Below are 57671 nucleotides of genomic sequence, written 5' to 3'. Positions count from 1 at the left end.
GACAAGTGTTTGTTAAATTTATATGCAGTCAATCATCCCCTCCGCCATCATAAGGGCCTCGACTATGGTATTTAGAACCTATAGTTGCACCCATAATTATGACGAAGATAATAAACATTATAATGATACCAATAACTATTGCATCACTTTCCTTTTCAACTAAACCAATCTTTATCAACAGGTTGGCCAGTACATCGGCTAACCAGAAAAAAGCTACCAAAATAAATTCCATTATTTTCGAGGCTATATTTGACAAAAAATCTATTATTTCTGTCATATTCCCCTCCCCTTACAGTAAATAGAGAAAGCTTACTATCTATTCGGCTTCGTTTCTACATCTACTTGGATTCCTCTGGTGTGAATGTATATGTTACTTGATTCGTCAGTCCTTCAAGATTTTTCCCTAATGTCAAGGTATATTCTTCACTTTTTTCTACATCATATAAAAGCTTTCCGGATTGAGTATCGTTAGGGGCAATTTCGCTATCCCATGCTTCCACCACACCATCGATGTAAAACCATGTAAAACCACTCTTATTTTCTTTTGTTTCTAGCCTTGTGCTGCTAAATGCATCTCCGCCTGTCAGAGGCTCATCACTTGAATTTGTAATAGTTAAATCAACAATGACATAGTTTCCTTGTTCTGATGGGGTCTCTCCTGCTTCTTCTGTTAACTCAACTCCATCTAATGTCATCTCAAATTCTGTGAAATTATTTTCTACCGTTGCAGTGTCACCAATTTTCAGCCCTAATTGATCTTCAACAGAGATTCCTTCCTCACCGTTTTCCGTTTCACCAGTTGTACCATCATCAGAACCGTCTTCTTGCTCATCTGAACCACTTTCACTTTCGCTTGTACCCTCACTCACATCATCGTTCTCTGTAGTATTTTTTTGTTCTTCCTCATTGCAAGCAGTGAGGAACAATCCTAACGATAAAACAATACTAAAACATAAATATTTCATCTTATTGATTCTCCTTTAGCCATTATCAATATGAGTAATCTAGTTGAGCTGGGTCTTATTATCATAGTATATTTTCTAAAGTTTGAATGCTTTAACTTATACTCACCTACATAAAGTTATAATAATACGTAACAATTACAGCGGGTATTACAGCGTACATAAAAGGGAACCTAGTCGTTTTGTTTATATCAAACTCTCTTAAATCCTTCAGCTTCCCGGAAAGGAGTGAATTTACAAAATTAAAGAGCATATTTAAGAAGTTCCTCAGAAATGTTTTCATGAATAACAATAAAATAATTCCAATTACCCCTGCAAACACTACGGAATACATCATGAAGTAGAACACCATTGGAACTCCTGTAATAGCACCAATTGCAGCAAACAACTTTACATCCCCTGCTCCTATAGCCTTAAATAAATACAAAATAAGAAAAATCCCGCCCCCTGCAAGGAGACCTATAAAAGAAAAAACGAGACCGTCTATACCAAACATTATAAGATGATATAGGATACCTAATATCATCGCACCAGCAGTTAACCAATTCGGTAATTTATTAAATCTGATATCCCAAATAAGTGCCATCAGCAGGACTACAAATAACAGATAGTCAGAACCTTGTAGCAAAATCATCACCCCTCTCTACCAATTTCAATTTAAGATCCTGCCCATAGCCTTTCGTAGGATGTTTTTTTAAGAATAATTTCTTTATTAACAAATGGTACAGCTACATCAATTTTATAACTGGCGTCTATTTCTACAAACGCTCCATCTCCAGTAAAGCTTGTAGGATGTGTAACTTGATCAATTGATAAATTGGATGAATCAAAAAAACTTCCCCCGACTTTATCAGCAAACTTATCCTGAATTACAGGTTCTAACAAATCCGCTGATATGCTTTGTAAATAACCACTGACATCAATATTTATATCTAAATATTCCATACTGTCTGTTAGCAAACTAGCAGCAAGGTTAAGATCCAAATCCTCGTGTATACCTGATAACTTTTCATTTAAAATATCCTCAACTGCAGTGGTCGCCAAATCTGCAGGATAGGCGTGGGTCGCAATCACTTCATTGGTTTCCGAAACAGATTGGTATAATGCCATGTCAGCAATTGATATACGAATAATAGTCGTTAAGAAAACGATAAATAACATAAAAAAGGGTAGTACCATCGCTGCTTCTAACGTTATACTTCCTTCTTCTTTTCTTATGAAATGTCGAATAGCAACTCGCCCCCGTCCATTTACTGCTAACTAATCTTTTGGTGGTAACTTTATAACCCTCAAAACCATAGGGTTACTAGCTTAATATTTATAAATAGATAGCTAGTAGTATTATGGAATTTAAATTCCACAATACTACAGGCATATTAGTATTTGTTATCTCACTTCTTTATCTGGAATTGTCCAGATAACCTCATTACTTGCACCAGACCCTGTGATTCCTGATCTTAACCGAAAATAGTATTCTTCTGCATCTCGTATTTCTGTAATAAACTGTCCTGTTATTTCTTCTCCTGATGCTAATTCACCAGTCATTTCTTCAACACTATCAAAATACTCCACTCCATTTTGCATTCCTGTACCTCTTAAGTCACTGGTAACCTCAAGTCCATACATAAGATCTTGAACTGGATGGGTCTCTTCTCCCGTATTTTTTATAGTAATATCTAATAAAATTATACTATCAAATTGCGGTTGTTCTCCATCCAACTCTCCTTCAATTATTTCAGCATCTTCTAACGTAATTTCAAAAGTAGTTAGATCTGTATCAAACCTGCCAGTGTCACCAATTGTCAGATCTAATTGGTCTTCAGTTTGTGTCTCGAAAGGTCCACTAACATCTTCTGAGTCCTCCTCGTCTTCTACTGAAGTGTCATTTTCTTTTTCTTCATCTTCCTGCTCATCTTTATTATTTCCTTCTATAGTTTCCTCCAAATTTTGTTCTTCATCATTTGTGCTTCCTTCTTCATCACTACATGCACTGATTATCAATGCGATCAATACTAATAAAGCAACTAAGCCTTTTTTCAATTTTCCACCTCTTGCTACATACTTTGGTGACTTGCTCCAGATATGTATATTTGCAGATACTTAACCTGGCATTGTTGTAGTAAATAAACTACAACAATGCATATTGTTTCTCAGCTATTTAGCTTGCTCTGCAGGTATAGTCCAGATCACCTCATTACTTGAGCCGGCTCCAGTTATTCCTGACCTTAAACGGAAAAAATATTCTTCTGCGTTAGGAATTTCTGTAATAAATTCACCAGATGTCTGTTCCCCAGGAGAGAGTTCACCTTCCAATTTTTCTAAACTCGGGAAATCTTCGGAATAATCTTGGTAGCCAGTGGATTCTAAATCAAATGTGACCTCTAGACCGTAAAGTAGATCTTGAACCGTGTGTGATTTATCTCCAGTGTTTTTGACAGTTATATCTAAAATTATAAAATCGTCTAACTGTGAAGTTATATCGTCCACCTCGCTTTTTATCTCTGCTCCATTCAAAGTTATTTCATAAGTAGTTAAATCTGTATCAAATTTACCAGTATCGCCAATCGCTAGATCCAGTTGGTCTTCTGTTTGTGTTTCGAATGGCCCACTGCTATCTTCAGAATCTTCGTCTTCTATTGAAGAATCATTTTCTGTTTCTTCTTCACCTTTCTTTTCCTCTTCACTAGTATTATTACCTTCCATAGTTTCATTCAAATTTTGCTCTTCATCACCTTTATTATCTTCTCCGTCACTACATGCACTGATTACCAAAGTAACTATTACTAATAAAACAACTAACCACTTTTTCATTTTGCCCCACTCCTTATTATGTTTAATATGAATAATTTATTTCTTTTTCAATTATAAATTTTTTGCCTTCTACATTCCCTTCAAGTATACCCGTTTCTCCTAGCATCTTGGTTAATCTAGGTAAGAACCATAAATTAACAGAGCTTTTTGCATGAGCAGTGATATAGGTAGAAGCATTTGTAAGGTCTGTTTCAGTATCTTGATCAATTACAGCCATTACCCTCTCTGTTTTTTTTCCTTCGGGATGTGCAAATAAAAATAACCTTAAATGGTCTTTATAAGTCATTTTTGGACCTCTTTTTCCTGGAATCAAATCAAGTGGAAGTCCATTATTTACTAAGTTATTCATATCTGTAGATGTTTGAATAAATGCCTCTGCTAAAGATACAACCCAGAAATACGGACCGAAAAGTTTACTTTTTGGCCTCTTTAATGCATCAACAAAGTTTATCGCAAATCTTAGCGCAAATATTTCACTAAGTGCTACCACATAGTTTTTGCCGAAAGATTCAAAACCATATAGAATGTATTCTACTTGATTATTTTCGAACTTGTAGCCTGAGACCCCATCAGTTGGAAAGGTGTGGCTGCTAAACCTAGTTAGAATGTATTCGTTAAAATAGAGCTCATCGCGGCCACTAATTAATTGCTCTCCGATATTTTGAAACAATGTATCGATAAAATTCATTGCTTGGTCTGCGGTATTGTCTTTATCCTCTAATTCAAAACTTTCACTATTTGTCTCTATTGCGCCTTCGTACTTAAGTACTCGTTCCGACAACTTTGTATATATTCCTGATTCTCCACTAATATCCTTATAGGCACCAATCCATTCATCCATTTGATCTTTAAGATTACCTAATTCATCATCAGCTCGATCATTTTCTTCTTCAAGCTCCTCATCTTTGAATTCTGATCTCCCATTTTCTAGAATATCGATCGCCCTTTGTATATGCTCAATGGACGTCTCATGATATGTTCTTGAATTAACTAGATCCGACTTTATTCCATTCTTATTTCTATTTTTAAAGTCATTTTGCACTGCACTTTTCACTTCTTCTAATTTGGGGATTAAAGCATCTGACCTCGATTGCTTACTAAGACTGTCTATACCTTTTTGTATTTCGTCCTCAACATCTGTAAAAAGACCTTCATCAAGCACATAATCATCTAAAGAGCCTGTCGCTTCGCTCAGATCTCCACCAGTGTCTAAATCACTATTGTTCTCGCCTTGTGCGTTATCATAGATATCTCCTTTGCTATCCTTTGCTTCACTAATTTTTCGGCTTATACTGTCGTTGTTTTCTTTAGCCTCACCTAATAGTTCTAGAGCTTGATCTAAATCTTCTTTTGCTTCTTTGGCAATAGGGATGATGTCATTTAATAATTCAAGAGCATTCTTATGATATTTATCAGCTTCTTCTTTATCTTCTTTTTCCTTTTCCTTTTCTTCATCAGTTTTTTCTTCGTCATCTTCCTCTGGTGGGTCTTTGGGATACGCTTTTATGTATTCTAAATGCCCCCAATACAAATCCTCCAAATTGTTTACAGCCGGATATGCAGTTCTACTTTCAGAATGTATTTTAGATTGAATGGAGTCTAGTTTTTCCTTTGCTGATTTAAGGGATGCTTCGACATCGTCTAGGTTCTGTTCTCTGTCATCCACGTCACCTTCAATATCTTTTACAACATCGGTATAAACAGAAACTTCTTCCATGTCATCTGAGAGAGCTAAGAAACTTTCTATAATGGATTCACCAATCTCAATAGGAGCTTTATATTTCATCTCCTCTAAGACTTGGTTCTTAAAAACATCCTTGTTTGCAAGGCTTCTATTCAGGTTCAACTCAGTGGTTATTTCGCCCTCTTCTGCCTGAACATCAACAAACTTAAACCCTTCTCCATCTCCTGGTTCTAGATTCTTTGCAAATACCTTCTTAAAAAGTTCACTAGATTGACCTTGGTCTCCATCAAACGCAAACAAGCCTTTGTCCTGTAATCCTTGGTTATAGGAAGACATTGTAGAACGAAGCGCTACCTTTGCAGCTTGCTCTGTCTGCCTTTCAGCTACTAGAATACGTGCATAATCAATTAACACAGCGTTAAATAAGAAAAGGAGTAGGGTGATGATAATCAGATAAATGGATACAGCCCCTTTATCATCCATAATAAATTTGTGTATAAACTTCTTTATACCTTTCTTCAAAACAACTACCCCTTTTCTACTTGCCCTTACCCATAAAGTCAAAGATATAGCTACCGTATTCAGCGATCTTCCCAGATCCATATATTACAAAGTCAGTATTTCTAATTAACTCGGTCGGTTCAGTAATTGGCTGTTTTGCCACCGCACTAATTCCATTTCCACCAAAAAGTTTTGAAATAGAGGAAGGGAGGGCTAAAGATTTCTTTAAGGAAACTTCTATCTCTCGAATCAGAAAACCATTATTAAAGGAAATTTCCCCATTGTAATCATTAATTCGATCAATCTTTTTAGTTACTAAACTATTATCAGCCGATCCTTCAAGGCCAAACTTGCTTAATACATTGTTCCCCGTTAACCTCCAGTAAAGACCGTCCCCGTTTGCCTGCGTAGAAAGTTCTTCCACGCCAAACGCTCCTGTTTCTACATCCATGGAACTATTGTTCCAAGTATAGGCAAGATCACTGGCAATACTGTTGGCTTTGTAATGTAAGGTCGCCTTCTCATAGATAACAAGACTAAAGAAAATAAAGCAGATAACCAACATCATAAGGATAGGGAAAATAAGAGATGCTTCAATCGTAAAACTACCCTGTTCATTCTTCTTTAAAGTGGAGAATGATTGTTTAAACATTCTAACTCCTCAAGCCCTTCGTATAATATTTTATTCTCCATTACCTCCCTGTTTAAATTTATCAATCTCTGTACCACCAAAGTCGAGTAAACCTTTTACCCACTCCATAATACTCTTTCTAAACAACAACGCGATAACAACAATAACTGCGATAATCAGCATAATTTCCAAGGTCTGTAGACCATCTTCATCCTTCCAAAACTTCTTACAAGCGTTTTTAAACTTTTTCATTTATGATTCCTCCTAAAATTTTATATATATAACCTGATTACATTATTGTAATCGCGGGGTAACCTACTATAATCATGACTGCTACAAAGATGATGATTAAGGGAAACACCATTTTGGATGATGCTTCCTCACCCTTTGTTTTGGAAATGTTCTTCCGTTTTTCCCATAGCTCGTGTGATAACTCACGAAGTGCGAGTATTAAATCATTTCCACCTTTTCGATAGTTTAATAGAATGGTTGTAGTAAAAATAGAAATTTCTTGTATTCCACACTTTTTACTTAAGTCATTTAAGACCTGGTGGAATGGCTCATTACTTACCATCTTATTTACTGTCTCGGTCAACTCTCTAATAAGCGGAGAGTTTGGATTTTGGGTTGTGGTAACACAGCGAATTAGTGCCTGTTGCACCGTTTCTCCTGCATTAACTAAGAGAATAACTTTATTTACCACCTCTGGAAGCTCTGTCAAAATATCCTCTTTTCGTTCCTTCTCCTGACTGGCCAATTTAGCAACCATCGCGTATGGAATCATGACAGTAAAGATCAATCCAACAATTAATATCGTTGTGTCCCCTTCAGAAAGCAATGTGAAAAGAAAGGTTCCCAGTAAGCAGACAAGTGATGTGGAAATTAATTGCGCGACATACATTCTCGTGTGCTGTAAAGCTGTACGGTTGCCATAGAGACTAATCATTTTCTGCTGGATTTTAGCAATTTGACTATATAACCGCTCCATAATTTTAAAGTGATCAATTAAATATAAAGAAACGGGGGCCATAAACATTAGTGGATACTGATCCTTAAAGTCTTCAACCACGACATCGTAGCGTTTTCCGACCTTTAAAGATAATCCAAAATAGATTCCGATTATAATGAACGTTACTATTGCGTAAATAACCATACTTATCACACCTTAATATCCATGATTCGCTGTCCATACCAGTATGAGAAAACGAGCAATCCAAGGCAGATGGTCATAAATACCGGCCCTCTGCTACTCCATTGGTACATTGGAGCCAAGTAATCTTCTGCACTGTATTTAAGTAATAGTATCATTCCTATAGGAGCAACACTCATAATTCGGGACTCGAATTTCTTCTGTGATACCATTACAGCAACTTCTTGTTGTATATCAATTTTTTCACTAATAATGTCTGATGTTCTTCTGATTACTTCTACAAGGTTTCCACCAGTCCGTTTACATGTGATAAAAACATTAGTGAAATTTTGAATATCTTCCATATCTGAACGATTACTAAAATCAAGCAATGCATTTTCAATCGTTTCACCGTTTTCGATCCTTCGGTTAATAATTTCAAACTCCCGAATGATTAATGTATTAGGATCTGGGTAGAGCAAATACAGATCGGCGACCACTTCACGAAAGCTATTCTCGATGGATCTTCCCGCTGCTAAGGAAGAAGACAAGGAGGCAATGGCTTCTTTGAACTGTACTTTTAGCTTTTCTTTACGCTTGTTTAATAAGGTTTTCCGTTGGACTTTAGGATAGAGCAGACCTAACGCTCCCATTATGATAGTAGCAATTATACTTTCATAAAAAAGGTATCCTACGAAGGAAAAAAAAGCTCCTGCTATAACAGCGTAAAACACAAATTCCTTTACTGAAAGCCGATAAACAGCGTAATTAACCAGATGGCCTTCTACTTCTTTGTTCTGCTTTTCGTTATGTTTTTCCATGAAATGCTTCTTTTTAAGCAGTTCTAATTCCTTGTTTTTTTTGTCAGCTAGCTTACTGTCTAGCGGAATAGCTGCTTCCTGCTTTTTTCGCCTTCTAACAGTATAAAAATAGGCTCCGACTAAGCTAAGCAAAAGGATAATTAGTATAACATCTGTCATGTGTTCACCCACTCAGCCTTTCCTGATTAACAGAAATTCCAGCCAACTGTGCTTTTGTTTCATTCAGAAGGTCATTACCTGTTGCCCGCAATTCACCAATCACTTTTCCTGTATCTGTTTCTCCTTCTTCAACAAATTCATAAAGCGGGTTGAGAAGGACCTCACCGTTTTCTACCCCAATCACTTCACTTATGGCAACAACTTTCCTCGTATTGTCCCTAAGTCGCATGAGGTGAACCATAATATCGATGGAAGAGCTGATTTGCTGGCGAATTACTTCTACTGGTAAAGACGCACCACTTAACACCATTGTTTCCAGTCTGCTGAGCATATCTTTCGTTGAGTTCGCATGACCCGTAGAAAGCGAGCCATCATGGCCTGTATTCATGGCCTGAAGCATATCCAATGCCTCGGCACCACGGACCTCCCCAACAATTATCCGATCAGGACGCATCCTTAGAGAAGATTTGATTAAATCTCTAATTGAAATTTCGCCCTTTCCTTCTGTATTGGCATTTCTAGTTTCCAAACTTACGAGGTTTGGGACACTTTTGATTTGCAATTCTGCTGAATCCTCAATTGTGATAATACGTTCATCTTGTGGAATAAAGTTGGATAGTACGTTAAGAAAAGTTGTTTTACCAGATCCAGTACCTCCACCAATAAAAATATTGTATTTCGAGACAACGAGCTTTTGTAAAAACTCGGATGCTTCCTTCGAGATAGAGTTCTTCTCAATTAAATCCTCAATCATGAGTGGCTTCTCTGGGAATTTACGAATGGTCATGACCGGTCCTTTTAGTGCAATTGGCGGTAAGACCACGTTCACCCTCGATCCATCATGAAGCCTTGCATCCACAATTGGAGAAGATTCATTAACCACACGATCCACTTTAGAAACAATTGCCTGGATTATATCCTCCAGTTTTTGTTCACTCTCAAACTGTATGTCTACCTGAGAGGTGGAACCATCTTTTTCGATAAATACTTCTTTATGGTTATTGACCATAATTTCTGTAATGCTTCTATCGTCTATTAATGGTTGAAGAACATCATATCCTCGAAATGCATTGTAAATTCGTTCTACAAGATACTTTATCTCACTAGATTTCAACTTGTGTTCACTTGCATAATCAAAAACAGCGGCTTCTACATATTCTCGTAGCTCATCATTTTTAATGGAATGCATCAAATCAAGTGTTTCGCGTAAATGCTGAATTAGTTCTTTAATTACCTTCTCTGTTTCCAAGTGCGACACCCTCCCTTACTGGGATGATTTTGTCCTGAATAATGGCTTGTAGTTCCTGATTAAATAGCTCATTTCCTAAAATCTCGGAGCTTGACTGCATACTAGACCAGGTTTCAATGTAAGGGAGATAACCATCAATACTCATTTCTGCAGCTTCAATATGTTGCACAGGCGTTCCTATATGTTTGTTTAGAAGCACATGTGTCTTATCTTTCACAAGATTTTCTTTTCCTACTAATTTCTCTTCCTCTGCAAAGAAGCTTTTAAGTTTTAATTGACTTTGTACATCGTTCACGATTGTCCAGATGACATGATCTGCTTCCTTCAACACAGCAATATTGCGTTCATGCAATGAACTGTCAAGATCCACTACCACGTAATCGTAAGTACCAGTTTCTACAATCCCATTCACTAATGTACTTACATCCTTTTCGGACATTTCCAGCATCTCATCAGCACTTATTTCCAAATCGAAGTAATCAACCATGGAATAGGGATCATATTTTTTTAATGCCTCTAATTTTGAGCGAAGTTGCTCTGTCTCTGCCTTTACATAATAAAATATTTGCAAAGATGGTCTATCTTCTGCAGAGGTAAAATACAGGCTTGTTGAATTAAATAACTCAAGATTCAGATAGAAAACTTTTGCATCTGTAAGTGCAAGCTGTTTACTTAGATTTACTGCGACGGTTGTTTTACCAGCTCCGCCACTTGTTGAATAGGATGCAATAACCCTTGTTTGCTTACTTCTACTCAGAAGCCTTCCAGCTACTTCATTGTGCTCATAATAAATTGCTAACATGGAGGATATCAGTTGGTTTAATCTTTGATATCGATATATAGCATTCATTCCATTTTTCCCTTTAACTTCATCATCCTCTAACGTCATAATCGTTGTTCCAGGATTTACTTGAAGATTTTCTGTTAATAAAGAAGTACTAATCAATAAGATATCGATCTGTTGACCTTGATGTATGTATGTGTGTAAATTAGCAGCTTCCGTAAAGCACGTTACAATAAACTGATTTGTCTCTTCTGAGGTCCGCATAAATGCGGATAATGACTCCAAGTAATCTTTATTATCATCCAATATGACTACACGTAACTTTTTCATGCATTCACCACCGTCATTTCACTATCGTCTTCGTTACTTCTAAATATTACTAAATTTGTCACATGAAATTAAGAGCTATAAGCAAAAACAGTTCCATTTACCCATTGTCATTAGTATATTATCTTAAATTCAAGATAATTTTCTGGCTTAAATAGCAATAATTAAGCCAGAAAGCGTATAATAGATAAAAAAGCAAAACATAACGTTTGGATTAAGAGCGTTTTTAAGTGAATAACAGTCTTTAACTGAATAATTAATAATTTTGAATAATTAATCAAAAAAGCAAGATTGTAATTTAATGGAAGTGTATGGAGACCATATGCCTGATTCTTTTTATCTAATTTTGTTTTGGAGTAAAAATAAACCGGGATTGTAACAAAAATGTAATATTTAAAAGGAGAAAAATTGAAGTTTAATACCTGTTGTAGAATAAAAAATGTGTAGTAGCATTACCTATTACCCTTTTAGAAAGTGCCAGGTGTTTTCGAGATTAATAATATATACCCAGATAAAAAACTTCTAAACAGTAAAATTGGTTCATAATTAATCAACTTGAATATGTTACGATTAATTACATACTATTACAATTCGTTTAAGGAGGGATTTATCAAGTGAAATGTAACCATTGTGGTGCCGCTTTAAAAAGCAATACGAGTAAATTTTGCCCTGAATGTGGAGCAGATCTTACAGAACAAAAAGTAAAGGCAAAAAGAAGAAGTAAAAAGATTTTATTCATCATTGTCCCCGTTCTGGTTCTCGTTGCGGTACTTTCTGTTTTCTTTTTTATTGCGAAGGGGAAATTCACACCAGAAAATACTGTAGCTTCGTTTGAAGAGGCAGTTGAACAGGAAGATGCCGGCATGTTAGTTGATTTGTTAACTCCAGCACACGATTCTCTTGAAATCACGGAAGAGAATACTGCTCTATTCATAACCTATCTAAAGGATCACCCTACTGCGTATGAAGAGCTTTTAAGTAGACTACATAACCAGGTAGAATTCATCAAGTCCACGCCTGAAAAAAGTAATGGGACAGCCTACTTAGATGATATGTATGGAACCGTTAATATCAGACAAGACGGCAAAGAATGGCTCCTATTTGATGGCTACCAGTTACAAGTCGTACCAGCATTTATTAAATTAAATACAGCAAATAAAGATGTTGAATTACTTATAAACGGAGAAGTAGCGGGAACATCAACTGAAGAAGATTTTACGGATACATACGGACCGTTTATGCCTGGATCCTATGAAGCAATGGCCAACTTTAAAAATGATTATTCTCAAGTAGAGGAAAAAGTAGAAATAGAACTCTTTACAATGAGACAGGACACTGTAGAGGAGTCTTTTAAGTTACCAATAAGCGAGATTTCTGTTGAATCCTTATTAGATGGCTATACGTTAGCTCTCAACGGGGAGAAAACTGATATTGAAATACAAGAGGGAGAACAGACTGTGGGAACATTCCCAACAGATGGGTCAGTTTCTTATTCTTTCCATAAAGATTTCCCTTGGGGAGAGGTAAGCAGTGAGGAAGAACCATTGGAAAGTAATTATGTTGGACTTGATACAGTAAATGCGTTAACGCCTGAAATGGAAACAAACATAATGGAACAACTTAATACTACAATTGCGGAGTACCATCAGGCATTAGCTGAAAAGGACGTATCCATAATGAAAACTGGTGTTACCAATAAAATGAAGGATACACTAAAGGAGAGACAGGCAAATACTGCAAAAAAGTATCCTAAATATCAAGGTAAACTTATACGCGCAGAATATGACCTCTCTAACATCTCAAACCCTGTATTCGACGAGGAATTAGATGCCTACACGATAACAATGAGAGCCCACTATATTTTTTATGAACCAGTGGAAAACCTTGGGTGGTTACTAGCTGACTGGGAGAAAGATGAATATACGCGTAGTAGAGAATTAGAGTTAGTTTACGATGAGGATGCGGAGCAATGGAAACTGGATACTTATGAAAACGAGTATTTTATAATTACTTCAAGTTTCGAAAAAGCATTCGATTTATAGTTAAATAAATTTATAATTGTTAAACATAAAAAAAGCGGGGACGCACCCCGCTTTTTCTCTATTCTACTTTTGTAATTTTAACCTGAATGTCTCCACCAGGTGTTGCAACTGAAACTTCTGTACCTATTTCATGTCCTAAAAGACTTTTCGCCATCGGAGAATCGTTCGAGATCTTCCCTTCAAACGGATCGGCTTCTGCACTACCTACAATAGTATACGTTTCTTCATCACCATCTGGTAGTTCTTGAAACGTTACAGATTTACCTAGTGAAACAATGTCTGGGTTATCGTTATCATTTTCTATAATAACAGCATTGCGTATCATTTTTTCAACTTGAGCAATTCTAGATTCAACAAAGGCTTGGTCGTCTTTTGCTGCATCGTACTCGGAGTTCTCAGAAAGATCACCAAAGTCACGAGCAACTTTAATCCGTTCCACAACCTCTTGTCTACGCTCTGTTTTTAAATGATGTAATTCCTGTTCTAACTTTTCTTTCCCCTCTTGTGTCATATAAAAGCTTTTCTCTATTGCCATTAAAAAAACACTCCTTTTCTGACTTCCTTGGAAATGATTAGCTATATCAATTGAGAATAATTCTCATGATAAGTAAAAATATACTAAACAATACTATGGCAGATTTTATTTATATTTTCAATACTTTTCTTATTATTTTCTAAAATTTTCCTTAGTTTGTCTTTCTGAGTGTATAAAATTTTACTTAAGTTGCTTGTTTTTTTCTAATATATTTTCAATTTTTGTTGCCATAAGATCTATTGCAACATGGTTCTGCCCACCCTCTGGAATAATAATGTCGGCATAACGCTTCGTTGGCTCAATAAATTGCAGGTGAGATGGACGGACATTTTGGATATATTGATCAATCACGGAATCAAGTGTTCTACCGCGCTCCTTAATATCCCTTAATAGTCTACGAATAATTCGTAAATCGGCATCCGTATCAACAAATACCTTTATATCCATCAAATCAACCAGTCTAGGGTCCTCAAGAATTAAGATTCCCTCCAGGATGATAACTTCTTTAGGCTCTACAGGAATTACATCACTTGAACGTGTGTGTAGCTTGTAATCATAAACAGGCTTTTCTATTGGTTTATTTCTTAATAACTCGTGTAAATGTTCAATTAATAAGTCATTATCAAACGCTAAAGGATGGTCATAGTTTGTGTTTAACCGCTCCTCTAGTGGTAGATCACTTTGGTCCTTATAGTAATAATCTTGCTCAATAACGAGCACCGTTTTATCGGTAAAGCGCTGGGATATAGATCTAGTAACAGAAGTTTTTCCACTACCACTTCCCCCTGCTACACCAATTACTACTGGTCTATCTTGCATTCTTTGTTACTCCTTTCAGGGCTTTCGTACACTAATTGCTACCCCATCACCTATCGGAACAATAGACGTTGTGAAATGTGGGTGCTGCATTAGCCATTCGTTGTAATCAATAATTTTACCCACCATTTTTTTATATCGACCAGTTGCCATCTCAGGCTCAGCGACATACCCTTTGAATAATACATTATCTGAAAGAATAACGCCACCCGTAGACAACATTGGGCTAGCTAGCTCGAAAAATCGTTTATATTGTCCTTTTGCTGCATCGATAAATACTAAATCAAACTTCCCATCCAATTTAGGGATTTCTTCCAAGGCATCACCAAGAATAACAGAGATATTATTCTCTTTTCCTAGCTGACGGATTCTCTCTAAAGCCTGTTTATATCTTTCCTCATCACGTTCGATCGTAACAATGCTTGCTTCTGGGTTTGCTTGTAACATACGTAATGCAGAGTATCCAATAGCCGTACCAACCTCTAATATTCTTTTTGGTTGATACATGCGAATTAATTGCGTTACGAAATGCATACTGACTTTATCCATAATTGGAACGTGGTCAGTAATCGCCTCCGCTTCCATCTCTTCTATCCATGCTTCCTTCGCTGGTAACAGGTCAATTAAATAGTTGTTCATTTCTTCTTTCAGATACATGCAACTACCTCTTTTCCTTAAACTCTAACTCATTACACTTAAAACTTGTTACTTTGCTATAATGACTTATATTGTCTCGCTGTGTTAGAAAAACTCGTATTCGCTCATCTTTTTAGCGAATGTGTCCGTTTTTTCTTATACTTGGGACTTCAAAATGTGTAAAAAAGGGAAATGTGAACATCTCATTCACACTCCCTATTAGTGCGTGTTCAAAAAGGAGGATATAAAGGACCGAGGTCGGCTAAGATCGCAACGTCCTGTTGCATCGCCGACACTAACACGTCCTGTGCGTCGAAGTTCGAGGCGGCGTAGCTTTGAGTACCGGGCTTTCAAAGGATGTGGTGACTTCTGTGTTGTCCACAGCACGTGGACGATTTTAACAGAAGTTCATTAAACTCCTTTAATACGTGAGGAACAAAAAAGCAAGCCAACAAAGAAATTCGATGTGTCATTTTTACCGGACTTTTTGAACAACCTCTATTAGATTTAATTAATATGTTCATCCTTATATTCCAAATGCTCTTCATAGGTCTCGGCATAATAGATATCGCCTTCCCCATCATGTAAAAAATAAAGAAAGTCTGAATCCTCAGGATGTAATGCAGCATCCAGTGAGCTCTCTGCAAAATTGCCAATTGGCCCTACAGGAAGTGCGTCTACATAGTACGTATTATAAGGCGATTCGATTTCTAGGTCTTTATTCAGTACTTTATCTTTATGTTCTCCCAGAGCGTATAGAACAGTTGGGTCTGTTTGAAGCTTCATTCCCTCTTCCATCCGGTTTATGAATACACCAGAGATTTTCTTGCGCTGTTCCTCATTTCCAGATTCCTTTTCAACCAATGACGCATAGGTTAACACCTCATGGAGGCTAAAATCGGATTCATTAATCGCCTCTCGGTATTCTGCAATAACGGAGTCTGTTTTATTCAACATTTCTTCGACCACCGCTTCTACAGATGGCGAATCGACATAGAAATTATACGTTGCGGCAAACAAATATCCTTCTAGAGGTGTCTTTATCTCTGGGTCAAGGATGTCTTCTGTTAGTATCGAAGGATATGCTTCAATAAGTTGCTCAATGTATGCCTGATCATTTACAGCGTTTAAAAAGTCTTCTTTTGTAAACGATAGTTCCTTGGCATATATTTCAGCAATTTCCTCAATTGTTTTACCCTCAGGAACAGTAACAGTATGTACCGGCTCCGCAATTACTCGGCCTTCTTTGAGTGATTCAATTATTTCATCAATTGACATAGACGGTGTGAATGTATACTCCCCAGCTTGAAAGTCTGATTCGTTTTTAAACTTTATGTAAAAACGAAATATCCGCTCATCTTTAATAATCCCATTATCTTCAAGAATTGCAGCAATAGTAGAGGTTGAAGAACCAATTGGTATATCAACGGTAACCTCTTCATCACTAGAAGGATCCACAGGTTCTAATGCAGATTTTACATACAAATAGCCGGATATACTACCAATTATAAGTATAAGAAGCAATGAAATGATAATGATTGCTACAATCTTTCTCACCGTTTTAGCTTCTTCACTTCGAGCAATGAGATTGTCCTTAAAATTGCCATTCTTTTTCTTCTTGGACATTAAGTATCCCCCTCTCATCCGCTATATTATACTAAAATAAACGATTATATGCTATTATAATCCTACAATTCGACAGGTACGGGTTACATTTCTTATTGCTATTGCCTAGAGAATTAACATAATCATACAAAATATATTACTTCCCATTCCATTTTCATTAGTAGATATAGACACATTTGAGGGAATTATTGTAGAAATTGCTTACAGCGAAATGAATCATTGTATGTCTCTTTTGAGCTCAGGGAGACGAGAAAAAATAATAGTGCTCAAAAAAAGCTGGTGCCCTTTATTAGGACACCAGCAGGTTGTGCATTTTTTAGGATTCGTTCTCTTCATCTGCAAGTGTGTGTAGCATTTCTTCAACCATTTCCCATTCTTCATCTGATTCGATTGGGAATAAAGATAAGTCATCATCATCTTTTGACTTCTCTTCATAACGGAAAGCATATACTTCAACTTCCTCGTCTTCTGACTGTTCCACTGGTGTAACAGCGATGTACGAATGACTTGTTTTGTCTACATCAAAAGTAAATAAAACCTCAAATAAATGTTCTTCCCCGTTTTCATCCGGTATTATGATACGCTCTTTTTCTTCTAGTGCCATTTATATCACTCCTTTATTTTTGATTTAGAAAGCCTTGCAATATCATCACGGCAGCCATCTTATCGATAACTTTCTTCCTTTTCTTCCTACTCATGTCTGCTTCCAAAAGAACACGTTCAGCAGCTACAGTCGTTAGACGTTCATCCCATAATACGGTATCAATGTGATGGGTTTTTTCGATATGTTCTGCATAACGCTGAGATGCTTCGCCACGTTCTCCAATAGAACCGTTCATATTTTTAGGAAGGCCAATGACGGCTTTTCCAATCTCGTTCTCTGCAATAATTTCTGCAAGTTTTGAGTCTGCAGAAGTAATACTCTCTTCGTTCCATTCGATTGTAGTTAGCCCTTGAGCAGTCCAACCAAACGCGTCACTTACAGCAACACCGATTGTTTTGGAGCCTACATCTAGTCCTAGTATTTTCATTTAGTTATCCCTTTGCTGTTGTTCTAAATAAAATTTGACCAGCTCTTCTATGACTTCATCCCGCTCAATTTTACGGATCAAATTCCTTGCATCATTGTAGCGCGGGATATATGCAGGATCACCTGATAGTAAATAACCCACAATCTGATTGATCGGATTATATCCTTTTTCACGTAGCGCTTCATGCACGGTAAAAAGGATTTCCTTTATATCCTGATCAAAAGGTTCCTCCGAAAAATTAAATTTCATCGTTTTATCAATTGAGCTCATCATGACACCTCGATCTTAGAATAACACTTTGTTCCTGCTTTGATTAATAGATTTGTTCTACTCAAACCAGTTTGTAACCAGATTTTCCCGAACCTGTCACCGTTAAATTCATTCTAACATGTCTGTGTGTTTCATTATACTTATTCCTATCGCTCGTTACAAGCTGAAAGGAAATTATTTCAGATTATCCGCAATATATTCGCTCGTTACAGATAGAGCATCACCGATTTTGCTAGTGTCTTTTCCACCAGCTTGTGCCATATCTGGGCGGCCACCGCCACCACCGCCACAAATTCCAGCTGCTAACTTGATAAGTTGCCCAGCCTGTAAGCCTCGTTCAATTAAATCTTTGGAAACACCTGAAGCTAGCTGTACTTTTCCATTATTTTCTGCTGCTAATAAAATGACACCAGATCCTAGTTTTTGTTTTAATTCATCAACCATGTTCCGTAACTGGTTCATATCTTTTACACTTACTTTTTGAGCAAGAAACGGAACATCTTGGCTTTTTTCTACTTTATCTAAAATGGAAGAAGCCTCTACATTGGAAAGTTTCGCGTTCAATGATTCATTTTCCTTCTGTAGTGTGCGAATTTCCTGGAATAGACCATTAATACGCTCTGGAACGTTTTCATCTGTTGATTTCACTTGACTTGCAGCCTCACGTAATACATGCAGCTTACTATTCAGGAATGTGTAAGCATGCTTGCTCGTAACTGCTTCAATTCTTCTTGTTCCTGCCCCAATCCCACTTTCTGAGCTGATCTTAAACAGACCAATCTCTGACGTATTGGAAACATGACAGCCACCGCATAGTTCAATACTATAGTCTTCCATTTGTACAACCCTGACAACATCACCATATTTCTCACCAAACAGGGCCATTGCCCCCATTTCTTTGGCTTCGTCCTTCTGCATCGTCTCAATCTTAACCGGCATAGATTCCCATATTTTTTCATTTACAATTGTTTCAATTTGCTGTAATTCTTCATCTGTCACTGCGCTAAAATGAGAAAAGTCAAAGCGCAGTCGATCTGGACTCACAAGGGAACCAGCTTGATTAACATGATCACCTAGTACATCCTTCAATGCTTGGTGTAGCAAGTGTGTTGCAGTATGGTTTTTTACCACTGCCGCTCTAAACGGATTATCTATTTTCGCTTTGAGGCTATCCCCAGTACGAAGCTCTCCTTCGGTTACTGTTACATGGTGAACATGCTGCCCTTTTGGCGCTTTTTGAACATCCTTTACATAAGCAGTCCCTTTTTCTGAATAGAGCCAGCCTTTATCCGCTACCTGTCCACCACTTTCGGCATAAAACGGGGTGCGATCAAGTAGTAAAAAGACTTCCTCGCCCTCTTTTGCTACATCTGTTCTTTCATTTTCATTAATAATGGCAGCAAGTTTTGTTTCTTTTTCCAGCTCGTTATAGCCGACAAATTCACTTTCTACCTCTATATCTCCTAAAAGACTATCTTGAACCTGCATAGAATCTACTTTCTGACGAGCATTCCTTGCACGTTCACGCTGTTTCTTCATCTCTTTTTCAAAGCCTTCAAGGTCGATCGTAAATCCTTGTTCTTCCACGTACTCTTCCGTTAATTCTTTAGGAAAACCGTACGTGTCATAAAGACGGAAGACTTCCACCCCTGGAAAGACATTGCTACCCTTTGTTTTTTCTTTTTTAATGATCGTGCTCAAAATCTCTAAGCCATCATTTAAGGTTTCATGGAAACGTGTTTCCTCAACTTTAATGATATTCTCAATCAGTTCACGTTGTTTTAACACTTCTGGATAAAAATCCTTCATGATGTTGCCTACTGTTTCGACAAGTCCGAACATAAATGGTTTTTCTATGCCGATCTCTTTAGCAAATCGTACGGCACGACGTAATAGTCTTCTAAGAACATAGCCTCTCCCTTCATTTGAAGGAACTGCTCCATCGCCTATTGCAAAGCTAACTGTACGGACGTGGTCGGCAATCACTTTAAATGCTGTATCCCCTGTCTTTGTCTTTCCATACTTGGTGTTCGCAAGTTCTTCGGTTTTCTGGATAATAGGCATAAACAAATCTGTTTCAAAGTTAGTAGGAACATCCTGGATAACCGAAACCATTCTTTCTAGTCCCATGCCTGTATCAATGTTTTTCTTAGGTAATGGTGTGTACGTATCATCTGGATTATGGTTAAACTGTGAGAACACTAAATTCCATATTTCTAAATAGCGATCATTTTCTCCACCAGGATACAGTTCAGGGTCATTGGGATCATTCCCGTATTTCTCTCCTCTATCATAGAAGATCTCTGTGTTTGGACCACTTGGGCCCTCCCCAATATCCCAGAAATTTTCCTCTAAACGAATGATGCGTTCTTCTGGAATCTTTATGTCATGTAACCAAATATCAAATGCTTCATCATCTTCTGGATGAACAGTAACAGAAAGCAATGCTGGATCAAATCCAATCCATTTACTGCTCGTTAAAAATTCCCATGCCCACTCAATTGCCTCTTTTTTAAAATAATCCCCTATTGAGAAATTACCCAGCATTTCAAAAAATGTATGGTGTCTTGCTGTGAAACCAACATTTTCGATATCATTGGTTCGGATAGATTTTTGGGCATTTACAAGTCGTGGATTATCGGGAATCACCCTACCATCAAAATATTTTTTCAGTGTAGCTACCCCACTATTAATCCATAGCAATGTCGGATCCTCTTGTGGAACGAGTGATGCACTTGGTTCAACACGATGTCCTTTTTCCTTAAAAAAATCGATATACATTTGCCTTACTTCTGCAGATGTTAACTGTTTCATCCATATACCTCCTATGTGTTTTATAGAAAACAAAAAAACCCCTCTCTGCACAATGCAGGGACGAGTTTCGTTCGCGGTACCACCCTAATTACAAATAAGTATAAGACTTATTCATCACTTGATCATGGTAACGGTATGAAACCGACGGGGATTAACCGCACTCTGGTTTAGCATTCCATGCGTCTCTATTCAGGTTTTCTTTCAGCCAAGGAAAACCCTCTCTTATCAATCGACCTTCATGTACTTGGAACCTTCTACGTATTGGTTTTATTGTTATTAAACTATGCACAGTTATTTATTATAGTTCAGCGATATTATAGAAAACATTCTAGCCAATGTCAAGAAAAAGCCGAGACGTCGGTTAAAGGGGTATCGACCGGATTAGATAATCTCTTGTCTCATTCCACTTAAACTGTTAAACATCAACCAAGTTAATGCTCTGTATGAAGCAAATGCTTTATGATGACCTTGGACGTTGTAAAGACAGGTACAGCAAGGATCATACCAAGTACACCAAACAGCTGTCCGCCAAGTAATAATGCAAATATAATGGCAATGGGGTGCATATTTATGCTTTTCCCAACAATATAAGGGGCAAGTAAATTACTTTCAATTAACTGCATTACAAACACCGATAGGATAACAAATATAACCATTTTCCCCGACATTGTTAACGCGATTGCTACGGCAGGAATTGCCCCAATGATAGGGCCAAAATAAGGAATGATATTTGTAATTCCCATAATGAGTGCTAAGAGAAGGGCATACTGCAAACCAAGTAATTGAAATAGAATAAAAGAGGTTATGCTCACAAATAGACAAACAATTAACTGACCTCGAATATAATTACCAATTGTTTCATCTACCGCTCTTACCATTTTACCTGTCCTGGGCTTATACTTTTCCGGAATATATCTTTTAATATAGGATTTAATTTTGGTATCATCCTTGAGAAAATAGAATACAAGAACCGGAATAACCGTTATGACGACAATCATATCAAATATCTTCGTTGTACTTTCTATTATATTTGAAAGCAAACCATTCACAAAACCTTCGAGTCGAATAATAAGCTCATCAATTTTATCATGGACCGTTTCAGGTAAGAAGGAAGTATATTCATACATTCGATAGATAAGTTTTTCGTACATGCTAACAAATTGTGGAAGTTGTTCATTTAGGTCCCTGATTTGGATTAACATAACTGGAAAAATGCGATAGACTAAGTAACCCACACCTCCGAAGAATAATAAGTAAATGAATAAAATTGCCAAGCCTCTTGGAATACCTAAGCTGTGAATTCGATTTATAACCGGATAAAGCAAGTACGCAATGAAACAAGCAATGATAAAAGGTGCTAATAAATGCCATAGAAAAGAAAATACAGCTCCGTAAAATGGGAACAGCTTTATCATTAAATAAACAAATAAAAAAAGAAAAATACCAAAGATTAACCAGTAGAGAATAGTCAATCCCTTCCTGTCTTTGAACATAGTCCGTCCCCCTCACATACTACATACTTCATTTAATGCTTCAGGTGACTACCATTGTATTTTTCTTTCTTCTTGAGAGAAAAGATCGTCTAGTGAACTAAGCGAGCCATCTGCTTCAACCTGGTGAACTTTTAGTTCATCGTTGACGACCGCCATTTCAATAAAACAAGTCCAACAATAATATTGTTGTACGCCAATTTTACCAATATCCCTGCCATTACAATTCGGACAACGCATTAACTCAAGCCCCTTTAACATAAAACTTATTAAGCTAGGCTTTCCCAAATTGTAACAAATTATACATTACATAAAGTCATACGGCGAAATATCCTCTTCTTCGTGTTCTTCACTTACATCTAATGGTTTTTCAAGTCGCGCTTGCAGTTGTTCTTTTAAAGCTGAATAGCGTTTATTTGTATCCATTGTTTCAATGCCGCGAACGAACGCACGCTGTTCCCCACAAATAATAAGGGATTGTTTACTACGGGTAATTGCTGTATATAACAAATTCTTGCGTAGCATTCGGTTATATGCAGACACTACTGGTAAAATTACGATCGGAAATTCACTACCTTGTGATTTATGAATCGAAATACAGTAGGCATGCATAATATTTGTGTAGTCTTTTCTTTCATACACTACTTCTTTTTCATCATAGACGATGACAAGTTGTTCCACATTATCTGTGTTTTCATCTTCCGTAAAAATGGCCACAACCTCACCAATGTCACCATTATATACACCATCTTCAGGTTGGTTAACGAGCTGAATCACTTTGTCTCCTACACGAAATACTGCATCCTGTGTTCGTACCTCTCGCTTTTGCGGCGTTTTCGGATTCACTAATTTCTGAAGTTCCTTGTTAATCATCGTTATGCCGGCCTGTGAGCGATACATTGGTGCAAGCACCTGAATATCACGGACTTCAATTCCTTTATCCATTGCCTTAGAAAAAATCTTTACGATAACGTCTAGCAGCTGAGGCTCATAGCAAGAAATATAGCTAAAATCCTTATCATTTTCCAGGTTTGTCGCCTGGTCATTTTTTATTTCGTGTGCAAGCTGAATAATTTTTGATCCTTCTTTTTGTCGGTAAACTTCGGTTAGGCGTACAAAAGGAATGTATCCACTGCTCAGCAAATCAGAAAGGACTTGGCCCGGACCGACAGAAGGAAGCTGGTCTTCGTCTCCTACAATTAACACCTGCATGTCTTTAGGAATAGCTTTAAACAAACTGTTCGCAAGCCAAATATCTACCATAGAAAATTCATCGATAATTAAAAACTTCCCATCGAGTTGTTCACTTTCTCCTTTTTCAAAACCGCTTACTCCGTCCCAGCCAAGCAGGCGATGAATGGTAACGGCAGGAAGTCCAGTTGATTCTGTTAAACGCTTTGCAGCACGGCCAGTTGGTGCCGTAAGAATAAACGGATACTCTGAGCGATCCTGGTAGTCCTCTTTGTTTAACGAGAGATTATGGATGGAGGCATAAGCATTTAAAATACCTTTCACAACAGTTGTTTTTCCTGTCCCAGGCCCACCAGTTAATATCATCATTTTGGAATGGATTGCCTGATTGATCGCTTCAAACTGTTCCTTCCCATAGCTCAAAACTTCCTCTTCTTCCATCGATCCGATGATTTTCATTAATTCTGCAGTTGGAGTCTCATGATCTGTCTCTTCACTCATAATGCGTTTTACCTGTGCTGCAAAACCATCTTCTGCATAATAAAGGGAAGGCAGATAAACATTGCCTTCTTGAAGAATAATTTTTTTCTCAGTATTTAACTCTGTCAATCTGTTGTGAATGACATCATGTGTTAAGTCGACTGTTGCTAGCAAATCGAGAACCCTGGTAGTACATTCATCCATTGGCATATAAACGTTGCCTTCTTGAACGCTTTTTTGCAACACATAAATACAGCCTGCTCCAATACGATTAGGATGTGTGGGGGCAAGTCCATTTCTTCCGGCTATTTCATCAGCTGTTTGAAAGCCAAACCCTTCAATATCAAAAACATAACGATATGGATCCTCTTCCAAAATATCAATTGCTTCTTCTTTATACGCCTGATAAATTTTCTGTGCCATTTTTAGACCAATATGGTAGGTTGCAAGATGAACAACAACATGTTCAAAACCCTGGTTCTCTTGCAACGTTCTAGCAAGAGATTCTGCCTTCTCTTTTTTTATCCCTGGGACGTCCTCTAAAACTTTAGGGTCATTCAAGATTTTTGAAATAGCACTTTCCCCAAGCTTCCCAACTATTTTTTCGGCTGTTTTTTCGCCAATACCGTAAAAAATATCACTGGAAAGATACGCCACCAACCCATCCTTCGTATCTGGAATAAACGTTTTATAGGAATGAACATTATACTGCATTCCGAATTTAGCATGCTTCTCAAATTCTCCATAAAAAAAGTAGGGTGTATTTTCCTGGAGAGTCGAAAAATACCCCTTTGCCACAACATCCTTCTCTTGAAAATCTTCATCTGTTTCCAGTATTCTAATCTTCGCAATAGAAAAATGCTCTGTCTCATTATGAAAAATGGTGTAGACTAGTTCTCCTTTTATATAGCCAACTTTTTCTTCCTCGGAATGCCTGCCCATTTCCATTTAACACAACCCCACAATCTTACATTTCGCTTAGTAACTGTTCTGCGTTTTTCTTTCCGTTCTGTGCCAGAACGTGATCAGGTTGAGCTTCAAGCGCACGGTCAAAATGCTCCAACCCTTTATTTACCTTATCTTCAAATAGTGCAATAACTCCAAGGTTATAGTGCGCATCACTATGTGCCTCATTTAAATGGATGACTTTGTCAAAAACGGAACCAGCATCCGAGATGAGATCACTTTGCGCAAGTGCTAGTCCGTATTGAAAGAGAATTTCCTCATCCTCTGGTGCCAGTTCAGCGGCCCTAAGCAAATAAGGAAGTGCTAGCTTATCGTGCTCCTGTTGCAAGAATGTCATACCAAGCATGTAGTACACATCTGCTTCTTCTAAACCAAGTTCAATCGCTTTTTGGTAGTTGACCTGTGCTTTTCCATAATTAGCCTGTTCAACATATAAATTTCCTAAGCCATAGTAAGCAGTAGCAGCCTTCTCATCTAGTTCGATGGCTTTTTCAAAAAAACGTTGGGCACGCTCTTTGTCATTAACATGCAATAGTAAATTACCAAAGTTAATGTATCCAACAGGATCATTTGGCTGCTCCTCAATTACTTCCGTAAATAGAGCTGCTGCCTCTTCAAATTTATTATCTTGCATATAAGCAATAGCCTGTTTGTTTTTATCCATCGTAAAACCCCTTATTTATCCAACATAATTTAGTGCTTTCTCATCTTTTAAAATTTCATCTATCGTACCGCCACCTAGGCAAACCTCACCATCATAGAATACAACAGCTTGTCCTGGTGTTACAGCACGTTCCATTTCAGCAAAATCAACTCTTACCTTGCCATCTTCCAGCAATGACACCGTAACCTTGCTATCTTTTTGACGGTATCTAAATTTAGCCGTACATGTAAATGTGTTTTCTACTCTATCTTTGTTAATCCAATTTAAATCAGTTGCTATTAGACCGTCAGAGTACAGGGTTTCATGTGAATAACCTTGCTCCACATAGAGAATATTCTCATTAAGATTTTTACCGACTACAAACCAAGGATCTCCTGCTCCACCAATTCCAAGTCCTTGACGTTGTCCAATTGTATAGTACATTAAGCCGTCATGCTTTCCTTTTGTCTCTCCAGATAATGTCTTCATTTCTCCAGGTTGTGCTGGCAAGTACTCACTCAAAAACTCTTTGAAATTTCGTTCACCGATAAAGCAAATTCCTGTACTGTCTTTTTTATCTGCCGTTACAAGGTCATGTTTCTTTGCTATTTCTCTAACCTCTGATTTTGGAAGGTGCCCGAGTGGGAACATAACTTTCTCTAGAACTTCTTCTGTCAATTGGTTGAGGAAATAGGTTTGATCTTTATTGTCATCTACCCCACGAAGCATTTCCACTCGTCCATCTATTTCACGAACTTGTGCATAATGGCCTGTTGCCAAATAGTCCGCTCCGAGTGAAATAGCGTGGTCTAGAAAAGCCTTGAATTTTATTTCTTTATTACACATTACATCTGGGTTCGGTGTTCTACCGGCTTTGTATTCATCAAGGAAATAAGTGAATACTTTATCCCAATATTGTTTCTCAAAGTTAACGGCATAGTAAGGAATATCTAACTGGTTACACACTCGTACAACGTCATCATAATCCTCTGTTGCTGTACAAACTCCAAATTCATCGGTGTCATCCCAGTTTTTCATAAAAATCCCGACAACATCATAGCCTTGTTGTTTTAATAGTAAAGCTGCAACAGAGGAATCTACTCCTCCGCTCATGCCCACTACAACTCTTGTATCTTCAATTCTTTTCATTTTCATTCATCCTTTTTATGAAACTAATCGTTTTACTATTTTGGACACTCTTTCTGCAGCTTCTTCTACATTTTCCTTTGAATTCGCAAGTCCAAAGCTAAATCGGATGGAATTAGTTGTACATGGATGTCCTTCACCAAACATCGCACTAAGTACATGGGAGGGCTCTACTGAACCTGCTGTACAAGCACTACCACTTGAAGCAGCAATTCCACTAAGATCAAAATTAGTAAGAAGTGCTTCCACATTGGTTCCAGGAAAACTAATATTTACAATAGAAGCAATCGCAGATTCCGGATCGCCATTTATAGCAAAATCTATTTCATTATTTTTTAGTATTTGTACGAAGTGATCCTTAAAGCTTTGATAAAGCTTGTTTCTCTCCTGTCGCTTCTCCATAGCTATTTCAACTGCTCGTTTAAAACCCACAATAGCCGGAACATTTTCTGTACCTGGGCGACGTTTTCGCTCCTGTTCACCACCAAATTGCAATGCTTGCATTGCAATACCTTCCTTTACATATAAAAAGGCAATTCCTTTAGGGCCATTTATTTTATGAGAAGAAACGGTAAGCAGATCAATACTCATTCCCTTTACATCCAAATCCAGTAATCCATATGCTTGGACTGCATCTGTATGAAAATACGCCTGGTGTTGGCTCACAAGCCTCGCTGCTTCTTCAATTGGCTGTATAATTCCCGTCTCATTATTTACAAACATAATAGAAACGAGAATCGTATCGTCCCGAAGAGAGGTACGTAAATCCTCAATTGCTATTTTTCCGTCCTTATAAATCGGTAAATAGGTAACTTCGAATCCCATTTTCTCCAGTTTTTCTGCAGTATGCAATGTCGCATGATGTTCCTGGCTTACCGTGATAATATGTTTTCCTTTATGCTGATTAGCTAAAGCAGTCCCAATTAAGGCCATATTATCTGCCTCTGTACCACCACTTGTAAATATAAGCTCTTTTTCATTAGCATGGATGCTCCCTGCTAATACTCTTCTCGCTTCATCCAGCTGCTGTCTCGCTTTTCGACCAAACGAATGAACACTGGACGGGTTACCAAATACGTCTTTATATATCGGATTCATAGCAGCAATTACTTCCTCGTGCATCGGGCTTGTGGCAGCGTGATCCAAATAAATTTGTTCCATTGTAATCGATCCTTCCAAACAATTTATCTCGAAATGATTTACCTACCTTATGGTGAGATCATAATACCCCCAACATATTGGCGTTTCACTTTATATATAAAACATGTAGCCTTCTTCAGGCTGCTCCCCGTTATGGTTCGCCAAATCCTCTAATGTTGTAGTATCCAAAACATCTTTCACTGCATCTCTTATTCGCATCCATAGTGCTTGCTTAGCAGGCTCTTCGTCCTCAATGCCCTCGACTGGCGTGATAGGTCCTTCTAAAACTCGGATAATATCTCCTGCATTAATCGTAGCAGGTTCTTTTGCCAGGATATACCCTCCATATGCACCTCGGATGCTCTTAATTAATCCCGCGTTTCTCAACGGGGATGCTAACTGTTCCAAATAGTGTTCTGATAAATCATTTTCTCTTGCAATATTTTTTAAAGAGGTCGGCCCATTACCGTGCTTTTTAGCTAGATCGATCATAATGGTGAGACCATATCTTCCTTTAGTTGAAATCTTCACTTGTTACACCTCTATTTTAAGTACAATGCTATCCTGTTTATACATGATAGTATAGCACGAATCTTGTCTTTCTTGCATTTTATCGGCATCATGCTTAAGCTAAGGTTAGACATATCTATTACTCATGCAACACTACTTAGATGGGTTGAAAAAAATAGAATGTACATTTTTTTAAAGAAACTACTATTTTACTATAGAGGGCGGTATAAATGAAACAGAAACCACTTGCCTTTCGAATGCGACCTACAAACATTTATGAAATTATTGGACAGGAGCATTTGGTTGGAGAAGGAAAAATTATTTATAGAATGGTAGAAGCGAACCGATTAGCTTCGATGATTTTATTTGGGCCACCCGGCACAGGCAAAACTTCAATGGCTCAGGCACTTGCCAAAAGTCTTGGTTTGCCTGTAAAAAAACTGAACGCTGTGACAGATAAGAAGAAAGACATGGAAATTGCTGTAGAAGAAGCAAAAATGCGTGGACAACTCGTTTTAATATTGGATGAAGTACACAGGCTGGATAAAGCGAAACAGGACTTTTTACTTCCTCACCTAGAGAGTAATTTAATTACATTGATTGGCTGTACAACGAGCAACCCTTACCATTCAATTAATCCAGCAATAAGAAGTAGGTGTCATTTATTCGAGCTTCATCGATTGTCTGAGGAACATGTTAAGGTAGCCATCAAAAGAGCAATTCAAGATGAACAAGAGGGTTTTGGTGACCTGACAATAGAACTATCAGATGAAGCATTAAATCACTTTTCCGGAAGTGCAAATGGGGATATGCGATCAGCTCTAAACGGACTGGAACTGGCGGTGGCTTCTACCCCCAAAAACAGTGATGGGCACATCGTAATTGACTTAAATATAGCAGAAGAATGTATGCAAAAGAAAAGTTTTTCTCATGATAAAGGGGGCGATGCCCATTATGACGTCCTATCAGCATTTCAAAAATCAATCCGTGGGAGCGATGTCGATGCGGCGCTCCATTACTTGGGAAGGCTGATTGAAGCAGGCGATCTTGATAGTATTGCACGCCGAATGATTGTAACCGCCTATGAGGATATCGGGCTTGCAAACCCACAAGCTGGCCCACGGGCTATTGCTGCGGTACAGGCAGCTGAACGTTTAGGCTTTCCGGAAGCTCGCATCCCCCTCTCCGTTGCCATTGTGGAATTATGTCTTTCTCCTAAATCAAATACTGCGTATAAAGCCTTGGATGCAGCACTTGCAGATATCCAGAATGGGAGAAGTGGAGAAATACCATCCCACTTAAAAGACGCGCACTATCAGGGAGCAAGTAAACTCGGACGAGGCGTAGAATATAAATACCCTCACAACTATGATAATGCCTGGATTGACCAACAATACCTGCCTGACTCTATTAAAAACAAACACTATTACCAGCCAAAGAGTACAGGTAAGTTTGAAGCAGCCATGAAACAAGTGTATGAAAAGCTACAGAGTGAGAAGAAACAATAAAGTGAAACTTCATCCAGGGGGGTTTTTCTTCCCCCACAGATTGTTAGTTGAACGAATCGGGGTGTTAGCGTCCGTTTACTCCCTCTTCAACCTCATTGTTTTACTTCATGTTTTGAAGTGGGAGTCTTACGGACGGTTGCAGTGGGATAAGGTCTCCCTAACTACTAGCCTGTTTTTTCAAGAGAAAGTAGTAAGACAAATAATACAGAAACAGAGAAGCCTGGCGATAATATTTTTAAAAAGTAATACAAGAAAAAGAGCAACTCTCATAATCAAGGTATAAAATGACTCCATCTCGGTAAAGATAACATTATAAAACATGAAATCTATGATTTGTTTTTATCGATGAAGGAGTTGAACCAAATGGTTAAAGTAAGACAGGATGCATGGTCCCATGAAGATGATTTATTGTTGGCGGAAACCGTTTTACGCCATATTAGAGAAGGTAGTACACAATTAAATGCGTTTGATGAAGTAGGGGATAAACTAAATCGCACCTCTGCTGCATGTGGATTTCGCTGGAATGCAGAAGTTCGTACAAAGTATGACAATGCTATTGATCTTGCAAAAAGACAGAGAAAAGAGAAGAAACGCGCTTTGGCTGGACATTCTCCACGCGTAATGAAACCCGTGGCCCAAATTGCAGCGCAAACTTCCGAAAGCGACTATCAGCCTGTGGAGCAAACACCAACACCTGCAGTAGTTGAGAGCACACCTATCAACATGGATACCGTGATTCGCTTTCTAAAGGATGTTAAAAAAGACTACTATGCTTCCAATCAATCAAAAGCTTCTCTTGCTCAAATGGAACAAGAGAATACGAAATTAAAAGAAGAAGTACAAGAATTAAATCACCAACTGAAACAAACTGAGAATCAACTTGCAACCATTCAAGAGGATTATCAGGTATTCATCCAAATTATGGATAGAGCCAGAAAAATGACGGTCCTAGAAGAAACTGGATCTTCAGCCCCACCAGCTTTCCGTATGGACAAAAACGGAAACCTTCAGCAACTTGCTCAAGGAAATTAAGGAAACAAAAGTGCAAGCGACTGCTTCTGTAAAGCATGATATGAGGCTCGATTTTCCCTCCCCTATCTATCAAGTAAAAACCCCCCTGTATTATTTCTACAGGGGGGTTTTTTTATGTAGTAATCCCGATTGTGCCGTCCGGTAACAAGTTTTGATCCCGCTCATAGCAGGTGGGTGCTCTGTTCTGCATATATTATGCTTCCTCTCCACAAGGGTGAGGCCTGCACGCAACACAGAAACGAAACGAGCTCCCAAATAATCAGTTGTTCGGTCAAACACTTTATTCAGACGAACACATCAGGATTAATAACTTTATGATTTTGTAAATTTATCTTAACATATACCCCGTTGCTTTTCAACGGTAGCATTTCTTCGTCTTACTCTTTCTCAGTTGTGGCTTTTTCTGTTAACCCGATTGAAAGCTCATCCAACTGGGTATGGCTTACCGGACTAGGTGCTTCTGTAAGTAAGTCAGATGCAGAAGCTGTTTTGGGAAACAGGATGGTGTCTCGTAAATTCGTTCTTCCGGCCAATAGCATTATAATTCTATCTAATCCTAGCGCCACACCCCCATGAGGGGGAGCTCCATATTCCAGTGCTTCCATCAAAAAGCCAAACTGGTCATTTGCTTCTTCCTCAGTAAAGCCTAGTACGCGGAACATCTGTTGTTGCTGTTCTTTCTTATATATACGAATGGATCCCCCACCAAGCTCATATCCATTTAAAACAAGGTCATATGCATTTGCTCTTACATTACCTGGATCTGTCTCTAACAGGGAAGCGTCTTCCTCAACAGGTGATGTAAACGGATGATGCGCAGCAAAATATCTACCAAGCTCTTCATCATACTCCAGTAGCGGCCAATCCGTTACCCATAGGAAGTTGAATAAATTATTATCAATCAAATTAAGTTCTCTTCCCAGTTTTAATCGGAGTGCTCCAAGACTGTCATATACAACGCTTGTTTTATCAGAACCAAATAATAGAAGATCTCCGTCTTCAACATCCGCAGTCTCTTTAATCCCTTTCACTTCATCTTCTGATAAGAATTTTGATATTGGTCCCTTTAAGTCTTCTCCTTCTGCTTTCAGCCAGGCCATTCCCTTTGCACCATAAACTTTAACAAATTCTGTTAGTTTATCAATGTCTTTTCTTGAATAATTAGTTGCCTGCCCTTTTACGTTTAACAGACAAACTTTACCGCCTGATTCGATAGCACTTTTAAACACTTTAAAGTCAGAGTTTGCTAATACTTCTGACACATGTGTTAGTTCCATGCCAAAGCGCGTATCCGGCTTATCGGAACCATATCTAGCCATTGCTTCATCATATGGCATTCTCGGAAGTGGAAGTGTAATATCTAAATTCTTAACTTCCTTCATAACTTGGTTCATCATTTCCTCCGTCATATCCATAATATCATCACTTGACATAAAGGATGTTTCAATATCAATTTGTGTGAATTCTGGTTGACGGTCTGCTCTTAGATCTTCATCACGGAAACAGCGTGCAATTTGATAATACTTTTCAAATCCACCCATCATAATTAACTGTTTAAACAGTTGAGGAGATTGTGGTAAAGCATAAAATTCTCCTGCATGAACTCTACTTGGCACAAGATAGTCTCTTGCTCCTTCTGGTGTGCTCTTTGTTAAAATAGGTGTTTCCATTTCAAGAAAATCATTGTTATTTAAATAATTCCTCACTGCCTGTGTTGTTTTATGACGTAGCTTAAATGTTTCTTGAAGCGGCCCTCTACGCAGATCCATGTAACGATATTTCAATCGCAAATCTTCGGATACTTCTGTCTCATCCTGGATGACAAAAGGAGGCGTTTTTGCTTTGTTAATAATCGTTAATTCATTTGCAAGTACTTCGATTGTCCCGGTACTCATATTTGGATTTACCGTGGATGGATCTCTTTTTACAACATTTCCTTTTATTTCAACTACATATTCTGTTCTTACTGCCTCAGCAGTCTCCAATGCTTCCTTTGAAATGTCCGGATTAAAAACAACCTGAACGAGTCCTGACTTATCCCGAAGATCTATAAAAATTAGACCACCAAGATCCCGTCTTTTCTGTACCCAGCCTTTTAGTAAAACGGATTGCTCAATATGCGCATCGCGTAGCGTTCCTGCGTAAACTCTTTCACTCATTTCCTTTGCCTCCCTGCAACGTTTCTTTCATGTATGAAACAACTTCCTCTAGCTTGACTTCTATTTGATCGCCTGTCTCAAGGTTTTTAACATTTATCATCTGCTTTTCTAATTCCTCATCACCTAGCACTAGCACATAGCTACTGTTAAAGCGATCAGCAGATTTAAATTGCGCCTTCATTTTACGTCCGAGGTAATCTTTATCTGCCTGAATTCCAACAGCTCGTAGTTCATGAAGAATTTTTACAGACTCTTTTTCAGCTTGGTCTCCCATAGCAACAAAATAACAATCTAATTGCTCCTCTATTGCGACTTGCTTATTCTCAGCCTCTAGTGCCATCAGAAGACGCTCAAATCCCATTCCAAATCCGATTCCCGGCGTGTCAGGACCGCCTAGCTCTTCGACAAGGCCATTATATCTGCCTCCACCAGCTAATGTTGTGATGGCACCAAAACCTTGTGCTTCACTCATGATTTCGAAAGCTGTGTGATTATAATAATCAAGTCCTCTAACCAGATTTTTATCAACTTCATACTCAATGCCCATCATCGTTAAATAGCTTTTAACCTGTTCAAAATAATTCTTTGATTCATCGTTTAAGTAATCTAGGATTGATGGCGCATTTTTCATGGCAGGGTGTTCCCTATCCTTTTTACAATCTAATATTCGAAGCGGATTTTGCTTTAGCCTTATTTGACAGTCACTACATAGCTCTTCCTTAACAGGTGAAAAGTGCTCTACAAGCGCTCTTCTGTGATTGTCTCTACTTTCACTGTCACCAAGTGAATTAATGACAAGCTTTAATGAAGTCAATCCTACCTCTTTATAACACGTCATAGCTAAGTCAATAACTTCAGCGTCCACCGCCGGATCAGCACTTCCTAGCACTTCTACCCCAAACTGGTTTAACTGCCGCATTCTCCCTTTTTGTGGGCGTTCATAACGAAACATCGGCGCGAAATAGTATAGCTTTGTTGGCTGAATAGGATTACCAAATAATTTGTTTTCGACATAGGCTCGAGCAACAGATGCTGTCCCTTCTGGTCTAAGGGTTAGACTCCGTCCACCTCTATCTTCAAAAGTATACATTTCTTTTTGGACAATATCTGTAGAATCTCCTACACCTCGTTGAAATAATTCAGTGTGCTCAAAAACTGGTGTCCGGATCTCATTAAAATTGTAACGATCACAAATATCTTTTATTTTTTTCTCGGCAAACTGCCATTTCCTCGTGTTTTCAGGAAGTAAGTCCACAGTACCTCTTGGCGCCTTCATATTCATTGCAAATCCTCCTATATAACATCATTTGATAAAACACTATTGTTTTTCTGTGCATGTGGATCTCGCGTCTTTTCTAAAAAAACATAAAAAACTCCCGTCCCTTATAAATAAGGGACGGGAGTTCACCCGCGTTGCCACCCTAGTTGATGCAATAATGTTGCATCCGCTCTTCACAGTTAACGCCTGCAAAACGTTTATACTTACATATCAGCATAAAGCCTCGGGAGTGTCTTTCGTTGAGCCATCAAGTGAAAATGCTCTCAGCCTCTGGCATTTTCTCTCTTATTTATGTGGAACTCCACTACTTTTTCCGTCATCGGTTCTTTTATTCGTGTATTATGGAATGACTATTATATTAATTGCTACATGGAGGATTGTCAAGCACGATTCAGTTTTTTCTTCAGCATTTTCACTTCACCTAAGGAAATTCCGAATTCGTGAGCTATTTCCATATGATTAGCATGTCCCTCCATCTCTACAAACCGATGTAGATTCACGCCAAATAATTCTTTGTTATTGGCGGAAGTCCATTGTTTCTCACCATATCGCATGCAATTTTACCTCCAAGATCCTCTAAGATTTCCTAACTTACCATTAGTTTTGCCTAAATGGTCTGTTTTTATTATACTTTGTTAAAGAGTACATAATTTAGGAGGAACTATTTTGCGCTTAGAGAGAAAATGGCTTACCCTCTTCAGTTTAGCAGTAATCTGGTTTGCATTCCCTTTTACTATTTTTGCTGATGAAATAGAACTTACAGGAGACAGTGTAAACATACGTAGCGGTCCTGGTACTAATTTTGACGTAATTGGAAGCGGAAATTCTGGAGAAACATACGAACTGCTTGAAGAGCAAGGGGATTGGATAAGAATCCAATTTAATGAAGAGGACGGCTGGGTAACAAGCTCCTTCACAAAGATGGCAGAGGCAGAAGAAGAGGATGAAAAAGAAGATGAGAAAGCAACAGAAACGAGCACAAGCTCTGTAGAAACAATATCTATTCCATTTGATAACACTCATATCCGGTCCGCTCCCACCACTGACGGGGAGATTGTTGGATTTGCTGAAAAAGGAGATACTTTTAAGGTGACTGGTGATCAGGAAGATTGGTTTGAGGTTTCCAACGATGATTTATCCGGCTTTGTATCCAAACGGATAATCAAGAAGAGCCCTAGCTCATCTACTTCTACGTCAGTCTTTAAAAACAAGACTATCGTTATTGATGCCGGCCATGGCGGACGGGATGTTGGAGCGATTGGTTCCGCTGAGGTACTTGAAAAGGATGTAACGTTTCTAACCGCACAAGAATTAGCAAGCGAACTTACCATGCTTGGTGCTGAAGTATTACAGACTCGAACAGATGATGAATACATTTCATTGGGCAGCAGAGTAAGCTATGCCAATACGATGGATACAGACGCCTTCATCAGCATACATTATAATAGCATACCAGAACACCCTGATGTAACCGGGATCGGCACCTATTTTTATAAAGGAAAGAATGAAGTTCTTGCTTCCTATATTCAGTCCGAACTGGTAAAAGAAACAGAAGCAACAGACAGAGGTGTTACCCATGGGAATTTTCTGGTCCTAAGGCAAAGCATTCAGCCTTCTGTTCTTTTAGAACTAGGCTTCCTATCCAACCCAGATAAAGAGTCTTTACTTGGAACAGTTGCTTACCAAAAGAAACTTGTTTCCGGAATTGTCAGTGGCCTGGGTAAATACTTTGCCAACGAGTAATTGTAAGAAAAAGCTGGACATGTTCGAATAATTATTCGACTTTGTCCAGCTTTTTGATTTTCATACTTTTATTGTCTTATTATTAGCTATCATCCTTACCACTAGATATTCTCTAAATGATAACTCTGGTTATTACGCTTTAGCAATCAATGTTCTTATGCGCTGTAAGCAGTTCTTCACTCTATCTTTTACTTCTCATTTACATTCTTATTCTTTACTATCAATAATGAGAGTCACAGGTCCAGAATTTGTTAACTGCACGTCCATCATTTCGCCGAACTTACCAGTTTCCACATGTATATTTTGTTCTTTAACAAGCTCATTGAATTGATTATAGAGCTTTAAAGCATCATCTGGCCTGGCAGCCTGCATAAAGTTTGGTCTCCTGCCTTTTCTCGTATCTCCATAAAGGGTAAACTGCGATATAGAGAGTAGACTCCCATCCGTATCCTGTAAAGATAAATTCATTTTTCCATTTTCATCCTCATAGATTCGGAGGTGAATGATTTTCTGAACTAGGTATTTTGCGTCCTCAATAGTATCTTCATGGGTAATTCCCAACAACACGACCAATCCATTGTCAATGCTGCCAATAACTTCGCCACCCACTAAAACACTGGCATCTTTCGCGCGTTGTATTACTGCTTTCATTCAGGTATTCCCCCGATCTGCTCTTTATTGAAAGTTTCATTAAGCTCCTTGCGTTAATAACTAGGCTCTCTTTGCTATTGTCACTACTATTGCAGAGTACGTGTAACGGTATAAACATCTTTTATCTGTTTAATTCGCTCTACAATTTTTCGTAGGTGTCCGGTATTGTGAATTAAAATAGTGATCTGGATGAGCGCCATTTTATTTCGATCTGATTTACCATTTACGTAGGTAATATTTGTTTTCGTTTCGTTTACTGCCTGTAGTACTTCATTTACGAGGCCTCGGCGATCATATCCAGATATTTCAAGCTCTACATGGTATTGTTTTTGGACAGAATGGTTCTTTTCCCATTCCACATGCAAATAGCGTTGTCTAGCTTCATCGGTTTGAACATTTGGGCAATCAGATCGGTGGACGGAAACGCCTCTTCCCTTTGTGATATATCCCATAATCTCATCACCAGGAACTGGGTTACAGCACTTGGATAAACGAACTAAGAGATTATCGACACCTTCTACTCTTACACCTGAATCACGCTTATGAGGTTTTTTCTCTTTGAGCTCCGTTGTCTTTACTTCTTCAATGGTCTGAGCAAGATCTTGCTCTTTTAGTTTAGTCTGTCTGATTTTATCAGTAAGTCTTGTGGCGATAAGTGCTGCTGTAATTCCCTGATACCCGACAGCTGCATACATATCATCTTCATTCATGAAATTGAATTTCTCATATACCCTTTGCAAGTTCTCTTGTGTCAGAACTTCTTTTGGTTCCAAACTTAACGCTTGGATTTCCCGATCTACCGCTTCTTTACCCTTAGCAATATTTTCGTCACGGCGTTGCTTTTTAAAGAATTGCTTAATCTTGCTCTTTGCTTGTGAAGTTTGTGTGATCTTCAGCCAATCCTGTGATGGCCCATAAGAGTGCTTAGAAGTCATCACTTCAATAATATCGCCATTTTTTAAACTGTAATCAAGTGGCTCCATTTTCCCGTTAATCTTCGCACCAATTGTTTTATTGCCTATTTCGGTATGAATTTTATAAGCAAAGTCGAGTGGGACAGATCCTGAAGGCAATTCAATCACATCGCCTTTAGGTGTAAATACATAAACCATATCGGAGAAAAGATCGACTTTTAATGTCTCCATGAATTCTTCCGCATCATGTGTTTCATTCTGCCAGTCAAGTATTTCTCTGAACCATGTTAGCTTTTCTTCAAAAGATTTCTTACTAGTATGCGCCTGCTTCCCTTCTTTATAGGCCCAATGCGCAGCAATGCCATACTCTGCAATCTCATGCATTTCTTTCGTGCGGATTTGCACCTCTAATGGATCCCCTTTTGGCCCAATTACTGTCGTATGAAGCGACTGGTAAAGGTTAGGCTTAGGCATCGCAATGTAATCCTTAAAGCGCCCTGGCATGGGTTTCCAGCATGTATGAATTATGCCGAGCACTGCATAGCAGTCTTTAATACTATCCACAAGAATACGGACAGCAAGTAGATCATATATTTCATTAAACTGTTTATTTTGCTCCACCATTTTGTGATAAATGCTATATAGATGCTTCGGCCTTCCGGACATTTCCGCCTGTATATTTACGTCAGCTAATTGCTTCGTAACTTCGTTCATTACTTCATCTATATAGGATTCTCGTTGATCCCTTTTTTGTTTCATCAGTTGAACAATACGGTAATATTGTTGTGGATTTAAATAACGTAGTGCTGTATCTTCCAATTCCCATTTAATCGTTGAAATCCCAAGCCTGTGTGCCAAAGGTGCGAAAATTTCAAGGGTCTCATTAGATATACGGCGTTGTTTTTCAGGAGGCAGATGTTTTAGGGTTCTCATATTATGGAGGCGGTCAGCAAGTTTGATTAGTATAACTCGAATATCTTTTGCCATCGCGACAAACATTTTGCGATGGTTTTCTGCCTGTATTGCTTCCTTCGATTTATACTTAATTTTACCCAACTTGGTAACGCCGTCAACTAGCAATGCTACTTCTCTATTAAAAGCAGTCTCCAGTTCTTCCACAGTTATTTCTGTGTCCTCCACCACATCATGTAGGAAACCTCCAGCGATTGTTTCTGCATCCATCTCTAAGTCAGCTAGGATTCCTGCGACTTGTACTGGATGAATAATATAGGGTTCCCCTGATTTACGAAACTGCTCCGCATGTGCATTTTCTGCAAATTTATATGCATGCCTAATAAACGTAGCATCTTCTTCTGTTAGATACTCGCGCACCTTTTTAATAATGTCTTCTATTGATACTATATTATCCTTTGCCATGTAATCACCTTGTTTGGAAAAGTTCGTTATGTTCCGAATGTATTTTAAGTGCGTTTCATTTTAATTCTTAACGTTCATTAGCTTCTTAACTAATAAAATATATAACGGTAAAAAAAACTATATAATGCATATTATATGCTTTTCCGACACGTATGTACAATGATTATAAAATAAAAGTATATTAAGATGAATTGCTGTAGAATTTAGAAGAACAGGTCTGACGGATATTATTCCATCAGACCTGTTCTTCATTCTAGTAATTAATAGCTCATTAAAGATAGTACATCATATCCGTCGAGTTTTTGCATACCATCTAAGTAACTCAACTCTATTATGAAAGCGCACCCAACTACAATGCCACCCAATTCTTCAACTAATTTAATAGTTGCTTCAATTGTACCGCCTGTTGCAAGCAGATCATCCGTGATCAAAACACGTTGTCCTGGTTTGATTGCATCTTTATGAATAGTCAGCACGTTACTTCCATATTCAAGACCATAGTTTACTTTAATAACTTCACGTGGAAGCTTTCCTTCTTTCCTTACCGGTGCAAACCCAACTTCTAAGGCATAGGAAACCGGGCAGCCAACAATAAACCCACGCGCTTCAGGCCCTACTACAATGTCAATCTCCTTCTCTTTTGCAAACGACACTATTTCGTCAACAGCAGATTTAAAAGCTTTCCCGTTATCCATCAAAGGCGTAATATCTTTAAAGCGAATACCCTCTTTTGGCCAATCTTCTACTATCTTTACATATTGTTTATAATCCATAACTTAGTTCCTCCTTGGGACTTTCCACTTGGTCCATACAATTATTGAACCAGTTTCTCAATTCGTTGTAATTTGAGTAATATAATGTCTTTTCTATTTCAGCTTGTTCTAGTTGTGTCTGATATGCAGAAGACTCCAAAAGATCTTTTTTATCTGGTTTTGGATTTACTGTAATAATACCGTTATCTATTTTAACAAAGCCGAGTTCAAAAAACACCTCTGAAATGAAATAGATGCGTTCTTTGCTCCACCCTTTTGTATTCATGACTAAATTTATCTCACTATTTAGGTCAAGAACCTTTTTCTTTAACAGAACAGCATAATACCATTTAAAGTCTTCGCGTGTCGGTAGAGCATTCAAAAAGGCACTGTTTTCTATATAATAGCATGCATGAATATTTTGTGGTTTTGCCCTTTGTATTAACTCTTTTAATTTTGAAAGATCCTGTGGCATATCATAGATGTAAAGAGCATCTGTAGCAGGTACCACTTCCATGGAGTCATATTGAATATATTGTACGTCGCCCCCCAAATCAATTTGCGGATTACCAACTACTAGGTTGGCGTTATGGTGCTCAATGTATGGGGTGAGATTTATATTCTTTCTGCCACGGTGATCAAATAACTGCCACTGTCTAATTTCCATATCCTGCAGTACGATTTGGGGTTTTCTATTGCCGTTCCATTCATTTATTCCCAACTCCCCAACAATCGTTACGGGGGTATTAGGAGATATATGTGGGTAAAGCTCACCAAAACCAAAACCAATTCCCTCTACATTCTTTCCTTCTTCTTTAAACAATAACTTAAGATGCCGCTTCGTGCTCCCTATTTGTCTTAATTCAGACGGGATTGCAGTCAGTTGAAATATAGGCTTAGGATTCTTCATACCGAAAGGAGCAAGCTTTCCTATTTCGTCAACAAGCTTCTCATTAACATCTTGTATACTCACTTCACTACTGATTTCTAACAGCTGTTTAAAATCTTCTTCTGCTAGATCGTTACGAATGAGTTCATTTAAGCGAATTTGCAATTCATCCAAATTCTCAAGTGGTAATGTCATGCCAGCCGCTTGTGAATGCCCCCCAAAATGAGTAAATAAGTCCCTTACAGTCATACAATTCTTAAATAAATCAAAAGCAGGGATACTTCGTGCAGAACCTTTTACTTGGGAGGTTTCTGGCTTTTTAGTTAATACAATCGCAGGCTGATCAAATTTTCGTACTAGCTTTGATGCAACAATACCTAGCACACCTTCATTCCAGCCCTCTTTTGCTACAATGATGACACCTTTTTCTTGATTTGGATCCACCATTTTTTCGGCTTCTTTGACTATATCATTTACAATTTGTTGTCTTTTTACATTGATCTGGTCAATCTCTGTAGCAATCTCTTCCGCTTCCGTTTTATCGTTTGTCATTAGAAGCTGTACAGCCAAATCGGCATCCTGTAATCTTCCTACAGCATTGATTCGGGGACCAATTAAAAAGCCAACGTCCTCTTCGGACACGTTCCCTTCAATATTACAGACACGCATAAGTTCCTGTAACCCAATATTATTGGTTTGGGCAAGAGCTCGTAATCCATGATAAGCCAAGACGCGATTCTCACTGACCAGTGGTACAAGATCAGCAATTGTCCCAATAGCCACAAATGGGAGAAATTGTTTTGGAAAATATCCCAGTAGGTATTCTGCAAATTTAAAGGCAACACCAACTCCTGCTAATTCTGGAAAAATATCAGCTGTAGAGCGCTTTGGGTGGATAATTGCATATGCGTCAGGAAGCTGCTCTTGAATTTCATGGTGGTCGGTTATAATTAAGTCCAGACCGATCTCTTTAGCTACTTCTGCCTCATGTACTGCAGCTATCCCATTATCCACTGTTATAATAAGTGCATAGCCTTGTTCTTTCGCTTCTCTAAAAGCAGCTTCATTTGGGCCATAGCCCTCTTTAAAGCGGTTTGGAATATAGTAATCACACTCTGCGCCAAGCTCTTTTAATGCAAGGAGCATAACTGTTGTAGAGCTAACTCCATCGGCATCATAGTCTCCATACACTAGAATCTTCTCATGTTGGTTAATAGCCACTCGAACACGATCTGCAGCTACCTTAATGGAATCGAAGTCTGCAGCGTTATGTAATGTACTTATATCAGGTGAGAGGAATTGTCTAGCCTCCTCGCCAGTCTTTATACCTCGCTGAACTAAAAGCTCTTTGATAATTGGCGATAACGTAATGGAGTCGTCCATCCAATGGTCTTCCACATTCGTTATTTCTTTACTTCTCCATTTTGTCTTGCTTTGTAACATAAATTCACCCCTGACTAATCTATTATACAAGAGTAAGTCAAGGGTAGCAATGCTGTTTTCTTCCATTGTTATTTTATCCCGGTGCAACCGTCTGTAAGACTCCCACTTCAAAACATGAAGTGGGAGTAAACGGACGCTAACACCCCGATTCGTTCAACTAACAATCAGTGGGGGGAGAACAAAAACCCCACTGATTGAAGTTTCACTTTATCTCGTCTACCTGGTTTGTATCAGCATCATTCTGAATGTTCTCACCAGGCTCTAAGCCATTTTCGCGCAATTGTGTATGCAGGGTTTCATTTTCTTTTTGTAAACTTCGAACTTGTCGCTGTAGGCGAAACATTCGAATCACACCCACCGCAGCAGTAATAATTCCTCCCATTAAGACCGAGAAAAGAATAATTAGAATAAGCGGGGATTCCGCTGTCCAGAATAAATAGTTAACTTCAACCGGATCTACATTAGTTACTGCAAACACTGCCACAATAATAACGAAAATAATTGCCAAAATAACATAGCCTTGCCCTTTCATGTAATTCCTCCTTCTAATATCGCATTCTTAAGTATCATACCCTGGATTTGCTTTAATTAAGCAAGAAACTCGTGACAGTTCATTAACCTAAACCTCAACTAAGCAAGTGGTTTCTAGGTTTGCTTATATTGAAATGGATAAAAAAGTCGAACAGATTCGAAGGAAGAGCCTTCAAATTCTGTTCGACTTTAGCTTTAGTTAAGGCTTATAAATGTTTTATTATACTTGTGGACCTTCCACACGTTTTTTCTTGGTAAAGTCTACAGGTTTTTTCTTAATCATTTTCCCTCTCCAAACTAACCAAATTTGCGCAGCTAGGAAGAGAGAAGAATATGTTCCGACAATTAGCCCTACAGTTAATGCAATAGCAAATCCTGTTATAGGTGAAGCTCCGAGGAACAAGAATGCTAAAACGGCTATCAATGTCGTTATAGTTGTATTCAAGCTCCTTGTTAAAGTTTGTACAAGACTTCTATTCACAATAACAGCGAGATCCTTAAACGATTTAATTCGTTTCTCTTTACGCAGATTTTCCCTGATCCTATCAAACGTAACAATTGTATCGTTAATCGAGTAACCGACAATCGTAAGAATTGCAGCTACAATCGTGACATCAAACTCGATGCGGGTAATACTGAAAATAACAAGAACAAAAAATGCATCATGCAACAATGCGATAATCGCTGTTATTGCAAAGAATAGTTCAAATCGGAACGCAACATAAATAATCATAAATATGGAAGCAATTCCAACTGCATATAGTGCATTTTTCACTAGTTCCTCCCCAACAATTGGGGATACCACACCGATATTAGGTGGGGTTCCGTACGCATCTTCAAAATATGTGGTGACTTCAGTGACCTTGTCCTCCGATAGCACCTTATCAAATCTTGCCACACCTCGGTCATTATTATCACCTGATATAACGACGTCAGCTTCTAAGCCGAGGTTTTCAAAATCTGATGTGACTTGCTCTTCAGTTATACTGTCTTCTGCTATTACTTCAACCCGAGAACCACTGGTGAAATCAATTCCTGGATTTAACTTAAATAGAAGTAATGAAGCAATACCCACTACTACCATAGCTATCGATATAGCAAAGAATTTTTTACGATGTTGTACAATGTTAAGTTTTTTATTAAAGAATTCTGGTTCAGGTTGTTCTTTACTGGAAATATCCTTCACGGAATCTTTTTTAACCCCAAACCAACCTAACCGCTTGTTTAGCACTTTACTCTTCACCCAGAGTCCCAGTAACAATCTTGTCCCAAATACAGCTGTCAAGAAGCTTACTACGATGCTAACAATCAGCATTGTGGCAAAACCTTTCACTGAGCTAGTACCAAACATAAAGAGGACTGCAGCAGCTAGCAATGTCGTAATATTTGCATCAAATATAGTCGACAAGGAGTTTTTAGAACCTGTTTTAAACGCCGCTATTACAGATTTTCCTGTCCGTAACTCTTCTCTAATTCGTTCAAACGTTATAACATTGGCGTCTACTGCCATCCCAACACCTAAAATAAGTGCAGCTATCCCTGGGAGTGTCAACACACCATTCATAAGCTCGAAGATAACGAGTATTAAATAGATATAAATACTTAAATTAACTGCCGCTACAAATCCTGGTAAACGATAAACAATTATCATAAATATAAAGATCAATGCTACACCGACAAAGCCAGCAAAAACTGTTTTATCTAGTGCCATTTCACCGAATTGTGCTCCTACGGAATTAGAGTACATTTCCGTCATATGAACAGGCAATGAACCGGAATTTATAATATCAGCTAAACGCTGTGCAGATTCTACCGAGAAATCACCAGATATCATAACGTTTGTGGTATTTAGTGTCTCTCTGATGCTCGGTGCGGAAATATACTTGGGATCTTCTTTTTCCGATTCAGCAGCAAAAGAATCGCCTTCCTGATAATCCATCCAGATGACAAGTAAATTATCTGGCGCTCCCATGTTTTTAATTTGCGTTGAGACTTCGCCAAATTTAGCTGCATCCTTTAATTGCAAAGTGACGATCGGAGCATTTGTCGTCTGATCAAAATCCTGCTTCGCACTTCCTTCTTTCACATCATTACCGTTTAAAAGCTCATTGTCATTGACATCTCGGAAAGATAATCTTGCAGAGGTTGAGAGGATTTCTCTTGCCTCTGTCTGATCTTGTACACCGGCAAGTTGCACCCGTATTCTATTTTCTCCCTCAATATCAATGCTCGCCTCACTGATTCCTAAGCGGTTAACACGATCATTTAAAGTTTGTACGGTTGACTCCAGTAAGTCCCTATCAACCTCTTGGCTTTCATCAACCGGTTCTACTTCATAGAGTATTTCGAAACCACCTTGAAGATCCAACCCTAAATTAATATCCTTCGTTACGCCAGTAACCGTTGATCCGATCAGACCCCCAAAAATAAGTACGATCAGAAAAAAGGCGACGATTCTGCCTCTCTTTTTCATTTTTCTTTGCCTCCAAACAATTGGCCAGTTTTTTCCAGCCAATACTTTTCACTAAATTTTCACTAGAAATTAAAAACATTTTTTGCGTTTATGTAAACTATCCACCATCTTCTTGCCCACCCGCAGTTAAAGCGGAAATGGATGCAAATAAATTATCATCCTGATAAGCCGCTACAGTCAGATAACTAATATAGGTTCCAGATCCAAGGTGGAAAATATCTTGCACCACTTCGTATATTCGTTTTTCTGGATCACCTTTCCAAACCTTTTTAACTAGGCAGTCCCAGATCTCTTCGGGATTAGCCCTTGAGTATCCCATCATTTGAAATTCATCAGCCTTACTCTCTAATGTTGGTAAAATCATGGCTTTCCATTCTGATACAGTTTGTACAATTTCCATAGTGTCCCTCCTTACACGGAGAATAGAATCTATTTCTTCTTTAATCCTTCTTGTCATGCTTGGCCCACTTGCAAGCATATATATCATTGTATATGAAAAATTATTATTTGAGAAGGCAGGTCGGCTATAATGACCAAACAAACATTTCTGCAAGGCACACTTATTTTAATTTTAGCTGGTATGATTACCCGATTTCTAGGTTTTATAAATCGTATTGTCGTAGCCCGGCTCATGGGAGAAGAAGGTGTTGGCCTTTATATGATGGCACTCCCCACTTTATTTATGGTAATGACACTGACTCAGCTAGGGCTTCCTGTCGCCATTTCCAAAAGAGTTGCGGAAGCAGAAGCTAAAAATGATTCACAAAAAGTGAAGAAAATAGTAATCGTGTCATTAATCGCGACGGGAATAACCAGTGTTCTATTCACTGTTGGTCTTATGTTTGCGGCACCCTTTGTCGCAACCTCACTTTTGACAGATGAACGGACACTGTATCCTTTAATGGCTATTAGCCCTATTATTCCTATTGTTGCAATATCCTCCGTTCTAAGAGGATACTTTCAAGGTAAGCAGAACATGAAACCACAGAGCTATGCCCAGGTGATCGAACAGATTGTTCGAATAACATGCGTTGCTTTTTTCGTTAAGCTATTACTTCCATATGGCGTAGAGTTTGCAGCAGCAGGCGCCATGATCAGTGTCATCTTGGGAGAGTTTATTTCCCTCTTATACATGATTTACATGTTTAAGAGAAAGAAAAAAATTAAGATTCGCACGAAATTTTTTAGCTATTTAAAATCTAGCCGTTCTACAGTAAAAGAACTGTTCTCCATTGCTCTTCCAAGTACAGGCAGTAGAATGATAGGCTCCTTTACAAATTTCTTAGAACCCATACTTGTTGCGCAAAGTCTCGCTATTGCAGGTATTTCAAGTTCACTGGCAACAAAGCAATACGGTGAGCTCACAGGCTATATCTTCCCACTACTTTTTTTACCAACATTTATTACACATTCCTTGTCCATCGCTCTCGTTCCGTCTATTTCAGAAGCAGAAGCCAATTTAAACAAGGGCTTGGTCCATTACCGTATCCACCAGTCCATTCGCTTGTCATTCGCATCCGGCGCCATTGCAACAGTAGTGCTATGCCTATTTTCTTCCCCGATCCTCACCTATATGTATGGGACAGACAAAGCTAGTAGCTTGCTTGTATTAATGGCACCTTTTTTCATTTTACTCTATGTCCAATCACCATTACAAGCTGCATTACAAGCACTCGATTTAGCAAAACCAGCTATGTGGAATAGCTTAATCGGGGCGCTGTGTAAATTGAGCGTATTGTTCTTTCTCGCATCAAACCCTAGCTTTGGGATTCATGGTGTAGCTATTGCCATGTCTGTTGGTGTAGTACTTGTTACTTTACTTCACTTTGCAGCCTTACAAAAAGCCATTCAATTTTCCATTCCGTTGATCGATATTGGTAAAATGATTCTTTTAATCGGTATAACGTGGGTGATCGGCTCTTGGATCAGAAATCTATATGAATCCATGGGGCCAAATTTAATTCTGTTTATACTTGCTCTAAGCATTCTTCTTATCTTTTATGTTATCACTCTCTTTATCCTTCGATTTATCTCAAGAGAAGAACTTATACAATTACCCTTGTTTAAAAAATGGCTGAAGTAATAATATGAGCACAGGCATCTATACTAGTGAACGCCGCCTATGCAGTAAACCATTTTATCGGCCTCCCTTCACTCACAAATCGATAACATTTATCGCCATGAAAAAAAGAGACATGCCTATGGTTAAAACCTAAGCATGTCTTCTTTTTATACAACAAAACCTGCCAGATGGCAGGTTTTATAGTTGGCTTATATATGGTAATAGGTATCGTAAATATATATAAATCGTTGAAATGACGAGGGATAGTAACACGATTGGCACCCCAAACAGCATAAATCGAACGAATGAAATTCTATCACCTGAACGCTCTGCCAATCCGGCAACTACCACATTTGCAGAAGACCCAATTAGTGTACCATTCCCACCTAAGCAAGCACCGAGCGATAGTGCCCACCATATTGGATCCAAGTATACCATCCCATAGCTTTCAAACTCCTGTACTACAGGGATCATTGCCGCTACAAAAGGAATATTATCCACTATTCCAGAAAAAATCCCCGATACCCAAAGCACTAGCAACGTAGTATTTACATAATCCCCATCTGTTGTAAGGACAATAGCACGAGCAAGTTCATCAATTACTCCAACCTCTTGGAGCCCACCTACAAGCGTAAATAAACCGACAAAGAAAAATAGCGTAACCCATTCTACCTTTTCAAAAACCCTCTCAGCTTCTAATTCGTCTTGGGTTAGAAACAGTAGAAGTAGTGCTCCTGCTAACGCAATCGCGGTTAGATCGATGTGAACAAAAGCATGAAGCAGAAAGCCTGTTATCGTTAATATGAGAACGCTAATCGACTTATAAAGCATGGGAGTCTTATGTAGATGAGACGCAGCGTCCATCTTTTCTAACTCCCTAGCATCGATCACTGAATTTGACAGCGTTTTTCTAAAACAAAGGTAGATAAAAAGTATCATGGTTAGAAACATGACCAATGCAACCGGGCCGACATGTATAAAGAAAGAAAGAAAGGTCAAATGTTCTACTGCTTGTCCAATCATAATATTTGGAGGATCGCCAATTAATGTTGCCGCACCTCCTATATTTGAACTAAATATAATCATTAATAAGTATGGAAAGGATGGTATGTTTAATAGTTTTGTGATTTTCAGGAGAATAGGTACAAAAATAAGAACGGTTGTCACATTATCAAGCATTGCTGATCCTAATGCGGTTAATACCCCAACGCCTACTAGAAGGGGAATAGGTCTTCCCCCTACCCGTTGCGCAAAGCGGATTGCAATAAAAGTGAATAAGCCCGTTTTTTCTGTAATAGAAATGAGCACCATCATAGAAAATAGCAATGCAATTGTAGCCCAGTCGATGTATTCTGTGAATATGTCCTGTGTTGTAAAAATTCCAGTTAATAATAAGAGGGTTCCTCCAGATAGTGCTACTATTGCTCGGTTTATTTTATCAGTCATAATAAAAAAATAGCTAACTATAAAAATAATTGTTGCAAGAAGGACGTCCATTTCTCACCCACTTTCACAATTCGTTGTAGATATTGCTTTCTATACTATTTCTATGTGAGGACAGACTAAAATATTTTTCGTCTATTTTATTTTTTCTTGAATACTATTAATGTAAGTGGACAATCTCAGGGGGGGATAATGAGTGAACAAACAACAATTTACAGCCCTATTGTATGGGTGGATTATCGTGTTAGGTCTTATACTACTTGCCAGCTTCATCTTAGCGTTGCTACTTCGTTTTTCTACATTTAATGAACCGGCCTTAACGTGGGTAACACTCGTAATTGGATTAATTTCTCTTTTTATAGGTGGAATGGTAGCTGGGGCCAAAAGCAAAGCCAAGGGGTGGATTATTGGAGCTTTAACAGGAATGGGATTTACCTTGTTTACATTCCTTGTCCAATATCTAGGGTATCAAGTCGGGTTTAGCATGGAACAGACCATTCATCATACAGCCTATATTCTCGTAGCTTTATTTGGTGGTGTAATAGGTGTTAATATTACCGGAGGACAGGTTGAGAAGTAGTGAAGCTTATTCGCATACTTTGGTAGAATACGAAGGATATGTAACGTTGACAAACTAGCATTCGCTTCTTTAGCAAACGTGTATGCCAATATTATTTCCTAGAAATAAAATAAAACGAAGTTAACAAGATTCCGTTAACTTCGTTTTTCTATGTATTAGATACATAATGTTACCTAAAAACCATCCACCACAGGAGAAATGCCTATGGTGGCACCTTAGACTACTTACTATTGTCTAACTTCACGGATTGCTGAACGGTCATACGTCAGCTTAGTACCGTCACCAGACTGAATTACGACAGTGTTTTCATCGATAGCGTGAACAACACCGTGGAATCCACCGATAGTAACAACGGATTGGCCTTTTTGTAGCTCTGACTGCATCTGTTTCACTTGCTTCTGGCGTTTTTGTTGTGGACGTATTAGCAAGAAATAGAAGATTACAAACATAAGAATAATTGGTGATAGTGATATAAGCATATCCATCTTTGTATTCCCTCCTTTCAAAATATATAAAAAACCTCTTTAGAAGTTCTTCGCATCCGGTTTATTCAGACCATATTGCTCAAAGAATTCTTCTTTAAAGTCACCAAGTCTATCTTCAGCAATCGCTGTTCGGACTTGCTCCATTAATTTTAACAGAAAATAGAGGTTATGATAAGTAGTAAGCCTAAAACCGAATGTTTCGTTACATTTAATTAAATGGCGAATGTACGCACGCGAGTAATTTTTACATACATGACAGTCACAATTCTCGTCAATCGGCCCAAAATCTCTAGCGAACTTTGCATTTCGTACAACAAGTCGTCCATTTGACGTCATGCATGTCCCATTTCGTGCGATCCTTGTTGGAAGCACACAATCAAACATATCAATCCCTCTAATGGCTCCATCAATCAAGGAATCAGGTGAACCAACCCCCATCAAGTAGCGTGGCTTATTAGATGGCATTAGGGGAGCCGTAAAGTCTAATACACGGTTCATAACATCTTTCGGTTCTCCAACAGATAGCCCGCCAATTGCATAGCCGGGTAGATCTAAGGAAACTAAATCCTGTGCACTTAATTTACGTAAATCTTCATACTCGCCACCTTGAATTATACCAAACAAGCCTTGATCATGTTGTCGTTGATGCGCTTCTAGACAACGTTCTGCCCAGCGTGAGGTACGCTCTACAGAAGATTTCATATACTCATAGTTGGCAGGATATGGTGGACACTCGTCAAAGGCCATCATGATGTCTGATCCGAGCGCATTTTGAATTTCCATTGCCCTTTCCGGTGATAAAAAGAGTTTATCTCCACTTAGATGGTTTCTAAAATGAACACCTTCTTCTTTGATTTCCCGCATGTCACTCAAACTGAAGACTTGAAATCCACCAGAATCAGTCAAAATAGCGCCATCCCAATTCATAAACTTGTGTAATCCTCCAGCTTCTCTTACGATGTCCTCTCCTGGTCGAAGCCATAGATGATACGTATTAGACAAGATGATATTCGCATTCATCTCTTGAAGCTCTTCAGGGCTCATCGTTTTCACAGTTGCAAGTGTCCCTACTGGCATAAATGTTGGGGTATCAAATGAACCGTGCGGTGTATGGACACGTCCCAATCTCGCCCCTGTTTGTTTACATGTTTTTATTAATTCATATGTTATGGGTGTCATAAAGTATTCGTCCTTTTTAATATATTAAGCATGAGGATAGATTCCTCATGCTACACTTACTTTCTAAGTAGTCTCTAGTATGCACATTCAGAATGTTTCATTATCAAATCAAATAATTAACATAGCGTCGCCGAAACTAAAGAACCGGTATTTTTCTCTTACTGCTTCTTCATAGGCATGTAAAATGGAATCTTTGTCTGCCAAAGCACTGACTAACATAATTAACGTAGATTTAGGCAGATGAAAGTTTGTTATAAGTCCATCAACTGCACGAAATTGGTATGGTGGATAAATAAAAATATCTGTCCAGCCACTTGTTTCCACAAACGTGCCATTATCTCTAGCAATCGTTTCTAACGTTCTAGTGGACGTTGTACCTACTGAGATAATTCTTCCACCTTGCTCTTTTATTTGATTTAGTGTGTCAGCTGTTTCTTGGGACATATGGTAAAATTCCGAGTGCATTTGGTGATCATCAATATTATCTACACTTACTGGACGAAACGTTCCTAATCCTACATGTAAGGTTATGAAAGATACTGTAACGCCTTTTGCTTTGAGCTCATCAAGCAATTCATTTGTGAAATGTAGCCCTGCTGTAGGTGCTGCAGCCGAACCCTCTTCTTTTGCATATACGGTCTGGTATCTTTCCTTTTCAGGTAGCTTTTCTTTTATATATGGAGGAAGAGGCATTTCTCCGAGCTCATCAAGAACTTCATAAAATATGCCGCTATAGGAAAATTCCATTACTCGCCCACCATGCTCTTTCAACCCTACACAAGTAGCTTGTAACTTTCCGTCTCCGAACGTAATAACAGATCCTTGCTTTACTTTTTTGGCAGGCTTAGCTAGTACTTCCCAAGTATCTCCATTTTCTTGGTGTAATAAAAGCACTTCAATATTCGCTCCTGTGTCTTCCTTCACACCGTATAGTCTTGCAGGCAATACGCGCGTATCATTTAGTACAAGGGCGTCACCAGGTTTAATGTAATCTTTTATATCTTTAAATTTCTTATGTTCCAGTTCTTTCTTGTTTTTATCTAGGACAAGTAGTCTAGAGGATGTACGATCTTTGAGTGGTGTTTGTGCAATTAGTTCCTCTGGTAAATGAAAATCAAAATCTTCTATATTCATGTTGCATCTCCTTACTTAACGAAACTTTCCTACGATAAAGAATACCAAGGAAAGTATAATACTTACAATTATTGAAGTCATAATCGGAAAATGCACCGTGACATTTCCCTTTTTGAAAGAAAAATCACCAGGTAATTTTCCAATAAACGTCCAGATAATTCCAATAAGGACCATAATAATCCCTGCGACAATAAGCAATTTACCTATACTCATTCTGTGCCAGGTACTTTCATTCCAAAATGCAGGTATGCTTTTGGTGTGACAATTCTCCCTCTTGGTGTTCTTTGGATAAAACCGATTTGTAATAGATAAGGTTCGTAAACATCTTCAATCGTTTGAGATTCCTCGCCAATTGTAGCAGCTATTGTATCCAACCCAACAGGTCCACCTTGGAAGTTTTCTATCATACCTTTTAATAGCTTATGGTCGATGTGGTCAAGTCCTTCATCATCTACCTGTAACATCGTTAAAGCTTCAGCTGTCGTATCTGCACTTATCTCTACCTCGCCCTTTACTTGCGAGATATCTCGGATTCTTTTTAGCAAGCGATTTGCAATCCTCGGGGTGCCCCTAGAACGTCTGGCCACTTCCGTAGCAGCTTCCTTTGTAATAGAGGTTTGAAAAATTTCGGCTGTTCGCTCAATGATAGAGCATAAATCTTTCGCTTCATAAAACTCCAAGCGGCTAAGTACGCCAAATCGATCGCGAAGAGGTGCTGATAATAGTCCTGCCCTTGTAGTCGCACCTACCAATGTAAATGGGGGTAAGTCAATCCTAACCGACCTTGCACTCGGTCCTGTGCCTATAACAATATCTAGGAAAAAATCCTCCATTGCAGGATACAATACTTCCTCTACAGAACGCGGAAGACGGTGAATCTCATCAATAAACAGCACATCACCAGGTTCTAAAGAAGACAATATAGCTGCAAGATCTCCAGCTCGTTCTATGGCGGGTCCAGAGGTGGAACGGAATTGCACTCCCATTTCATTTGCAATAATTGCTGCTAATGTGGTTTTCCCTAATCCTGGAGGGCCATACAACAGAACGTGGTCCAATGGTTCTTCTCTCATTCTAGCTGCCTTAATAAAAATACTAAGATTTTCTTTAACCTTCTGCTGTCCAATATACTGATTTAAAGCAGAAGGCCGAAGACTTAGCTCAACTGAATCTTCTTCTTGAAATTCTCCTGTAACCATACGTTCTTCCATTATTCTCCCCCTCTCCTACTTTTTCATTAATAAAGATAATGCTTTTCTAATAAGCTCATCCGCGTTTTTACTATCCGTTGCTTTTAACTCTGGCATAATACCTTTTATTTCCCTATCCGTATATCCAAGCGCCTTTAAAGCTCCCGTAGCCTCCTGAAGACCTTCTGTATTTGCATGCTTTGCATTAGCCATATCGGTTTCCACTTCGGTGATGGTAAGGACGTTTGTAAGCTTACCTTTTAGATCTAGAATAATTTGCCTTGCTGTCTTTTTCCCTACCCCTGGAAAGCTCGTTAAGAATTTGTCATCTTCCCGTTCAATTGCTGCTGCGATGCCGGCTACATCCACTCCACCGAGTATTGCCAATGCGCCTTTTGGGCCTATCCCGGAAACAGAAATTAGTTTAGTAAACAAAAATTTCTCATCTTCATTTTTAAATCCAAATAAAATCTGAGCGTCTTCCCTTACGTGATGATATGTATGGATCTTAATCTCTTTATGTAACGACGACTGAAAAACAAAAGGATTGGCACAAAATAGTTCGTAGCCAATACCTTGAACGTCTATGATGATGGAATCATCTAAAATATATGTAAGCATTCCTTTAATATATGCAATCATTCATCCGTCTCCTTTACAATCCTTTCACCATTTTATCATAACTTTACAATCAGCGAAACTTACAGTTATTACGCATATTTAACTAATAAAAGAAGCTCCTATCCTCAAACGGGAATAGAAACTTCCTTGTTAAATGAATTAATTTGATTCTTCTAAATTGTGGTGAATGTCCTGTACATCTTCGTTTTCTTCTAACGTCTCAATGAGAGTTAACATTTTGCTCTCGTCGGCTTCATTCAGAGCACTGTATGTTTGTGGAAAGAGGGTTACTTCAGAATCAGCTATTTCATAACCATTTTCTGTTAGGTGTGCCACGACATCTTGGAAGTTTTCGGGTTCAGTAAAGACTTCATAAGCTTCTTCTTCTGTTGTAATGTCCTCTGCTCCTGCCTCAAGAGCTTCTAATGTAAGTTCATCTTCATCAATTTCTCCATTTTCATTCGCAATTACGATATATCCTTTACGGTCAAACATGAAAGAAACACTTCCATTTTCTCCAAGGTTCCCGTCATTTTTCTTAAATGCATGGCGAACTTCTGCAGCTGTACGATTTTTATTATCTGTTAAAACATTAACGATAACTGCAACACCACCAGGACCATACCCTTCATACGTTAGTTCCTCAAAGCTAGCACCATCAAGTGTACCAGTTGCCTTTTTTATTGCACGATCAATATTATCATTAGGCATATTATCCGCTTTCGCCTTATCTACTACCAGACGTAGAGAGGCGTTTGTTGCGATGTCCCCGCCTCCCTGTTTTGCAGCAGTATATATATCCTTCGCGTGGCGCATAAAAACTTTACCCTTTTTTGCATCTTGTGCATTTTTTCTTCTTTGTATATTCTTCCATTTAGAATGACCAGCCATCGGACATTCTCCTCTCTAGAAATTTCCTTTTTAACTATACCAAAAAAAAGGAATTTCATAAAGCGAAACTTCATTTAGCAGGGGTTTCACTACCTCTTCCACCAAACGTTCGTATACCCTGGCCAGCCCTTTACTGACAGTGTATCCCACTTCAAAACTTAATATGTCTACCGTCGAGCCCTTTCTATCAGTTTAAGTGGGATAAAAGCTTATGACTAGCTGATGTTATCCCGAAATATAAATTTAAGGCGTATTTCCATTAGGTTTTGCATCTCGGTTCTTCATATATTCCCAATAAGCATTATCTGTAAATACAATAATTTCCTTTTTTGTATCTGGGAGTAATTTTTGAATTTCCTCTTTCACACGCTTTGGTACATCATCTGTAGCATACTCCCTTTGTATGAGCCCTACCAAAATTTGATCCTCGGTGGATGCAACCTGAGCTGTTACAATATCTTTGCGATTTTCCAATTCCTCGGATAGCCATAACGCCTCTTCGTTCGTATAAGCATCTGAGTAACCGTTTTTAAAATCAGCATCATTGGCACCTTCCTGTTTACTTTGCGGGTAGCCCCCTCGCTCACCTATAGAAAGTTCTTTCCCATGTTCTCTTTCTTTATGTTCTTTTTCAGTCTCATAATTTATATACTCTGTTTTTTGCTGGTTATCATCTGACTGCCCTTGTTCCTCCGTACCAAAATTGCATCCAGTAAGTATCAACAATGCTAGCCCAAACACTAATTTTGTTTTCATAAAAAAACCTCCTTTATCCATAGTTTGGATAAGGAAGGTTTTTTTACACAGTCAATTTTAGGGAATTATATTATTGCTCGCGCTTAAATTGCGGAAGTGCCTCGCGCTTGTGGGCAGACTTTTTATGCAAGGATTCAATAATTTCTTTATCGCGTTCAGGGATTTGCTTTCCTTTAAGATAGGCATCAATTGTATCATAGCTTGTTCCCATCTCATCTTCATCCGTTTGCCCTTCCCATAGATCAGCACTCGGCTTTTTCTCAACAATATGACTAGGAACACCAAGGTAACTTGCCAAGTCGCGAACTTCCTGCTTTGTAAATTCAACGAGTGGAAGAATATCAGCACCACCGTCACCGTACTTTGTAAAGTAACCTGTATACCATTCTGCTGCATTATCTGTTCCAACTACCATGTAATTATAATTCGTTGCCAGTGCATATAAAGTGCTCATACGAAGGCGTGCGCGAAGGTTAGCACCAGCTAATTTATCATTTTCTTCAATAAATGTGTTGCTTTCATTTAAAGTGTCTTTAATTTCGGAATACATAATTTTATGTGTCTCTGTAAGATCTACTGTCATAGATTTAATTCCACTGCTCTCCACTACTTGCTTGGCATCATCCAAATTCGAATCGCTTGTATAAATTGGAAGCAAAACACCTAAAGAATTGTCTGGGAAAGCACGTTGAATTAAATGTGAAACGACGGCAGAATCTAATCCGCCACTAATACCTACCACGAGGCCATTTACTCCAGCTTGCTTAACTTGATCGCGTAACCACTGTACAATTTGGTCTACCTGTTTTTCCACTGCTATCTCTCCTTTTATATGTTCAATATTAAACATTTTATCACTATTTCACTTTTTTTAAAAAAATAACGACGTTTAAAGTGTCTCATCTACACTTTCTTGTACGCATTATTACCTACAAGCTTTTATTCCCGTCTCTTAAAAATACAAACATAAAAAATAGTAGTAACGTTGGAACCTATATGTAGAGTTCTTCCCAAAAAAATAGAGACGATATCTTTTCTCGTCTCTATGTTTATTCTATTCACTTTTAGTTGAATCCTTATTATCTTCCTCTCGATTACTAAAATCAGGATATGCAGGGGGCGTCGGTGCAAAATTCGACATCCCCTCAAATTGTTGGGGAAACATTTGTGGTTGAAACGGCTGCTGTCCTTGTTGTTGGAATGGCTGCTGTCCCTGATTTTGGAATGGCTGCTGTCCCTGTTGTTGAAATGGCTGTTGCCCCTGTTGTTGGAATGGCTGCTGTCCCTGTTGTTGGAATGGCTGCTGTCCCATGAACATTTGTTGTTGCATAGGTTCGAACATCAGGTGGTGTGGGTTACCGTGCATTTTTGGTCCAGAACATCCGCAATCGTCCTTACCATGCTGCATATGTGCAGGAGCCATTCCGTGATGAGAGTCCATAGCATGCATTGGCCCCATTGGCCAGTCAGAAACTTGGGCCATTACCGGAAACGGGACGGGTGGATAACATGGATGTACGATGTGACAGCACATTGGAACCGTATGTGTTGGTGCCTGTTGTGGCTGCATGTGGTACTGTGGTTGTATTTCTGGTTGTGGAGATGGCTTCGGATAGGTTTTAGCTTCAACCTTTTGCTTCTCTTTCGGCTTTTCCTTTTTCATCTCCTTCTTCGGCTGCACATGATGATGTGTTTCCGGGAAGTTTATCGTCGTATAATTTTGAAATTCCTGTTCTAAAATTGGCATTTGCATAATGGGTTGGTTTGGCATCTGCGGCATTTGGGGCATCTGTGGTTTGGGCATTTCTTTTTCGTCTTCCTTCATTACTGGCATCGGTTTAGGAGAAGTGTCCTTGTATGGTTGCTTTACCGTTTCCTTTTTTGGCATGTGTTCCTGTTTTACAGCTTTAGAGCTGCTCGGAATTTTAATTTTCATTCCAGGCATAATCATATCAGGACTCGACAACTGGCTATTCATTTGCTTTAACTCTTCAAAATCCACCCCATATTTCTTGGATAATTCCCAGAGTGTATCTCCTTTTTGAACAATGTGTATTTTCAAAACGAACCGAACTCCTTTCGATATAGAACTGGGCTAATTACTCTATATCAACATATGCAAGCATACAGAAAAAGTTGAAAGATATTTTAGAAAAAGTCTGCTACTGGCACCACCTTACTTTTT

The 57671-nt window shown here is 38.4% G+C and carries 55 protein-coding genes, 1 other RNA gene and 1 other annotated feature; of the genes, 6 read left to right on the top strand and 50 right to left on the bottom strand.

Features of this window, described 5'->3' with window-relative positions; genetic code table 11:
- Window positions 1-28: 28 nt before the first annotated feature.
- The 13 genes from K3T81_RS16505 to K3T81_RS16445 form a co-directional block, all read right to left on the bottom strand.
- On the bottom strand, window positions 29-277 hold the full coding sequence (locus K3T81_RS16505) for a hypothetical protein (protein WP_036572408.1): 249 nt from the start codon (window positions 275-277) through the stop codon (window positions 29-31).
- Between the two features lie 61 nt (window positions 278-338).
- Window positions 339-965: a DUF4352 domain-containing protein gene (locus K3T81_RS16500; protein ID WP_238021082.1), complete on the bottom strand. Its 627-nt coding sequence runs from the start codon at window positions 963-965 to the stop codon at window positions 339-341.
- Between the two features lie 106 nt (window positions 966-1071).
- Window positions 1072-1596: an A24 family peptidase gene (locus K3T81_RS16495; protein ID WP_238021081.1), complete on the bottom strand. Its 525-nt coding sequence runs from the start codon at window positions 1594-1596 to the stop codon at window positions 1072-1074.
- Window positions 1597-1619: 23 nt separating this feature from the next.
- Window positions 1620-2141, bottom strand: a complete 522-nt coding sequence (locus tag K3T81_RS16490) for a hypothetical protein (RefSeq protein WP_238021080.1) — start codon at window positions 2139-2141, stop codon at window positions 1620-1622.
- 207 nt (window positions 2142-2348) lie between these two features.
- Window positions 2349-3002, bottom strand: a complete 654-nt coding sequence (locus K3T81_RS16485) for a hypothetical protein (RefSeq protein WP_238021079.1) — start codon at window positions 3000-3002, stop codon at window positions 2349-2351.
- 114 nt (window positions 3003-3116) lie between these two features.
- Window positions 3117-3773, bottom strand: a complete 657-nt coding sequence (locus K3T81_RS16480; protein ID WP_238021078.1) for a DUF4352 domain-containing protein — start codon at window positions 3771-3773, stop codon at window positions 3117-3119.
- A gap of 22 nt (window positions 3774-3795) precedes the next feature.
- The gene (locus tag K3T81_RS16475; protein WP_238021077.1) at window positions 3796-5979 is read right to left on the bottom strand and encodes a DUF5702 domain-containing protein; all 2184 of its coding nucleotides are present in this window, start codon (window positions 5977-5979) and stop codon (window positions 3796-3798) included.
- A gap of 16 nt (window positions 5980-5995) precedes the next feature.
- The gene (locus K3T81_RS16470) at window positions 5996-6610 is read right to left on the bottom strand and encodes a TadE/TadG family type IV pilus assembly protein (protein ID WP_238021076.1); all 615 of its coding nucleotides are present in this window, start codon (window positions 6608-6610) and stop codon (window positions 5996-5998) included.
- Between the two features lie 30 nt (window positions 6611-6640).
- Window positions 6641-6841 (bottom strand): Flp1 family type IVb pilin, encoded by a 201-nt coding sequence (locus tag K3T81_RS16465; RefSeq protein ID WP_238021075.1) that lies wholly within the window; start codon window positions 6839-6841, stop codon window positions 6641-6643.
- 37 nt (window positions 6842-6878) lie between these two features.
- Window positions 6879-7742, bottom strand: coding sequence for a type II secretion system F family protein (locus K3T81_RS16460; RefSeq protein WP_238021074.1), 864 nt, complete (start codon window positions 7740-7742; stop codon window positions 6879-6881).
- A 5-nt stretch (window positions 7743-7747) separates the two neighbouring features.
- Window positions 7748-8698: a type II secretion system F family protein gene (locus K3T81_RS16455; RefSeq protein ID WP_238021073.1), complete on the bottom strand. Its 951-nt coding sequence runs from the start codon at window positions 8696-8698 to the stop codon at window positions 7748-7750.
- A gap of 4 nt (window positions 8699-8702) precedes the next feature.
- Window positions 8703-9947, bottom strand: coding sequence for a TadA family conjugal transfer-associated ATPase (locus K3T81_RS16450; RefSeq protein ID WP_231495181.1), 1245 nt, complete (start codon window positions 9945-9947; stop codon window positions 8703-8705).
- The gene (locus K3T81_RS16445; RefSeq protein ID WP_238021072.1) at window positions 9925-11061 is read right to left on the bottom strand and encodes an AAA family ATPase; all 1137 of its coding nucleotides are present in this window, start codon (window positions 11059-11061) and stop codon (window positions 9925-9927) included. Before K3T81_RS16445 ends, K3T81_RS16450 begins: the two co-directional genes overlap by 23 nt.
- 611 nt (window positions 11062-11672) lie before the next feature.
- On the opposite strand from K3T81_RS16445, the gene K3T81_RS16440 reads away from it, so the two are divergent.
- Complete coding sequence (locus K3T81_RS16440) at window positions 11673-13100, top strand: zinc ribbon domain-containing protein (protein ID WP_238021071.1); 1428 nt, start codon at window positions 11673-11675, stop codon at window positions 13098-13100.
- Window positions 13101-13158: 58 nt separating this feature from the next.
- On the opposite strand, the gene greA is transcribed toward K3T81_RS16440, so the two are convergent.
- The 15 genes from greA to cymR all read right to left on the bottom strand — a co-directional run bounded on the left by greA (window position 13159) and on the right by cymR (window position 28415).
- On the bottom strand, window positions 13159-13635 hold the full coding sequence (gene greA, locus K3T81_RS16435; RefSeq protein ID WP_036572387.1) for a transcription elongation factor GreA: 477 nt from the start codon (window positions 13633-13635) through the stop codon (window positions 13159-13161).
- Between the two features lie 180 nt (window positions 13636-13815).
- Window positions 13816-14454: a uridine kinase gene (gene udk, locus K3T81_RS16430; RefSeq protein ID WP_058949349.1), complete on the bottom strand. Its 639-nt coding sequence runs from the start codon at window positions 14452-14454 to the stop codon at window positions 13816-13818.
- A 15-nt stretch (window positions 14455-14469) separates the two neighbouring features.
- Window positions 14470-15108, bottom strand: a complete 639-nt coding sequence (locus K3T81_RS16425) for an O-methyltransferase (RefSeq protein WP_338044670.1) — start codon at window positions 15106-15108, stop codon at window positions 14470-14472.
- A 486-nt stretch (window positions 15109-15594) separates the two neighbouring features.
- A complete protein-coding gene (mltG, locus tag K3T81_RS16420) occupies window positions 15595-16713 on the bottom strand; it encodes an endolytic transglycosylase MltG (RefSeq protein WP_238021070.1) in 1119 nt (372 codons plus the stop codon).
- A 316-nt stretch (window positions 16714-17029) separates the two neighbouring features.
- On the bottom strand, window positions 17030-17317 hold the full coding sequence (locus K3T81_RS16415; protein WP_106897016.1) for a DUF1292 domain-containing protein: 288 nt from the start codon (window positions 17315-17317) through the stop codon (window positions 17030-17032).
- 13 nt (window positions 17318-17330) lie between these two features.
- On the bottom strand, window positions 17331-17744 hold the full coding sequence (ruvX, locus tag K3T81_RS16410) for a Holliday junction resolvase RuvX (protein ID WP_036572377.1): 414 nt from the start codon (window positions 17742-17744) through the stop codon (window positions 17331-17333).
- The gene (locus tag K3T81_RS16405; protein WP_058949352.1) at window positions 17745-18014 is read right to left on the bottom strand and encodes an IreB family regulatory phosphoprotein; all 270 of its coding nucleotides are present in this window, start codon (window positions 18012-18014) and stop codon (window positions 17745-17747) included.
- A 174-nt stretch (window positions 18015-18188) separates the two neighbouring features.
- On the bottom strand, window positions 18189-20828 hold the full coding sequence (gene alaS / locus K3T81_RS16400; RefSeq protein WP_238021069.1) for an alanine--tRNA ligase: 2640 nt from the start codon (window positions 20826-20828) through the stop codon (window positions 18189-18191).
- Between the two features lie 431 nt (window positions 20829-21259).
- On the bottom strand, window positions 21260-22321 hold the full coding sequence (locus K3T81_RS16395) for an AI-2E family transporter (protein WP_238021068.1): 1062 nt from the start codon (window positions 22319-22321) through the stop codon (window positions 21260-21262).
- Between the two features lie 48 nt (window positions 22322-22369).
- Window positions 22370-22558, bottom strand: coding sequence for a hypothetical protein (locus K3T81_RS16390; RefSeq protein WP_182858768.1), 189 nt, complete (start codon window positions 22556-22558; stop codon window positions 22370-22372).
- A gap of 66 nt (window positions 22559-22624) precedes the next feature.
- Window positions 22625-24937, bottom strand: a complete 2313-nt coding sequence (gene recD2, locus K3T81_RS16385) for an SF1B family DNA helicase RecD2 (RefSeq protein WP_238021067.1) — start codon at window positions 24935-24937, stop codon at window positions 22625-22627.
- A 19-nt stretch (window positions 24938-24956) separates the two neighbouring features.
- Window positions 24957-25619 carry a tetratricopeptide repeat protein gene (locus tag K3T81_RS16380; protein ID WP_238021066.1) on the bottom strand — a complete coding sequence of 221 codons (663 nt, stop codon included), beginning with the start codon at window positions 25617-25619 and terminating at the stop codon, window positions 24957-24959.
- A gap of 15 nt (window positions 25620-25634) precedes the next feature.
- The gene (mnmA, locus tag K3T81_RS16375) at window positions 25635-26747 is read right to left on the bottom strand and encodes a tRNA 2-thiouridine(34) synthase MnmA (protein WP_238021065.1); all 1113 of its coding nucleotides are present in this window, start codon (window positions 26745-26747) and stop codon (window positions 25635-25637) included.
- Window positions 26748-26762: 15 nt separating this feature from the next.
- Window positions 26763-27905: a cysteine desulfurase family protein gene (locus tag K3T81_RS16370; protein ID WP_238021064.1), complete on the bottom strand. Its 1143-nt coding sequence runs from the start codon at window positions 27903-27905 to the stop codon at window positions 26763-26765.
- A 90-nt stretch (window positions 27906-27995) separates the two neighbouring features.
- Window positions 27996-28415: a cysteine metabolism transcriptional regulator CymR gene (gene cymR / locus K3T81_RS16365; protein WP_106897024.1), complete on the bottom strand. Its 420-nt coding sequence runs from the start codon at window positions 28413-28415 to the stop codon at window positions 27996-27998.
- 209 nt (window positions 28416-28624) lie between these two features.
- Between cymR and K3T81_RS16360 the strand changes: the two genes are divergently transcribed.
- Together K3T81_RS16360 and K3T81_RS16355 are read left to right on the top strand one after the other, a co-directional pair.
- A complete protein-coding gene (locus K3T81_RS16360) occupies window positions 28625-29902 on the top strand; it encodes a replication-associated recombination protein A (protein WP_238021063.1) in 1278 nt (425 codons plus the stop codon).
- 363 nt (window positions 29903-30265) lie between these two features.
- Window positions 30266-30934, top strand: coding sequence for an RsfA family transcriptional regulator (locus K3T81_RS16355; protein ID WP_106897026.1), 669 nt, complete (start codon window positions 30266-30268; stop codon window positions 30932-30934).
- 118 nt (window positions 30935-31052) lie between these two features.
- On the opposite strand, the gene ssrS is transcribed toward K3T81_RS16355, so the two are convergent.
- The 4 genes from ssrS to K3T81_RS16335 all read right to left on the bottom strand — a co-directional run bounded on the left by ssrS (window position 31053) and on the right by K3T81_RS16335 (window position 34926).
- A non-coding RNA gene (gene ssrS / locus K3T81_RS16350) (6S RNA) lies at window positions 31053-31241 on the bottom strand.
- A 70-nt stretch (window positions 31242-31311) separates the two neighbouring features.
- Complete coding sequence (aspS, locus tag K3T81_RS16345; RefSeq protein ID WP_238021062.1) at window positions 31312-33093, bottom strand: aspartate--tRNA ligase; 1782 nt, start codon at window positions 33091-33093, stop codon at window positions 31312-31314.
- Window positions 33086-34375, bottom strand: coding sequence for a histidine--tRNA ligase (hisS, locus tag K3T81_RS16340; RefSeq protein WP_238021061.1), 1290 nt, complete (start codon window positions 34373-34375; stop codon window positions 33086-33088). Before hisS ends, aspS begins: the two co-directional genes overlap by 8 nt.
- Before the next feature lie 107 nt (window positions 34376-34482).
- Window positions 34483-34701, bottom strand: a binding site (T-box leader).
- Between the two features lie 51 nt (window positions 34702-34752).
- Window positions 34753-34926 carry a hypothetical protein gene (locus K3T81_RS16335; RefSeq protein WP_199848486.1) on the bottom strand — a complete coding sequence of 58 codons (174 nt, stop codon included), beginning with the start codon at window positions 34924-34926 and terminating at the stop codon, window positions 34753-34755.
- A gap of 112 nt (window positions 34927-35038) precedes the next feature.
- Between K3T81_RS16335 and K3T81_RS16330 the strand changes: the two genes are divergently transcribed.
- The gene (locus K3T81_RS16330; RefSeq protein WP_106897029.1) at window positions 35039-36115 is read left to right on the top strand and encodes an N-acetylmuramoyl-L-alanine amidase family protein; all 1077 of its coding nucleotides are present in this window, start codon (window positions 35039-35041) and stop codon (window positions 36113-36115) included.
- A 207-nt stretch (window positions 36116-36322) separates the two neighbouring features.
- Here the strand turns inward: K3T81_RS16330 and dtd are convergent, their stop codons facing one another.
- The 7 genes from dtd to K3T81_RS16295 form a co-directional block, all read right to left on the bottom strand.
- Window positions 36323-36766 (bottom strand): D-aminoacyl-tRNA deacylase, encoded by a 444-nt coding sequence (dtd, locus tag K3T81_RS16325; protein ID WP_238021060.1) that lies wholly within the window; start codon window positions 36764-36766, stop codon window positions 36323-36325.
- A gap of 86 nt (window positions 36767-36852) precedes the next feature.
- Window positions 36853-39057 carry a RelA/SpoT family protein gene (locus K3T81_RS16320; RefSeq protein WP_106897031.1) on the bottom strand — a complete coding sequence of 735 codons (2205 nt, stop codon included), beginning with the start codon at window positions 39055-39057 and terminating at the stop codon, window positions 36853-36855.
- Window positions 39058-39317: 260 nt separating this feature from the next.
- A complete protein-coding gene (locus K3T81_RS16315) occupies window positions 39318-39830 on the bottom strand; it encodes an adenine phosphoribosyltransferase (protein WP_106897032.1) in 513 nt (170 codons plus the stop codon).
- The gene (gene recJ, locus K3T81_RS16310; RefSeq protein WP_238021059.1) at window positions 39820-42141 is read right to left on the bottom strand and encodes a single-stranded-DNA-specific exonuclease RecJ; all 2322 of its coding nucleotides are present in this window, start codon (window positions 42139-42141) and stop codon (window positions 39820-39822) included. Before recJ ends, K3T81_RS16315 begins: the two co-directional genes overlap by 11 nt.
- A 202-nt stretch (window positions 42142-42343) precedes the next feature.
- Window positions 42344-42673: a LapA family protein gene (locus K3T81_RS16305; RefSeq protein WP_238021058.1), complete on the bottom strand. Its 330-nt coding sequence runs from the start codon at window positions 42671-42673 to the stop codon at window positions 42344-42346.
- Window positions 42674-42892: 219 nt separating this feature from the next.
- Complete coding sequence (secDF, locus tag K3T81_RS16300) at window positions 42893-45145, bottom strand: protein translocase subunit SecDF (RefSeq protein ID WP_238021057.1); 2253 nt, start codon at window positions 45143-45145, stop codon at window positions 42893-42895.
- Window positions 45146-45242: 97 nt separating this feature from the next.
- Entirely contained in the window at window positions 45243-45545 is a 303-nt protein-coding gene (locus K3T81_RS16295) for a post-transcriptional regulator (protein WP_036572332.1), read from the bottom strand.
- Between the two features lie 129 nt (window positions 45546-45674).
- Here K3T81_RS16295 and spoVB point away from each other — a divergent pair, with 129 nt between their 5' ends.
- Window positions 45675-47228, top strand: coding sequence for a stage V sporulation protein B (gene spoVB / locus K3T81_RS16290; protein ID WP_106897036.1), 1554 nt, complete (start codon window positions 45675-45677; stop codon window positions 47226-47228).
- Between the two features lie 177 nt (window positions 47229-47405).
- Here spoVB and K3T81_RS16285 read toward each other — a convergent pair whose 3' ends face one another.
- Window positions 47406-48704 (bottom strand): ArsB/NhaD family transporter, encoded by a 1299-nt coding sequence (locus K3T81_RS16285; RefSeq protein WP_238021056.1) that lies wholly within the window; start codon window positions 48702-48704, stop codon window positions 47406-47408.
- 142 nt (window positions 48705-48846) lie between these two features.
- Here K3T81_RS16285 and K3T81_RS16280 point away from each other — a divergent pair, with 142 nt between their 5' ends.
- Entirely contained in the window at window positions 48847-49230 is a 384-nt protein-coding gene (locus K3T81_RS16280; protein ID WP_036572322.1) for a TIGR04086 family membrane protein, read from the top strand.
- A gap of 227 nt (window positions 49231-49457) precedes the next feature.
- On the opposite strand, the gene yajC is transcribed toward K3T81_RS16280, so the two are convergent.
- The 10 genes from yajC to safA all read right to left on the bottom strand — a co-directional run bounded on the left by yajC (window position 49458) and on the right by safA (window position 57548).
- Window positions 49458-49715: a preprotein translocase subunit YajC gene (gene yajC, locus K3T81_RS16275; RefSeq protein ID WP_036572319.1), complete on the bottom strand. Its 258-nt coding sequence runs from the start codon at window positions 49713-49715 to the stop codon at window positions 49458-49460.
- A 39-nt stretch (window positions 49716-49754) separates the two neighbouring features.
- On the bottom strand, window positions 49755-50894 hold the full coding sequence (tgt, locus tag K3T81_RS16270; RefSeq protein WP_238021055.1) for a tRNA guanosine(34) transglycosylase Tgt: 1140 nt from the start codon (window positions 50892-50894) through the stop codon (window positions 49755-49757).
- Between the two features lie 108 nt (window positions 50895-51002).
- Complete coding sequence (gene queA / locus K3T81_RS16265; protein WP_238021054.1) at window positions 51003-52028, bottom strand: tRNA preQ1(34) S-adenosylmethionine ribosyltransferase-isomerase QueA; 1026 nt, start codon at window positions 52026-52028, stop codon at window positions 51003-51005.
- A gap of 15 nt (window positions 52029-52043) precedes the next feature.
- A complete protein-coding gene (locus K3T81_RS16260; protein ID WP_238021053.1) occupies window positions 52044-52241 on the bottom strand; it encodes a DUF2905 domain-containing protein in 198 nt (65 codons plus the stop codon).
- Complete coding sequence (gene ruvB / locus K3T81_RS16255) at window positions 52238-53239, bottom strand: Holliday junction branch migration DNA helicase RuvB (RefSeq protein ID WP_106897040.1); 1002 nt, start codon at window positions 53237-53239, stop codon at window positions 52238-52240. The genes K3T81_RS16260 and ruvB overlap by 4 nt, the downstream gene beginning before the upstream one ends.
- A 15-nt stretch (window positions 53240-53254) precedes the next feature.
- The gene (gene ruvA / locus K3T81_RS16250) at window positions 53255-53860 is read right to left on the bottom strand and encodes a Holliday junction branch migration protein RuvA (protein ID WP_238021052.1); all 606 of its coding nucleotides are present in this window, start codon (window positions 53858-53860) and stop codon (window positions 53255-53257) included.
- A gap of 138 nt (window positions 53861-53998) precedes the next feature.
- Window positions 53999-54730, bottom strand: coding sequence for a YebC/PmpR family DNA-binding transcriptional regulator (locus K3T81_RS16245; RefSeq protein ID WP_238021051.1), 732 nt, complete (start codon window positions 54728-54730; stop codon window positions 53999-54001).
- Between the two features lie 243 nt (window positions 54731-54973).
- Window positions 54974-55486, bottom strand: coding sequence for a YhcN/YlaJ family sporulation lipoprotein (locus tag K3T81_RS16240; protein ID WP_238021050.1), 513 nt, complete (start codon window positions 55484-55486; stop codon window positions 54974-54976).
- A 70-nt stretch (window positions 55487-55556) separates the two neighbouring features.
- Window positions 55557-56300, bottom strand: coding sequence for an NAD(+) synthase (gene nadE / locus K3T81_RS16235; protein WP_238021049.1), 744 nt, complete (start codon window positions 56298-56300; stop codon window positions 55557-55559).
- A gap of 240 nt (window positions 56301-56540) precedes the next feature.
- On the bottom strand, window positions 56541-57548 hold the full coding sequence (safA, locus tag K3T81_RS19540; protein ID WP_275949846.1) for a SafA/ExsA family spore coat assembly protein: 1008 nt from the start codon (window positions 57546-57548) through the stop codon (window positions 56541-56543).
- Window positions 57549-57671: the final 123 nt, after the last annotated feature.

It is taken from the genome of Oceanobacillus jordanicus, assembly GCF_022095695.1.
GTDB lineage: Bacteria > Bacillota > Bacilli > Bacillales > Amphibacillaceae > Oceanobacillus_B > Oceanobacillus_B jordanicus.
This window is presented reverse-complemented; position numbering and strand designations above follow the sequence as displayed.

What these genes read in the sequence shown, in the direction of transcription:
- K3T81_RS16505 (WP_036572408.1), bottom strand. Translation starts at nt 277, where the DNA reads ATGACAGAAATAATAGATTTTTTGTCAAATATAGCCTCGAAAATAATG.
- K3T81_RS16500 (WP_238021082.1), bottom strand. Translation starts at nt 965, where the DNA reads ATGAAATATTTATGTTTTAGTATTGTTTTATCGTTAGGATTGTTCCTC.
- K3T81_RS16495 (WP_238021081.1), bottom strand. Translation starts at nt 1,596, where the DNA reads ATGATTTTGCTACAAGGTTCTGACTATCTGTTATTTGTAGTCCTGCTG.
- K3T81_RS16490 (WP_238021080.1), bottom strand. Translation starts at nt 2,141, where the DNA reads ATGGTACTACCCTTTTTTATGTTATTTATCGTTTTCTTAACGACTATT.
- K3T81_RS16480 (WP_238021078.1), bottom strand. Translation starts at nt 3,773, where the DNA reads ATGAAAAAGTGGTTAGTTGTTTTATTAGTAATAGTTACTTTGGTAATC.
- K3T81_RS16470 (WP_238021076.1), bottom strand. Translation starts at nt 6,610, where the DNA reads ATGTTTAAACAATCATTCTCCACTTTAAAGAAGAATGAACAGGGTAGT.
- K3T81_RS16465 (WP_238021075.1), bottom strand. Translation starts at nt 6,841, where the DNA reads ATGAAAAAGTTTAAAAACGCTTGTAAGAAGTTTTGGAAGGATGAAGAT.
- K3T81_RS16460 (WP_238021074.1), bottom strand. Translation starts at nt 7,742, where the DNA reads ATGGTTATTTACGCAATAGTAACGTTCATTATAATCGGAATCTATTTT.
- K3T81_RS16455 (WP_238021073.1), bottom strand. Translation starts at nt 8,698, where the DNA reads ATGACAGATGTTATACTAATTATCCTTTTGCTTAGCTTAGTCGGAGCC.
- K3T81_RS16445 (WP_238021072.1), bottom strand. Translation starts at nt 11,061, where the DNA reads ATGAAAAAGTTACGTGTAGTCATATTGGATGATAATAAAGATTACTTG.
- greA (WP_036572387.1), bottom strand. Translation starts at nt 13,635, where the DNA reads ATGGCAATAGAGAAAAGCTTTTATATGACACAAGAGGGGAAAGAAAAG.
- udk (WP_058949349.1), bottom strand. Translation starts at nt 14,454, where the DNA reads ATGCAAGATAGACCAGTAGTAATTGGTGTAGCAGGGGGAAGTGGTAGT.
- K3T81_RS16425 (WP_338044670.1), bottom strand. Translation starts at nt 15,108, where the DNA reads ATGTATCTGAAAGAAGAAATGAACAACTATTTAATTGACCTGTTACCA.
- mltG (WP_238021070.1), bottom strand. Translation starts at nt 16,713, where the DNA reads ATGTCCAAGAAGAAAAAGAATGGCAATTTTAAGGACAATCTCATTGCT.
- K3T81_RS16415 (WP_106897016.1), bottom strand. Translation starts at nt 17,317, where the DNA reads ATGGCACTAGAAGAAAAAGAGCGTATCATAATACCGGATGAAAACGGG.
- ruvX (WP_036572377.1), bottom strand. Translation starts at nt 17,744, where the DNA reads ATGAAAATACTAGGACTAGATGTAGGCTCCAAAACAATCGGTGTTGCT.
- K3T81_RS16405 (WP_058949352.1), bottom strand. Translation starts at nt 18,014, where the DNA reads ATGAGCTCAATTGATAAAACGATGAAATTTAATTTTTCGGAGGAACCT.
- alaS (WP_238021069.1), bottom strand. Translation starts at nt 20,828, where the DNA reads ATGAAACAGTTAACATCTGCAGAAGTAAGGCAAATGTATATCGATTTT.
- K3T81_RS16395 (WP_238021068.1), bottom strand. Translation starts at nt 22,321, where the DNA reads ATGTTCAAAGACAGGAAGGGATTGACTATTCTCTACTGGTTAATCTTT.
- K3T81_RS16390 (WP_182858768.1), bottom strand. Translation starts at nt 22,558, where the DNA reads ATGCGTTGTCCGAATTGTAATGGCAGGGATATTGGTAAAATTGGCGTA.
- recD2 (WP_238021067.1), bottom strand. Translation starts at nt 24,937, where the DNA reads ATGGAAATGGGCAGGCATTCCGAGGAAGAAAAAGTTGGCTATATAAAA.
- K3T81_RS16380 (WP_238021066.1), bottom strand. Translation starts at nt 25,619, where the DNA reads ATGGATAAAAACAAACAGGCTATTGCTTATATGCAAGATAATAAATTT.
- mnmA (WP_238021065.1), bottom strand. Translation starts at nt 26,747, where the DNA reads ATGAAAAGAATTGAAGATACAAGAGTTGTAGTGGGCATGAGCGGAGGA.
- K3T81_RS16370 (WP_238021064.1), bottom strand. Translation starts at nt 27,905, where the DNA reads ATGGAACAAATTTATTTGGATCACGCTGCCACAAGCCCGATGCACGAG.
- K3T81_RS16360 (WP_238021063.1), top strand. Translation starts at nt 28,625, where the DNA reads ATGAAACAGAAACCACTTGCCTTTCGAATGCGACCTACAAACATTTAT.
- K3T81_RS16355 (WP_106897026.1), top strand. Translation starts at nt 30,266, where the DNA reads ATGGTTAAAGTAAGACAGGATGCATGGTCCCATGAAGATGATTTATTG.
- aspS (WP_238021062.1), bottom strand. Translation starts at nt 33,093, where the DNA reads ATGAGTGAAAGAGTTTACGCAGGAACGCTACGCGATGCGCATATTGAG.
- hisS (WP_238021061.1), bottom strand. Translation starts at nt 34,375, where the DNA reads ATGAATATGAAGGCGCCAAGAGGTACTGTGGACTTACTTCCTGAAAAC.
- K3T81_RS16335 (WP_199848486.1), bottom strand. Translation starts at nt 34,926, where the DNA reads ATGCGATATGGTGAGAAACAATGGACTTCCGCCAATAACAAAGAATTA.
- dtd (WP_238021060.1), bottom strand. Translation starts at nt 36,766, where the DNA reads ATGAAAGCAGTAATACAACGCGCGAAAGATGCCAGTGTTTTAGTGGGT.
- K3T81_RS16320 (WP_106897031.1), bottom strand. Translation starts at nt 39,057, where the DNA reads ATGGCAAAGGATAATATAGTATCAATAGAAGACATTATTAAAAAGGTG.
- K3T81_RS16315 (WP_106897032.1), bottom strand. Translation starts at nt 39,830, where the DNA reads ATGGATTATAAACAATATGTAAAGATAGTAGAAGATTGGCCAAAAGAG.
- recJ (WP_238021059.1), bottom strand. Translation starts at nt 42,141, where the DNA reads ATGTTACAAAGCAAGACAAAATGGAGAAGTAAAGAAATAACGAATGTG.
- K3T81_RS16305 (WP_238021058.1), bottom strand. Translation starts at nt 42,673, where the DNA reads ATGAAAGGGCAAGGCTATGTTATTTTGGCAATTATTTTCGTTATTATT.
- secDF (WP_238021057.1), bottom strand. Translation starts at nt 45,145, where the DNA reads ATGAAAAAGAGAGGCAGAATCGTCGCCTTTTTTCTGATCGTACTTATT.
- K3T81_RS16295 (WP_036572332.1), bottom strand. Translation starts at nt 45,545, where the DNA reads ATGGAAATTGTACAAACTGTATCAGAATGGAAAGCCATGATTTTACCA.
- spoVB (WP_106897036.1), top strand. Translation starts at nt 45,675, where the DNA reads ATGACCAAACAAACATTTCTGCAAGGCACACTTATTTTAATTTTAGCT.
- K3T81_RS16285 (WP_238021056.1), bottom strand. Translation starts at nt 48,704, where the DNA reads ATGGACGTCCTTCTTGCAACAATTATTTTTATAGTTAGCTATTTTTTT.
- yajC (WP_036572319.1), bottom strand. Translation starts at nt 49,715, where the DNA reads ATGGATATGCTTATATCACTATCACCAATTATTCTTATGTTTGTAATC.
- tgt (WP_238021055.1), bottom strand. Translation starts at nt 50,894, where the DNA reads ATGACACCCATAACATATGAATTAATAAAAACATGTAAACAAACAGGG.
- queA (WP_238021054.1), bottom strand. Translation starts at nt 52,028, where the DNA reads ATGAATATAGAAGATTTTGATTTTCATTTACCAGAGGAACTAATTGCA.
- K3T81_RS16260 (WP_238021053.1), bottom strand. Translation starts at nt 52,241, where the DNA reads ATGAGTATAGGTAAATTGCTTATTGTCGCAGGGATTATTATGGTCCTT.
- ruvB (WP_106897040.1), bottom strand. Translation starts at nt 53,239, where the DNA reads ATGGAAGAACGTATGGTTACAGGAGAATTTCAAGAAGAAGATTCAGTT.
- ruvA (WP_238021052.1), bottom strand. Translation starts at nt 53,860, where the DNA reads ATGATTGCATATATTAAAGGAATGCTTACATATATTTTAGATGATTCC.
- K3T81_RS16245 (WP_238021051.1), bottom strand. Translation starts at nt 54,730, where the DNA reads ATGGCTGGTCATTCTAAATGGAAGAATATACAAAGAAGAAAAAATGCA.
- K3T81_RS16240 (WP_238021050.1), bottom strand. Translation starts at nt 55,486, where the DNA reads ATGAAAACAAAATTAGTGTTTGGGCTAGCATTGTTGATACTTACTGGA.